The 52,557-nt window shown below is 67.7% G+C and carries 50 protein-coding genes; 24 read left to right on the top strand and 26 right to left on the bottom strand.

Annotation, left to right across the window (positions count from 1 at the left end; translation table 11 throughout):
• The first annotated feature begins 96 nt into the window (after nt 1–96).
• Nucleotides 97–618: a plasmid mobilization relaxosome protein MobC gene (locus tag AC07XS_RS09660; RefSeq protein ID WP_182714282.1), complete on the top strand. Its 522-nt coding sequence runs from the start codon at nt 97–99 to the stop codon at nt 616–618.
• 161 nt (nt 619–779) lie between these two features.
• Entirely contained in the window at nt 780–1,619 is an 840-nt protein-coding gene (locus AC07XS_RS09665) for a relaxase/mobilization nuclease domain-containing protein (RefSeq protein ID WP_321208057.1), read from the top strand.
• A 25-nt stretch (nt 1,620–1,644) separates the two neighbouring features.
• Here the strand turns inward: AC07XS_RS09665 and AC07XS_RS09670 are convergent, their stop codons facing one another.
• The 18 genes from AC07XS_RS09670 to AC07XS_RS09755 all read right to left on the bottom strand — a co-directional run bounded on the left by AC07XS_RS09670 (nt 1,645) and on the right by AC07XS_RS09755 (nt 17,369).
• A complete protein-coding gene (locus AC07XS_RS09670; RefSeq protein ID WP_182714281.1) occupies nt 1,645–4,302 on the bottom strand; it encodes an ATP-binding cassette domain-containing protein in 2,658 nt (885 codons plus the stop codon).
• Between the two features lie 157 nt (nt 4,303–4,459).
• Nucleotides 4,460–5,086: an LPD7 domain-containing protein gene (locus AC07XS_RS09675; protein ID WP_182714280.1), complete on the bottom strand. Its 627-nt coding sequence runs from the start codon at nt 5,084–5,086 to the stop codon at nt 4,460–4,462.
• Nucleotides 5,083–6,936 (bottom strand): type IV secretory system conjugative DNA transfer family protein, encoded by a 1,854-nt coding sequence (locus AC07XS_RS09680; RefSeq protein ID WP_182714279.1) that lies wholly within the window; start codon nt 6,934–6,936, stop codon nt 5,083–5,085. The genes AC07XS_RS09675 and AC07XS_RS09680 overlap by 4 nt, the downstream gene beginning before the upstream one ends.
• Nucleotides 6,902–7,909, bottom strand: coding sequence for a P-type DNA transfer ATPase VirB11 (virB11, locus tag AC07XS_RS09685; protein WP_182714278.1), 1,008 nt, complete (start codon nt 7,907–7,909; stop codon nt 6,902–6,904). Before virB11 ends, AC07XS_RS09680 begins: the two co-directional genes overlap by 35 nt.
• Nucleotides 7,909–9,045, bottom strand: coding sequence for a type IV secretion system protein VirB10 (gene virB10 / locus AC07XS_RS09690; protein ID WP_182714277.1), 1,137 nt, complete (start codon nt 9,043–9,045; stop codon nt 7,909–7,911). Before virB10 ends, virB11 begins: the two co-directional genes overlap by 1 nt.
• Complete coding sequence (locus tag AC07XS_RS09695) at nt 9,042–9,860, bottom strand: TrbG/VirB9 family P-type conjugative transfer protein (RefSeq protein WP_182714276.1); 819 nt, start codon at nt 9,858–9,860, stop codon at nt 9,042–9,044. Before AC07XS_RS09695 ends, virB10 begins: the two co-directional genes overlap by 4 nt.
• On the bottom strand, nt 9,857–10,540 hold the full coding sequence (locus AC07XS_RS09700; RefSeq protein ID WP_182714275.1) for a VirB8/TrbF family protein: 684 nt from the start codon (nt 10,538–10,540) through the stop codon (nt 9,857–9,859). Before AC07XS_RS09700 ends, AC07XS_RS09695 begins: the two co-directional genes overlap by 4 nt.
• Entirely contained in the window at nt 10,537–10,761 is a 225-nt protein-coding gene (locus tag AC07XS_RS09705) for a hypothetical protein (protein WP_182714274.1), read from the bottom strand. The genes AC07XS_RS09700 and AC07XS_RS09705 overlap by 4 nt, the downstream gene beginning before the upstream one ends.
• Nucleotide 10,762: 1 nt before the next feature.
• Entirely contained in the window at nt 10,763–11,686 is a 924-nt protein-coding gene (locus AC07XS_RS09710; protein WP_182714273.1) for a type IV secretion system protein, read from the bottom strand.
• Nucleotides 11,687–11,688: 2 nt separating this feature from the next.
• Nucleotides 11,689–11,913 (bottom strand): EexN family lipoprotein, encoded by a 225-nt coding sequence (locus tag AC07XS_RS09715; protein WP_182714272.1) that lies wholly within the window; start codon nt 11,911–11,913, stop codon nt 11,689–11,691.
• A complete protein-coding gene (locus tag AC07XS_RS09720) occupies nt 11,910–12,638 on the bottom strand; it encodes a type IV secretion system protein (protein ID WP_182714271.1) in 729 nt (242 codons plus the stop codon). Before AC07XS_RS09720 ends, AC07XS_RS09715 begins: the two co-directional genes overlap by 4 nt.
• Complete coding sequence (locus tag AC07XS_RS09725) at nt 12,635–15,010, bottom strand: VirB4 family type IV secretion/conjugal transfer ATPase (RefSeq protein WP_321208056.1); 2,376 nt, start codon at nt 15,008–15,010, stop codon at nt 12,635–12,637. Before AC07XS_RS09725 ends, AC07XS_RS09720 begins: the two co-directional genes overlap by 4 nt.
• Nucleotides 15,003–15,338 carry a VirB3 family type IV secretion system protein gene (locus tag AC07XS_RS09730; RefSeq protein WP_182714269.1) on the bottom strand — a complete coding sequence of 112 codons (336 nt, stop codon included), beginning with the start codon at nt 15,336–15,338 and terminating at the stop codon, nt 15,003–15,005. The genes AC07XS_RS09725 and AC07XS_RS09730 overlap by 8 nt, the downstream gene beginning before the upstream one ends.
• On the bottom strand, nt 15,331–15,513 hold the full coding sequence (locus AC07XS_RS09735) for a hypothetical protein (RefSeq protein ID WP_182714268.1): 183 nt from the start codon (nt 15,511–15,513) through the stop codon (nt 15,331–15,333). Before AC07XS_RS09735 ends, AC07XS_RS09730 begins: the two co-directional genes overlap by 8 nt.
• Nucleotides 15,513–15,824, bottom strand: coding sequence for a TrbC/VirB2 family protein (locus tag AC07XS_RS09740; RefSeq protein WP_182714267.1), 312 nt, complete (start codon nt 15,822–15,824; stop codon nt 15,513–15,515). Before AC07XS_RS09740 ends, AC07XS_RS09735 begins: the two co-directional genes overlap by 1 nt.
• A gap of 5 nt (nt 15,825–15,829) precedes the next feature.
• Nucleotides 15,830–16,456 (bottom strand): transglycosylase SLT domain-containing protein, encoded by a 627-nt coding sequence (locus AC07XS_RS09745; RefSeq protein ID WP_182714266.1) that lies wholly within the window; start codon nt 16,454–16,456, stop codon nt 15,830–15,832.
• 76 nt (nt 16,457–16,532) lie between these two features.
• Entirely contained in the window at nt 16,533–16,796 is a 264-nt protein-coding gene (locus tag AC07XS_RS09750) for a helix-turn-helix domain-containing protein (protein WP_054766336.1), read from the bottom strand.
• Between the two features lie 90 nt (nt 16,797–16,886).
• The gene (locus AC07XS_RS09755; RefSeq protein WP_197273321.1) at nt 16,887–17,369 is read right to left on the bottom strand and encodes a helix-turn-helix domain-containing protein; all 483 of its coding nucleotides are present in this window, start codon (nt 17,367–17,369) and stop codon (nt 16,887–16,889) included.
• Between the two features lie 240 nt (nt 17,370–17,609).
• Here AC07XS_RS09755 and AC07XS_RS09760 point away from each other — a divergent pair, with 240 nt between their 5' ends.
• The 4 genes from AC07XS_RS09760 to AC07XS_RS09775 all read left to right on the top strand — a co-directional run bounded on the left by AC07XS_RS09760 (nt 17,610) and on the right by AC07XS_RS09775 (nt 21,059).
• Entirely contained in the window at nt 17,610–18,176 is a 567-nt protein-coding gene (locus tag AC07XS_RS09760; RefSeq protein ID WP_182714265.1) for a GntR family transcriptional regulator, read from the top strand.
• Nucleotides 18,177–18,246: 70 nt separating this feature from the next.
• Nucleotides 18,247–18,375, top strand: a complete 129-nt coding sequence (locus AC07XS_RS09765) for a hypothetical protein (RefSeq protein WP_321208055.1) — start codon at nt 18,247–18,249, stop codon at nt 18,373–18,375.
• A 300-nt stretch (nt 18,376–18,675) separates the two neighbouring features.
• Nucleotides 18,676–19,341 carry a lasso peptide biosynthesis B2 protein gene (locus tag AC07XS_RS09770; RefSeq protein WP_182714264.1) on the top strand — a complete coding sequence of 222 codons (666 nt, stop codon included), beginning with the start codon at nt 18,676–18,678 and terminating at the stop codon, nt 19,339–19,341.
• Between the two features lie 2 nt (nt 19,342–19,343).
• Nucleotides 19,344–21,059 carry an asparagine synthase-related protein gene (locus tag AC07XS_RS09775; protein ID WP_182714263.1) on the top strand — a complete coding sequence of 572 codons (1,716 nt, stop codon included), beginning with the start codon at nt 19,344–19,346 and terminating at the stop codon, nt 21,057–21,059.
• Here the strand turns inward: AC07XS_RS09775 and AC07XS_RS09780 are convergent.
• From AC07XS_RS09780 to AC07XS_RS09795, 4 genes are all read right to left on the bottom strand, one after another.
• Entirely contained in the window at nt 20,992–23,382 is a 2,391-nt protein-coding gene (locus AC07XS_RS09780) for a prolyl oligopeptidase family serine peptidase (protein ID WP_182714262.1), read from the bottom strand. The genes AC07XS_RS09775 and AC07XS_RS09780 overlap by 68 nt on opposite strands.
• A gap of 6 nt (nt 23,383–23,388) precedes the next feature.
• Entirely contained in the window at nt 23,389–26,343 is a 2,955-nt protein-coding gene (locus tag AC07XS_RS09785; RefSeq protein WP_182714261.1) for a TonB-dependent receptor domain-containing protein, read from the bottom strand.
• Between the two features lie 93 nt (nt 26,344–26,436).
• Entirely contained in the window at nt 26,437–27,411 is a 975-nt protein-coding gene (locus tag AC07XS_RS09790) for a FecR domain-containing protein (RefSeq protein ID WP_161639681.1), read from the bottom strand.
• Nucleotides 27,412–27,420: 9 nt separating this feature from the next.
• The gene (locus AC07XS_RS09795) at nt 27,421–27,909 is read right to left on the bottom strand and encodes an RNA polymerase sigma factor (protein WP_161639745.1); all 489 of its coding nucleotides are present in this window, start codon (nt 27,907–27,909) and stop codon (nt 27,421–27,423) included.
• 385 nt (nt 27,910–28,294) lie between these two features.
• On the opposite strand from AC07XS_RS09795, the gene AC07XS_RS09800 reads away from it, so the two are divergent.
• From AC07XS_RS09800 to AC07XS_RS09820, 5 genes are all read left to right on the top strand, one after another.
• Nucleotides 28,295–28,495: a response regulator transcription factor gene (locus AC07XS_RS09800; protein ID WP_054766328.1), complete on the top strand. Its 201-nt coding sequence runs from the start codon at nt 28,295–28,297 to the stop codon at nt 28,493–28,495.
• Nucleotides 28,496–28,709: 214 nt separating this feature from the next.
• Nucleotides 28,710–29,111 (top strand): hypothetical protein, encoded by a 402-nt coding sequence (locus AC07XS_RS09805; protein ID WP_161639682.1) that lies wholly within the window; start codon nt 28,710–28,712, stop codon nt 29,109–29,111.
• 116 nt (nt 29,112–29,227) lie between these two features.
• Nucleotides 29,228–30,505 (top strand): dsDNA nuclease domain-containing protein, encoded by a 1,278-nt coding sequence (locus AC07XS_RS09810; RefSeq protein WP_182714260.1) that lies wholly within the window; start codon nt 29,228–29,230, stop codon nt 30,503–30,505.
• Nucleotides 30,502–31,095, top strand: coding sequence for a hypothetical protein (locus tag AC07XS_RS09815; RefSeq protein ID WP_182714259.1), 594 nt, complete (start codon nt 30,502–30,504; stop codon nt 31,093–31,095). The genes AC07XS_RS09810 and AC07XS_RS09815 overlap by 4 nt, the downstream gene beginning before the upstream one ends.
• Nucleotides 31,096–31,181: 86 nt before the next feature.
• Nucleotides 31,182–33,044, top strand: a complete 1,863-nt coding sequence (locus AC07XS_RS09820; RefSeq protein ID WP_182714258.1) for a hypothetical protein — start codon at nt 31,182–31,184, stop codon at nt 33,042–33,044.
• A 189-nt stretch (nt 33,045–33,233) separates the two neighbouring features.
• On the opposite strand, the gene AC07XS_RS09825 is transcribed toward AC07XS_RS09820, so the two are convergent.
• The gene (locus tag AC07XS_RS09825) at nt 33,234–33,656 is read right to left on the bottom strand and encodes a MerR family DNA-binding protein (protein WP_161639685.1); all 423 of its coding nucleotides are present in this window, start codon (nt 33,654–33,656) and stop codon (nt 33,234–33,236) included.
• Nucleotides 33,657–33,774: 118 nt separating this feature from the next.
• On the opposite strand from AC07XS_RS09825, the gene AC07XS_RS09830 reads away from it, so the two are divergent.
• The 11 genes from AC07XS_RS09830 to AC07XS_RS09880 all read left to right on the top strand — a co-directional run bounded on the left by AC07XS_RS09830 (nt 33,775) and on the right by AC07XS_RS09880 (nt 45,813).
• Nucleotides 33,775–34,131 (top strand): hypothetical protein, encoded by a 357-nt coding sequence (locus AC07XS_RS09830; protein WP_293826830.1) that lies wholly within the window; start codon nt 33,775–33,777, stop codon nt 34,129–34,131.
• A 55-nt stretch (nt 34,132–34,186) separates the two neighbouring features.
• Nucleotides 34,187–35,440, top strand: coding sequence for a TolC family protein (locus AC07XS_RS09835; RefSeq protein WP_161639686.1), 1,254 nt, complete (start codon nt 34,187–34,189; stop codon nt 35,438–35,440).
• A complete protein-coding gene (locus AC07XS_RS09840; protein ID WP_161639687.1) occupies nt 35,440–36,642 on the top strand; it encodes an efflux RND transporter periplasmic adaptor subunit in 1,203 nt (400 codons plus the stop codon). Before AC07XS_RS09835 ends, AC07XS_RS09840 begins: the two co-directional genes overlap by 1 nt.
• Nucleotides 36,643–36,650: 8 nt before the next feature.
• Nucleotides 36,651–39,875, top strand: coding sequence for a CusA/CzcA family heavy metal efflux RND transporter (locus AC07XS_RS09845; RefSeq protein WP_182714257.1), 3,225 nt, complete (start codon nt 36,651–36,653; stop codon nt 39,873–39,875).
• Nucleotides 39,872–40,477, top strand: coding sequence for a cation efflux transmembrane domain-containing protein (locus tag AC07XS_RS09850; protein WP_494732666.1), 606 nt, complete (start codon nt 39,872–39,874; stop codon nt 40,475–40,477). The genes AC07XS_RS09845 and AC07XS_RS09850 overlap by 4 nt, the downstream gene beginning before the upstream one ends.
• Entirely contained in the window at nt 40,474–41,085 is a 612-nt protein-coding gene (locus tag AC07XS_RS09855; protein WP_161639690.1) for a methyltransferase, read from the top strand. The genes AC07XS_RS09850 and AC07XS_RS09855 overlap by 4 nt, the downstream gene beginning before the upstream one ends.
• A gap of 10 nt (nt 41,086–41,095) precedes the next feature.
• Nucleotides 41,096–41,227 (top strand): hypothetical protein, encoded by a 132-nt coding sequence (locus AC07XS_RS09860; RefSeq protein WP_321208054.1) that lies wholly within the window; start codon nt 41,096–41,098, stop codon nt 41,225–41,227.
• An 11-nt stretch (nt 41,228–41,238) separates the two neighbouring features.
• Nucleotides 41,239–43,800 (top strand): heavy metal translocating P-type ATPase, encoded by a 2,562-nt coding sequence (locus tag AC07XS_RS09865; protein ID WP_161639691.1) that lies wholly within the window; start codon nt 41,239–41,241, stop codon nt 43,798–43,800.
• Between the two features lie 30 nt (nt 43,801–43,830).
• Entirely contained in the window at nt 43,831–44,268 is a 438-nt protein-coding gene (copM, locus tag AC07XS_RS09870; RefSeq protein ID WP_161639692.1) for a CopM family metallochaperone, read from the top strand.
• 115 nt (nt 44,269–44,383) lie between these two features.
• The gene (locus tag AC07XS_RS09875) at nt 44,384–44,689 is read left to right on the top strand and encodes a hypothetical protein (protein WP_161639693.1); all 306 of its coding nucleotides are present in this window, start codon (nt 44,384–44,386) and stop codon (nt 44,687–44,689) included.
• Nucleotides 44,689–45,813: an acyltransferase family protein gene (locus tag AC07XS_RS09880; protein WP_161639694.1), complete on the top strand. Its 1,125-nt coding sequence runs from the start codon at nt 44,689–44,691 to the stop codon at nt 45,811–45,813. The genes AC07XS_RS09875 and AC07XS_RS09880 overlap by 1 nt, the downstream gene beginning before the upstream one ends.
• Before the next feature lie 353 nt (nt 45,814–46,166).
• Here the strand turns inward: AC07XS_RS09880 and AC07XS_RS09885 are convergent, their stop codons facing one another.
• On the bottom strand, nt 46,167–46,577 hold the full coding sequence (locus AC07XS_RS09885; RefSeq protein ID WP_054766303.1) for a hypothetical protein: 411 nt from the start codon (nt 46,575–46,577) through the stop codon (nt 46,167–46,169).
• Nucleotides 46,578–46,668: 91 nt separating this feature from the next.
• On the opposite strand from AC07XS_RS09885, the gene AC07XS_RS09890 reads away from it, so the two are divergent.
• Nucleotides 46,669–47,406: a cyclic nucleotide-binding domain-containing protein gene (locus AC07XS_RS09890; RefSeq protein WP_224762314.1), complete on the top strand. Its 738-nt coding sequence runs from the start codon at nt 46,669–46,671 to the stop codon at nt 47,404–47,406.
• 131 nt (nt 47,407–47,537) lie between these two features.
• Here the strand turns inward: AC07XS_RS09890 and AC07XS_RS09895 are convergent, their stop codons facing one another.
• A complete protein-coding gene (locus AC07XS_RS09895) occupies nt 47,538–49,190 on the bottom strand; it encodes an amino acid ABC transporter ATP-binding/permease protein (RefSeq protein WP_182714255.1) in 1,653 nt (550 codons plus the stop codon).
• Entirely contained in the window at nt 49,190–50,806 is a 1,617-nt protein-coding gene (cydD, locus tag AC07XS_RS09900; RefSeq protein WP_182714254.1) for a thiol reductant ABC exporter subunit CydD, read from the bottom strand. Before cydD ends, AC07XS_RS09895 begins: the two co-directional genes overlap by 1 nt.
• Nucleotides 50,807–51,004: 198 nt before the next feature.
• Here cydD and AC07XS_RS09905 point away from each other — a divergent pair.
• On the top strand, nt 51,005–52,557 hold a 1,553-nt coding region (locus AC07XS_RS09905; RefSeq protein ID WP_182714253.1), incomplete at its 3' end, for a cytochrome ubiquinol oxidase subunit I.

The following is a 52,557-nucleotide window of genomic DNA, read 5'->3' on the forward strand; positions in this document are numbered from 1 at the left end:
AGGACGGGCAGCCCCGTAAGCCTACGGGGCGAAGGGGGTGAGGGTCTAGGGCAGGATAGGCTTTGCGCCGGCAATGTCTGACAGACCCACTCGCCCATGGATCGCCTCACCCTTCGCGTCCCTCCCGATTTGATCCGCCGCTTCGACGCCGCCGCGGCCTCGCGCGGCGGACGCGCGCGGCTCCTGCGACGGCTGATGGAAGCGGCGGCCCAGGCGCCGTTTCCGGAGGCCCCGGCGACGCCGCCCGCGCGCCTGAAGGCCAAACTGGGTCTGCGGCTGACCATCGAGGATATGACCGCCCTAGAGCGCGAGGCGGCCCGGAGAGGCCAGTCCCGGACACAATGGACCGTGGCTCTGATCCGCGCGCGGCTGCATGGCCGACCTCAGCTCAGCCGTGGCGAGGCGATCGCTTTTCTGGAGGTGCAGCGCGAACTTCGCCGGATCGGCGTCAACATCAACCAGATCGCCCGGGCCCTGAACACGGCCGTGATGGAGGGCGCGGTGCTGGACCTGGAGGTCGCCCAGCTGGACGCCTATGCGCACGAAATCCGCGCGCACCTGGTCGGGGTGCGGGACGCCTTCGCGGGTAATCTGTCGTACTGGACGCCCGACCCATGAACGACTTTCGCGTCCCGTCAGGGTTCGAGGAGGCGCTGCGTCCTCCCGTCCGCATGCGGCGGGCGAGGCTGGCGCACGCGGTGCTGCGCGTAACGCGAGGGAAGGGAAGCGAGCCGGCGACCGCCAGGCTTCAGCGCGTCGCGCGCCGCGCCCCGGAGGTGATGGTCAAGATCACCGGCCGAACGCGGGACGGCGACCATCTGCAGCGCCACCTGGACTACATCACCCGAAACGGAAGACTCGTCCTGGAGGGACCCGACGGCGAGTGTCTGTCGGGACGTGCGGAGGTTCGCGCGCTGGCCGAGGACTGGCGCGCAGAACTGGATTTGCTGGCGTCCCGAAAGGATGCTCCGGTCTCGCTGTCGATCGTTCTGAGCATGCCGGCGGGGGTGGAACCCGGCCGGGTGCACGATGCCTCGCGCGCGTTCGCGGACGCCCTGTTCGGCGATCGACATCCCTATGTCTTCGCCCTGCATACGGATGATCGGCATCCCCACGTCCATCTCACCGTCCGGGCGCTTGGACGTGACGGGGAACGGCTCAATCCGCGCAAGGCGGACCTCCAGCTCTGGCGCGAGACCTTCGCAGCGGCCCTGCGTGATCGGGGCGTCGAGGCCGAAGCCACGCCGCGACGCGCGCGTGGCGTGGTGCGCAAGAGCGAACGCACGCCCGTTCGAAAGCTGCGCGAGCGGTTCGAGCGTGGAGAGGGGGCGATGCCGGAGACCCTCAAGGGCGCCCTGAAAGACGCGGCCCGGTCGCCAGGGGAAGCGGCGGTCTGGGAGGTCCGACTGCGCCAGAGACAGGCGCAGATCCGCAAGGCGCTCGTGGTCGAGGCCTTGCGGCTCCAGGCTTCGAAGTCAGACGCGGACCGGACCCTCGGTCTTGAGATCGAAGCGTTTGTGCGAACTCTTCCGCCGGCGGCGACGCGGCGGGAAATTCTGGCCCGCGCCTTAAAGATTGAACGAGAGAAGCCAGTGCGATCCAAAGATCGAACGCGATAGGACGTCGCGCGATTGCCGAAGCGCCTCAATCCTCCGACTGCGCTGCCGCCTTTGCCGCCGCGACCGCAGCCGCCTGGGCCTCGAAGTCCGGGCGATAGGACTCCCGCGTCAATAGCGACGTCCCCAAGGAGATGGCTGTATCGGCCTCGTCCAACCTGTTCACGGCCAGATAGGCCTTGGACAGGCGCAACTGTCCGAAAGCCGAAGTCGTCGTCCCCGGTAGGGGTTCAAGAAGATCTACGACCGCCCCGGGCTGACCCATGTCCTGCAGCAGATCGGCCAGCCGCTCGCTCTGGTACTGGCCGGGGGTGGCGAGCGCCCGGTAGATCGCCAGGGCGCGGGCTTGAAGGTCGTCCTTATGGGCGGGCTTGAGCCGGCTCGCCTCCAGCAGGAGTTCGCCGTAGGCGAAGAGGTCGTCGTCGGCCATGCCGGCGTCCGGTGTCCTGGGCGGGATCTTGTCGAACACGCGCAGGAAGACTGCGGGGTCGTGTCGGGCCCAGTATCGGCCGATCGACGCCAGCGCCCGATAGCCTTGGTCGATGCCGAGATTGGTCGCCCTGACCAGGCCGTTCTCGATGACGGTCTCGTAGACCTTGATCATCTCGCCGCGCCAAGGCTCGTCCTTCCATGGCAGACTCTCAATGGTGGCGAGGAACACCGATGTGCTGACCGCGCCCAGTCCGCCGTAGCCTTCCAGCAGGGTCAGGGTCATGGCCCGGACATCCGCCGCCCGGGTTTGGTCGTCCCTGACCAGTTTGACCAGCTGGAGCCGGGCCTCGTGCAGGGGGTGCGGGCTGGAAAGCACCGTATCGAATAGTGCGATCGCTTCGGGCTTGCGGTTCAGACGGAGCAGGGCCTTCGCCTTGTGGTGGCTGATCTCCGACTTCTGCTGCTCGGTCAGCCCCGGATGGTTCGACATCCGGTCGAACACGGGAAGATGAGCCGTCAGAGCGGCTTCCGCCGTAGCCTTGTCGACGGTGGTCTTGCGATGAAGATATCCAGCTTCGATGGTCTCGATGATCGCCATCGTCACGATCGGCCTGACAGCTGTCGCGGTGTCCTGGAGGAGACGATCAGCCATCGCCGCCGGGTCCTCGAGCAGGGTCGGGTCCAGCGCGGTCGGCGCGGTGACCTCAAGCAACGCGTAGGTGAAGGCCGGGCGCCGGTCGCCGCCGGCGATCGCGGCGCGCAGCCGAGCGTCGAGGTTCTTGGACACTGTCCAGAAGGGCACGCCGTCGCCGGAGGTGGCGACATCGGCGATGTAGGCCTCCAACTGATCCAGCCATTCGTCGTCGAGAACCGGCAGCCGCTCCGCAACCGTCGCCAAGCTGGCGCGAACGACATCATGGAGGCGCACCACCGTCGTGCGGTCCGGCGTGGTCAGGCAGGCGTCTCGCAACTTTCTCAGTCCTGCCGGTTTCAGCGCGGCGCGAGCGAAACCTTCGTCGGAATCGCCCTTGTCGAGCCAATGGAAGAAGGCGAGCTCTCTCCCCATGACGTCGAGGACACGAGCCAGCAGCCGATCCGCGAGACCGCCGGGCCGCCCGTCCTCGTCATCCAGCCCTCCGATCGCTTCGCAATCAGCCTGTACGTCCTCCCAGGTCGCGCCGCTGAGCACAACGCCATTGATCAGCCCGTAGGTCAGGGGATGGCCGCCGACGGTCGCCCAGATCAGGGCGAAGATCGAATCCGGGCAGGGCGTCGTCGTGTTGCGCCCGACGACCAGTCGGGCCTCATCTTCCGTGAAGGGAGGGATCTGATAGCCGCCGCCGCTTCGCGTAGTGACGATGATGTGTGAGCCCTTGTCGCAAAGTGCGGCAAGACGGACCCGATCAAGCCCCGAGACGTCGTCGTCGATGACCAGCAGGGTGGGACGGGACCCGAGAAGATAGGCCACGTTGCGGCTGTCGCCGGCCCGGGCGATCGCAACGGCGCTCAGACTTTCCAGCGTGGGGACATCCCTGCCTTTGAGCCAGATCAGATTGTGATACCGCCCCCTGTGACGATCCGCGAAGGCGGCGGCCGCGACGGACTTGCCCGCACCGCCGTGGCCCGAGATCGCGACGCAGGCAGAGCCGGCCAGCGCCGTCGTCAAGGCGTCATTGACTGCGTCGCGAGGCAGGGCGCCCGTCGGTGGTCGCTCCATCTGCAGGCTGGAGGCCTGTTCGTCGCGCACGGCCGAAAGCACGGGCAGGTAAGGATTCAGGCGCGCCACCGCCCTATCGCTGGTCAGCAATTGATCCACGATCCGCGTGGCGATCTCCTCGGCGCCCCAGAGCTCGATCGATTTGCGGCTCATACCCTTGCCGGCCTTTGCCGCCTTGATGAAGGCTTTGGCCTGGGACTTCACCTTGAGCTGGGCGGACAACAGGACGATCTTGCGCGCCTTCGGTCCCTCCTTGAGAGCGTACTTCAGGTCTTTTGTGGCCTTGGCCATCTTCCCATTGAAATAGCCCTTCTCGGCGGAATACTCGGCCACCCACGCGCCGTCGCTGGATTGGGTGTCGACAACGCCGCCGACGGGGAAGCCGAGCGCGTTCAGGCCCGCGTGGGTCAGCGGAATGCCCAACAGTTCGTCCATGAACAGCTGTCCGAAACGCTCGAAGTCCGGCCCGATCAATTGGATGCCGGTGGTGAGTCGGACGATGTGGGCGGCTCGCAGTTTGGGATTGAGGGCGGTCATAAAGCTGATGCGACGAGATCGAGGGGCGTGACGCTCTCTTGCGCCGCACCGGTTATAGAGGCCATCTGCGCCCGTCGCATCCAGTTGTTCCGCGAACCTGGGTCTAGGTTCGCCATAGCGCGTCGAGACGACCCGACATCCAGGCCGTCTTTCGCGATTAACGATCGCGCCCGCGATCGGAACGGCGGGGCGGTGTGCGGCTGTCGGCGTCCCTGGATCGTTCCGTCTCCGGGCGCACGCGGGACCAGGCCTGTTGCATCAGCCGAGCCTGGGCGGCGGGGTCCGAGATGAGGGTGCGGACAACCACGGCGGCCATGTCCAGACGCCGCTTCACCTCCTCGCGCGTCGGCTCCATGGCGCGGCGGCCGGCCCGCTCGGCCGGCTCATTGGCGGCCTGTCGATCCCGTTCGGTGGGCTTGTAGCCCGCGACCTCGAGGCCGAGCGATCGTCCCTGCACCCAGACTTCCCGGCGGAAGGCCTCGTCTCCGGAGACTTTGATGCCGGACCAGCCGCGATGTTGGGCGATCCGGAGCATCGAGGCGACGGCGTCCGGATAGGCCTGTTGCGAGGACAGGGCCCGGCCATGGTCGCGGAACATCGGGTCCGAGGCCTTGTGGTCGCGATAGTAGCGCTCCGGTCGACCCTGGCGATCGCGCTCGATCAGATAGCGATCCAGCAACTGGGTCGGGACATCGCCCTTGTCGAGCGAGCGGCCGTCCGCTCGCGTCGCCGGCTGTGGCGACACGCGGTTGACCGGATCGGGCTTGGACTTGGCGGCGCTCACGGCAGACGCTCCCGGGACGGCGCGGCGATGGGGGCCGTCACCACACGCTGAAGCCAGGCCTGCACCTCGGCCTCCGTCGCGCCTGGGGGCGGGGGCTTCAGACCCTCAGCCGTGAAGCGGCGGACGATGCTGTCGAAATCCATGTCGGTCTCCACATCGCTCGGGGGCTGGGGGTCCGGCGCGAGCGGCGCGGGCGCGCGCGGCGCCGTCGGCGGGGAGGAGGGCGCCGGACGCAGCCGATCCGTGAAGCGCCGGTCGCGGTAGTAGACGAGCTTGCGGCCGCGCGTCGGCGCCAGGCCCGCCTTCAGGACGATCAGGGCCTTGTCCGACAGCTGCATCAGCTCCTGTGGAAGCATGAGGGCCCGCCTCTGGTCGGAGTCCGTCAGACTGCGACGACCCTGGCCCAGTCCGATCGGGCGGCTCCGGCTGCGCGCTCGATAGGTATAGTAGCCGAGACGTTCGCTCAGCTCCTGGGCCACCTTCAGCTCCTTGGGCGCGAAGACGATCTCGAGGCCGCAGTTGGTGAGGATGTCCTCGGTGATGTCCGGACCATACAGGGCGCGGAGCTGGGACGGGCTCTGGATGACGGGGAGCAGGCGCAGGCCATAGCCGGCGACCCAGGCGAAGGCGTGCGCCAGCACAGGGGCGCGGCCAAGCCGGGCGAACTCGTCCAGCAAGACGAGCGTCGGCGGTGTGTCGGCGGTCGGCAGGGTGCGGCTGTTGAGATCGACGAGTTGCTGGAAGAGGAGGGCATAGAGCGGGGCGACCCGGTCCATGTTTTCCGGCGAGGCCGCCAGATAGAGAGACAGGCGGCCGCCACGAATGTCGCGCAGATCGAAGTCGCTCGCGGACGTCGCGGCGTCCACCAGCGGATTGAGCCAGAGCCCCATCCGGGTGGTGATCGACTGACGGATCGAGGCGAAAGTGTTCTCGCCCGAACTGCAGAAGTCGGTCAGGGCGGAGGCGGCGCCGGCCGGGATCGGATCGCCGATCCGGCGGCGTTCCTCCAGCAGTTTGGGGAACCGCTCGCGCGGGTCGCCCTCGGTCAGCTGACGGTAGATTTCGCCGAGGGTGAAGGGGAGGTCCGGCGTCGCGGCGACATAGGCGCCCACTCCGATGAAGCCGGTGCGGGCGGCCTCGGACCAGAAGGGGTCGGCGTGGCTGTGCGCCGGGAACAGCATGCCCGCGATACGCTGGAGCTCGTCCAGAACGACGATCGGGGCGGTGCGATCGATGTGGTGAAGGGGGTTGAAGCGCGCCGTCCGACCGTCCGGGGCGAGCGGGTCGAACAGGCGGACATCCTGCCCGGCTTCCTCCCGAAAGCCCGCGGTGGCGTTGAAGTTTTCCCGCTTGATGTCGAGCACCACGACGGAGCTCGGCCAGGTCAGGAGGTTGGGCACCACGACGCCCACGCCCTTGCCCGTCCGGGTCGGGGCGTAGAGCATAACATGGTCGGGACCTCCGGCGATCAGCAGGCCCTCGGCGGTCTGGCCCAGAAGGATGCCGGTTCGATCCCGGAGGCGATGGCGGCGCTGTTCTCCGCGCGTGGACCAGCGGGCCGCGCCGTGAAGGGGGCGGCGGATGCCCAGGGCGATCGCCGTGCCGAGAATCAGAAGGATGAGACCCATGACGCCCGCGCCGACGCCCAGCCAGCGTCGGACCTCGGGATCGTGGCGGTAGTAGAGAAACCAGGCCGGGACGCGGACCGGATCGATGTCGCCCGAAAACCGGCCGAGGCCGACAAGGGCCACGAGGAATGTTCCGATGCAGAAGAGGGCGAGCCCGGTCGCCAGCCCCGCCGCGATCAGCGCCGCCCTAGTTCCCGGCGCGGCGCTTGCGATGCGGGTCATGCCACACCTCCGTCATCAGGAACCGGCCGTCGATCTTCTTCATCTGGACCACCACATCGACCATCAGGTGCAGCATGGTACGGATGTCGTCGCGCGGCAGGTCGCGCCCGCCCTCGGACTCGCGGACCAGCAGCGTGAGCTGCTCGAAGGCGAGACTGGCGGAGTCGGCATGCACCGTGGTGATCGATCCGGGGTGCCCGGAGTTGACGTTGCGCAGGAAGAAGAAGGCGGTTCCGTCGCGCAGCTCCTGGAGCAGGACCCGATCGGGCCTCATCCTGAGCGCGCTTTCGAGGAGGGCCTTGGGGCCGACCTTCGCGAGACCCTGTCCGTCCTTCGAATAGACGAGATGGACGACGTTGCGCTGGGGCAGGATCAACTCGCGCGTATCCTCGATCGTCAGCAGCCGCTCGTGCGCCGGGATCAGCTCCACCAGACCCTTGGCGAAGGTGGTCTTGCCCGATCCCGTGGCGCCCGAGATCAGGATGTTGCGGCGGGTCTCGACCGCCAGCCGGAAGAAGCCCACCCAGTCGCCGGCCTCCCGCAGCCGGATCAGGGCCGCGTCGGTTTCATCGATCTCGCCGCCGCTCACGGTCTCGGCCGAGGCGAACAGGCCTGCGGCGTGGAAGTCCTCCAGACCCATCCGCCGTCCGGAAGGCTTGCGGATCGTCAGGGAGACCGTGCCCGCCGGAACCACCGGCGGAAGCACGATCTGGCAGCGCGCGTCGCCGGGAAGCACGGTCGAACAGATCGGTCGCTCCGCATCGACATCCTGTCCGGTATAGGCGGCCGCCGCTACGGCGAGGGTGCGCAGCCAGTTTTCGGTCAGTTCCGGCGCCGTGTGCCAGCGCCAACCGTCCGGGCCCTCCACCCCGACCTCGGTCGGCCGGTTGACCACCACCTCGGTCACCGTCGCCGGTTCCAGGTACGGGCGCAGCGGCGCGAGATAGTGGTCGATGACGGAGGTGTCGCGCATCACCTCGGACGCAGGCCGTACACATCGGCGAAGTTCAGATCCTGGGCGACAAAGATCGAGACCTCCGAGCCCTGGGTCTTGCGCAGGGTCGGCGGAATGCCGATCGATCCCTGAAGGGCGACGGACGCGGCGTTGGACGGCACGCGGGCGGTGGACTGGAGGCCCTGGCCGCCGCCGGCGGCGGCATAGGCGGCGTCATCGACGATCGACAGCAGAAGGGCGCCGCCGAACCGGTCCCAGAACCGGGTGTCGATCGCGCCGTCGAAGCCGGATCGGCCGAGCGCGTCGGCGGACGGGGAGGCCAGGGCGATGGCGACGCCTCCGGGCGTCACCGCCCGGGTCCAGAGCACGAACAGACGACCGCGACCGGGCTCAAGCGCGCCACGATACTCGCCCAAGACCCGGGTGCCGCGCTCCAGCAGGACCACGGCGCCGTTCTCGGAATAGACGTCCCGGGAGATCAGGCAGCTCACATAGCCGGGGGTGGCGCTGTCCATCGCCGTCTGGAGAATGCAAGGCAGGCTGGAGCCCGCCGTGATCAGGAGACTGCGGTCCGGGAGCCGGCCGGCTCGCGCCTGTCCGATCGGGCTGATCCGGCGCAACTGGTCCAGGGCGTGGTCGGCGCCCGCCTGCGGGGCAGCCGCTTCACCCGGCGAGGCGACCAGCGTGCGGTCCGCCGTCATCGCCCCGGGCCGGCTGTAGGCCAGGACCGGGGCGCGGCGGGCGCTTTCGGCGAGCGCCTGTCGCTGTTCCGCGGCCGTGGGGCCGGACGTCCGGGCGTCGGCTTCGGTCGGGGCGATCGCGGGGACCACCTCGCCTTCGTCGCCCAGCAGGGGCGCATCCGGATCGGCGTCCGCCGTCTCCAGCAGCGGTGGCTCAGGCCGCCGGGCGGGCTCGAACGGGGCGAGCTGACGAGGCGGCGTGTCCTCGGCCGGATTGTCGCGGTCGCGCGCATCGCCCCTGTCCCAGGTGGCGAACAGGAAGACCCCGCAGCCGGCTGCGAGGGCCGCCAGGGTGATCATTCGCCCCTGACGGCCGCCGATGCGGCCGGCGATCGGGGACACGCCGCGATCCTGGGCGATCGGCGGATCCCGGGGCTCGGGGGCGGGCGGCGGAGGCGGCGTGTCGGCGGTCATGACCGATCTCCCGTCACGGTGCGGTCGACGACCGGGGAGGCCGTGCCGGTGCCGGTCGAAACGCCGCGCGGATCGAAGGCCTCGTTGAAGATGCAAAGGACGGAGCCGCCATGGCGCAGCCGAAGCCCGGCCGTGACGCCGTGGATGACGACGAACTCGCCGCGTACATCATAGGGGACGATCCGCTCCGAGCCGTCGGCGGCCACCTCGAAGATCGCCGGAATGGGCTGATTGCCGGGGAAACGCAGGACGGTGAAACGGCCGTTGTCGGTGACCTCGCTCGGCTGCAGACGGGCGTCGCCCTGAAGCGAATAGGCCAGGTTGCGCCGCCCCTCGACGGCTCCGGCCTGTAGTTCCAGTCCGACCAGCCGCGCCTCGAGCGCGGTCGCCGATGCGGCCAGCTGGGCGGCCGCCCGGGCCTGCTCGTCCTCCGGATAGCGGAAGCGGATCTGGTAGGCGGCGGAGCGGGCGCCGGGATCGCGGGCGACGAGCTCGAAGACATAGTGGCGGGCCAGACCGCCCCGCTCCGTGACGACCAGAAGGTTCGTGGCCTGGTGGCGTTCGCGGGGCTTCAGGAACAGGACCGAACCCTCGGCCGCCACCTCCCAGGCGATGCTGTCGCCGATCGCGGCGTGACGGATGGTCTCCTCGGGCGAAAAGATGATCTGGGTCGCCGTGCGGAAGGCACCGGAGATCTCATAGACCGCGTGCGGCGCATAGGTGAGCTCCTGGATACGATCGTTCGCCCGGGCGAATCCGGCCGGGAGGGCGAGCGACAGCAGGGCCGCCGCGATGGGCAGGCTCAGGGACTTCATCGGATGACCTCCGGGTCGGCGCGATAGGATGTCACCTGGAAGCCGAGGGGATTGCGGAGGCGATCGGCTTCCGTCATCGGCGCCCGGGTGTAGGAAAAGGCGATGGTGGCGATCCAGTCGCTCTCGGTGACCTGCTGCGCCTGCCGGACCGTGCGCCGGAACCGCACATTGGCGACGCTGTCGTTGATGAAGCCGATGGCGCGGATGGAGACGACCGCCTCGCCGTTGCGACCGTAGAGGTTCTGCGGGCTGGCGGGGTTGGAGCCGCGGTAGAGATCGGCCCATCGGCGTTGCTCGCCCGGTCCCGACAGCAGGGAGACCTGCCGGAACGCGTCCTCCGCCGCCGGATCCAGATAGCCCTCCCGCGCCCGGACGTACTGGCCGAGGAAGTATTTGCTGACCGCCTCGTCATAGCGGACGGGACCGGTCTCCTCCGACAGGCCACGCACGACATCGACGGCCCCGGTCGCCTGGTCGACGCGTATGACGAAGGGCTCGCTGGTCTTCAGAGGCGTCAGGAAGGTCACTGCGGCGGTCGCCGAGACGGCAAGGGCCGTGGCGACGCCGGCGGCCGCCCAGGCGAGGCGTCGGGATCGCAGGGCCGCCGCCAGACGGTCCTGGTCCCAGCGCCGTGCCTCGGTGAAATACTGCTTCAGGTCGTCGGTCGGGACGCCGGTCATGCGCAACCTCCCGCGACGGGAGTCTCTTCGGAGGCGTCGTGTGACCCGCCGGCCGCCGGCTGGGCGCCCGTCTGGGCAGGCGGCGACGCCGGCAGCAAGATCGATCCGTAGGGATTGGCGGGCCGGCGATCGCGCCCGTCGCAGGCCGGGGCCGGGTCGCCGCGACCAGTGGCGCAGCCGGCGAGCAGGCAGCTCAGGATCAGCAGCAGGCGAAGGCTCATGTCAGGCTCCGTTCGTCGGTCGAATGGTTCCGCCGCCCTTGGGCGGCTGGCGGCTGGCTTCCAGCGGTCCGCGCGCCCGGCCCGAGGACCCGGATCCGAGGGCGGCCGCGTTGGCGAAGTCGGCGAGGCCGGCGCTGGCGCCGCCAGCGATGCCCGCCGCGATCGCCGGGGTCTGCAGGAAGAAGATCGCGCCCAGCAGGCACAGGGCGACGAAGATCAGGCCGCCGATCATCGGATCCGCGCCCTGGATGGCGCCCCACTGGTCGCGCACCAGCGACAGGACCAGCTGGAAGATGACGATGATGAGGGCGAACAGGACCAGATAGTTCACGGCCTGGCTCAGCCAGCCGAAGAAGTAGCGGCGGGTGGCGTCGAACAATGCGCAGGCGATGAAGATCGGGCCGAGGGTGACCAGAAGGGCCAGGGCGAGCTTGGCGACGAGGACCACGCCGAAGCCGAGGGCCGCGGCCAAGGCGCCGATGATGAAGACCGCCGCGGCGACGATATAGGGCGCCGGGTTGAAGGCCGAGGCGTCGCGCGAGATGTCCTCGCCGAGCCAGGCGGCATAGGCGAAGAACTGGTCGAAGGCGGCTCCGACGCTCGGCGTCTCCGATCCGCTGACCGCCCGGGTCAGGGCGTTGGGCAGGCTGGTGAACAGGGGCTCGGTGACGAAGCTGGAATAGGCGGGCGTCGTCGCCAGGGCATAGAGGAAGGCCAGCTTGATCGAGCGGACGGCGAAATCCATGACCGGCTCGGCGATGGCGCCCCGCAGGATCGCGATGCCGTAGAGGACGACATAGAGGAGCAGGGCGATGCGCAGCGGGCCGTCCACCTCGCCGATGACCGAGGCGAGACGCTCGCCCAGGAACACATTCAGGCGTTCGTCGATAAAGTCGTAGCTCGGCTCGAAGACGCGGAACGACATGATCAGGGCTCGCCGATCGTCCGGGCATAGACGTCCATCCGCTCCCGGCGACGGGCTTCCGCCAGGCCTTCCCGCGCGGCCGAACAGTCCGGATGGCGGGCGCCCGCATCGCACTCGGCCACGGTCCTCACCGCCGCTTCCGGATCCGCGGCAAACTCCGCCGCAGTCCGCTCTGGACTGGAACAGGCCGCCACCAGCAGCCCGGCGAGACCGATGAGCCGCTTCACCGGAACGTCCGTTCGTAGGCGGATTGGCGCGCGGCGCGCGCGGCCGCGGCGCGCTCCCTGTGGCGTTGCTCCTCAAGGCGGGCTTCGGCCGCCTGGGTGACGGCGAGGCCCTGGAGGCGGAGCTGCTCGTTCTGGATCAGCGCCTGTTCGGCCGAGAGCCGCGCTTCCAGATCCATCACCGCCCTTGCATTGGGCGCGGTGTCCAGCGCCCGACGCAGGGCCTCCAGACCGTCCAGCCTCTGATCGGAGGCCGCGCCGACAGCCTCGCCGATCGCCAAGTCCCGGGCCGTTCGCGCGCCGGCCCGCTCCAGACTGTCCCGGTAGTAGGCGTCGGCCTCGGACAGGTCGCCCTCAGCCGGGGTGTAGAGACGGGTCTGGCGGCGGATCGCATCGGCCCGGTCCGCCAGAGCGCCAAGCGCGCCCAGGTCGCCCTCGGCGGCGGCGCGCAGCGCGCGGCTGTCGGGGAGGGGGTTGCGGACCTCGGGCAGGCCGAGGCCTTCGGCCAGGCGGTTGACGTCCGACAGATCGTTCAGACTGTCGAACAGGGCGCGCTGTTCCTCGATCTGGGCTTGCAGGGCCTGCAACTGCTCCAGGCTGGTCCGCGCATCCTCGATCATCTGCACCAGCGCCCGGGGATCGTGGACGACGTACTGGGCATGGGCGGCGGGGGCGGCGAACAACAGGCCGGCGGCCAGGGCCGTCGCGGCGAGAGGGCGGAAGATCACAGGCTTCTCCTTTGCTCATTGAAGGGGGCGCGCCACTGCGCATAGTCGTCGCCGACCTCGGCCCGCAGGCGGTCCAGAAGGGCGACCGTTCCGGCGCGGCCGGACAGCACGGCGAGGGCGTCGTCCATGCCGCCGAGGTCGAGTTCGACCACGACGCTGTCGTGCCCCTGCTTGACGAGGAAGCGGTGGGACTCCGGCGTCAGCTCCTCACGGACGAGGCGGAACTCCTCGTGGGTCAGGCCGAAGCCGTCGATGTAGTCCCGCGCCTGGCCATGGGCGTTCGGCAGGAAGATCTGGGTCGCGCACTGCTCGAGGATGGCGTGGGCGATCGGCGACCGCAGTGCATCGGCGGGCGACTGGGTGCCGAACACCATGAAGGCGTTCTGCTTGCGCCAGGTCTTCAGCCCGTCCTGGGCCAGGTCGGTGAAGGCGGGGTCGCCCAGAACCTTCCAGAACTCGTCGATGTCCAGAACCAGACGGCGGCCGTCCACCCGTTCGGCGATGCGATGGAAGAGATAGAGCATCGCTGGCGTGCGGACCTCGTCGTGGTCCAGAACCTGGGTGATGTCGAAGCCGGCGAACCGGGCGCCGAGGCTGAGCGCGTCCTCGTCATTGTCGAGCACCCAGCCGAGAGGCCCGCCCTTCTGCCAGCGTTCCAGGCGCGCGCCGATGCCCCCGGCGTCGGCCTGGCCCAGCAGGCTGCGCAGGGCCGCGATCGAGCGGCGTTCGCGCGGCAGGGCTTCGAGCGCGATGACGCCGTCGTCGATGGCGCGCGCCTGTGCGACCGTCAGCGTCTCGTCCGGTCGGGCCACAAGGGTGCGGATCAGGCGCACGAGGAAGGCCCGGTTGGCGGCCGAGGGCGACAGCGCCTTGAAGGGGGCGAAGCCGGTCGGCTCTCCGTTGCGAAGCGCCAGATAGGTCCCGCCGCTGGCCCTGACGAAGATCTCCGCGCCTCGATCCTTGTCGATGAAGAGCTGCTGGGAGCCGAACCGCTCGAGCTGGGCGAGCATGAAGTTCTGGACGACTGTCTTGCCGGATCCCGAGGGACCGCAGATGAAGGTGTGGCCCAGGTCGCCGACGTGGAAGTTGAAGTGGAAGGGTGAGCCGGCCGTGGTGCGCAGCACCGCAACGGCCGGCCCCCAGTGATTTCCCTCGGCCTTGCCGACCGGGTGGGCGTGAAGAGGCGCAAGCGCCGCGAAATTGCGCGAGGTGATCGCGGCCGGCCGGGTGCGTCTGGAGAAGACGCCGGGGAACTGGGACCAGAAGGCCGCTTCCAGCCCGAGATCCTCCCGCGCGACGACGAGGCCGGAATCGGCGAGCACCGCGCGGGCCTTGGACAGATGGTCCGCGAGGGCCGACGGCGTCTCGCCGTGGATCAGGACGGAGGCCTGATGCTCGCCCATGACGAACCGATTGCTGGTCAACTCGTCCAGGGCGTCTGACAGGCCCTCGATCTGCGATCCGGCGCGATCGCGCGCCGAGACCATCTGGTTCTGCTTGCGCTCCATCACCGCGCGGGCGGCGGCTTTCGACAGGAAGGCGAAGGACTGGGACATGACGAAGCCGAACCGGGCGTTCAGCAGGGCGTCCCAGAGACCCGGCCGTGTCGTCGCCGGATACTCCTTGATGGCCAGCACCCCGCCGAACCGCTCCCCGGCCGCGTCGCGCAGCTCCAGGATCTCGCGGCCGAAGATCGTGCGAACGGTATAGATCGCCGCTCCGAGGTGGCCGTGGACGAGCGGCGCGGCGAACCGGCGCCCGGTCAGGATCAGACCCATGACCTCCAGAGGTTCGGAGAACCACAGCCCGTTCTTCTCGCAGAGGCCCAGCAACCGTGGCGTATAGCGATCGAGGTACTGCGCCAGGTCGCGCCCGGCCTCCTCGAGACGCCGCACCTGGGCCGTCATGACCTCGCCGTCGTCCCGGCGAGCCTGCCGCAGACGTCGCATCATGGCCGCGGCGCGATCCGCGCCATCGCGTCCCGGATGCAGGACCAGGGTCACGAACAGCTCGTTGACCCAGAGCCGGCGGCTGGCCATCCGAGCGTTATAGGCCCCGGCAAGACCGCTGGCGAAAGCCGAGGCGTGGCCCGTCGACGGCGAAGGCTCGACCTCGCGGCGGACGACGTGGTGCCAGACCGCCAGCCGGTCGTCAGAGAGATTCCGCCACGCCTGGTTGAGCTTGACGTGCCAGTCGTTCAGGTCGCGCGCATCGGCGGTCTCGAAACTGGCGCCGGCGACCTGGAACACCATCATCAGGGCGCCGCTGTCCAGCGCGACCACATGGTCGTTCACATGGCGCGCATAGGGGAGCTGGGCCCGGAACTCGGTCTCCCGATGCAGGCGGGACGATGGCGCGCCGCCGTCACCCACGGAGAACCTCCACCGGCCGGTAGCGGCGGACGAGCGGGAGGGGAGACACCGAACTGCCGCCCCACAGGGCGCCGTTCCGGCACCGGCCCTTGGTGTCCACATAGAGGAACAGGAGGCGGAAGGCGTTGTGGTCCGCCCGGCAGATCGCCCGGAACACCAGGTGCAGGGCCGGCGCCACGAGCAGATAGAAGAGGCTGCCGCCGACGAGGAAGACGACCCCCGACAGGATGACATTGACCCCCATGGCCTCCATCGGCACGCCCATCACCATTGCGGGGCGGGTGCAGGCCAGGAACAACGGGTCCTCGGTGAGACGTTCCTCAGCCATGGGCGCCGCCCTCCATCATCCAGGATCCGGCGACCACCAGGGCGATCCCGCAGGTGCCCCCGGCGACGCTCTGGGCGAACCGTTTGGGGGCGAGGAGGCCTAGCCCGAGCGCCAGGCACAGGGCCAGGAAGGCCGACGTCGCCCCGATCGTCAGAAGCAGGCCGGGCGAGGGCATCAGGCGCCGCCCGTGATCAGATTGACGATCTCCGCCGCGCCGAAGACCACGACGATGCCGAGGACGACGATCGCCGCGCGTCGCAGATCGAACAGGCCGAACATCCAGAGGATGCCGACGACGACGACCGCGAGGACGGCCAGCAGACGGGCGGTATTGCCCGTCAGCATGTCGACCACATTCTGGAGGAGGCCCTCGACATTGGCCGAGGCCATGGCCGGCTGAGCGGACAGGGCCGTGGCGGCCAGGGCGATGGCCAGGGTCGCCGCCAGAGTGCGGGAAGGGCGGCGCGCGGACGCGATCGGGCTCATCTGGATCACCATTCGGCTGAGGTTGAGAAGACGACGACGCCGGCCCGCGCCCGGCCGAAGACATCCCAGGGCGGCGCGGGCGGGGACGCCGGCTCCGGCGGGGCCGCGACGGCGGTTGTTTCGAGAGGGGGAGCGACGTCCCGGAGGATCGGCGGCGCCATCAGGCTCAGCCGGACAGCGGCGGCCTCCACCCGACCGACATAGCCGTTATCGAAACCCCGCCGGGCGTCGCCGGTGTTGTAGCGGGACAGGGCGACCCGCAGGGCCGACTGGCGGTCGGACGGCGTACTCCCGGAAACCCGGTATCCGGCCTTCAGCACGGTCGCCGCCGCCGCCAGATTGCGGCAGGGGTCGAAGGCGTCCTCGACCGACAGGTCCAGCCAGTCGAGATTGCTGCTGTTGATCTGGGCGAGCCCGAGATCGATGTTGGCGCCGCGCGACAGAAGCGCCCGGGCGGTGCGCGCCGCTTCCCGGGCGTCCCGGGATCGTGCGGGCGCCGGGCCGCCGCGATTGACCCCGATCGCCAAGGGATCGAACCGGCTTTCGACATGGGCGATCGCCGCGAGCGTCTCGGGTGCGACCGAAGGGGCGCAAGCCTGCGACAAGGCGAGGACGGCGGCGAGTTCGAGCATGAAGCCTCCAGCGAGAAGGCTTCACCTCAGCAGGAGCGGTGGTTCGCGGGCCACCCGCGAGATCCCCGTCGGAGATCTACGGTAGGAAGGAGCGTGGTTCTTCGAGGGCGCGCGTGACCTTGGCGAGTTGCGCCACGGCCTGGATCCGGGTGCGCACGCCGAGGACCTCGCAGGCCGCCGCCAGATGCTCGTCCACCGTGCGGGGAGAGATCCCGATCTGCTCGGCGATGCCGGGGGAGGAGAGGCCCGTGGCGGCCAGCCGCAGACAGGCGATCTGCCGGTCGGACAGGTCGTCGATCGACGACGCGGATGCGCCCGGCGATGTCGGGACGAGGGACATGCCTCATGAAGCCGCGCCTTGGCGTCGCTGGGAAGCCCGTGAGACTGGCGCCGTAGATCTACGGTCGGTCGTTGCGCTCCGGTGGCGAAGTCAGGTCCCTTCGTCCCGGATCGGCCGCATCAAACGGGTGCGTCGCTCCTCGAGCCAGGCATCGGCCTCGGCGTCACGGTGAACCGACTGGACGGCCAGATCTCTCAGGGTCTTGGTGAAGGTGTTGATCAGGGTCCGGGCGTCGAGGTCGTTGATCGCATCGCCGGCTTCCTCGTCGAACTCCTGGAGCACCACGACCAGAATGGTCGCAAGTTTGTTGTCGGCGCACCGCAAGGCGAAGTCGGGAGAGCCCAGGGCGAGGGCGGCGATAATGCCGTGGGGATCACTGTCGGTGACCTCGGCGAACCGGTGAATTCGCTCAATGTTGATCCGACCCGCGCCGGATTCGAAATGCTCGTAGGACCGCAGGGCCATGTTCATTCCCTGGGCCACATCGATCGTGCGCATGCGTCTGTGCGTGCGGATCAGGCGCAGGCTGGTGGAGAGGACGGCGTTCGGCGTCAGGGGGTGCTGGGAGTCCATCTGTCGGTCTATGCCCCGGCCATCCACATCGCGCGATCAAAACCTCCGCACCCCTACAGGTTGAAAAATGCCTCAGCCATGCGTCAAATGAAACCCTAGAAATAACAATGACGTAAAAGCTGCGGACATGACGCAAGTTTATTGCGGAACCCATCATAGGCGCCACCCACCCGCGCAGGCGACCCTCTTGCGGGCGGTCGTCCATCTACGGGGCGTTCCTCCCCATCAGGTGCGATCCGATTGAGACAGCGCGATCCCTTCGGCATGGCCATGGCCAGTCTGCGGACAGCCCTCGAGGAGGGTCTTGCGCCGGGCCAGCATCTGTCTGTCGCGGACATCGCGGCCTCGCTCAAGCTGAGCACCAGCCCCGTCCGGGAGGCGCTCTCCCGGCTCTGTGGCGAGGGACTGATCGAGGATCGCAGGGGGCTCGGATACTTCACCCGCGCCGTACCGTTTGAGGATATCATCGGTCTGCTGGATCTCGAGGCGGCCCATGTGCGCCTCGCGTCGCGAGACGGCTTGGTTCCGGGACCCCACGATGCGGCCAACGCGGTTGTCGATCTCTGGATCCTGGAGGTGATCGACCGCTGCGAGAACCAGCCGCTCGTCGAAAGCCTCGTGAGGGTCAGACGTCGCCTGGGGCCCCTGCGCCGGCTGGGCGAGGCGCTTCTGGATGAGGACGCGCCGCAGTCGGACGATCGGCTCGACGCCTACTACGCCCGGTGGCGGATCGCGGCGGGCCGGCTCGCCGCCCATGTCCGGCGGCTCGATCCAGACCTCTCCGAATACACGCGCAATATCGTTTGAATCGATTTGCGATCGGGCGCTGATGGTGCGTCGTCGACCTTCTGTCGACCTTCGGAAAGAGGAGACGACCATGACCACCAAGAGCATCTCGCGCCTCGTTCGCCTGGGCGCCGCTCGCCAGCTCACCCGCGCTGGCGTCGAGGGCGAGTTCATCGAGCTGAACCCGGTCGAGCGCTACGACATCACGGCTGGCGCCTGATCGGACGGGCCGCCCGGCAGGGCGGCCCGGATGCCCGGCATGCCCCGCCCGTGGCGTCAGACATCAGGGGTGTAACGACCACACGGAGACTGGTGATGAAAGCCACCAACCGAGTGCTGCGGCTGGGTCAGGCCCGAGACCTGACTCGCGCCGCCATGGACGGCGAGCTTGTCGAGCTGAACTCCCACCTGAAGTGGGACATGCCGGTCGGCTGACTGCGGACGGGCCGTCGTCAATGACGGCCCGATCTGCTGTCCGCCCATCACAGATAATATCGGCTTCATGGTCCGGGACCGCTACATGCAGACCGCCACCCCTCATTCTTTCCGCCATCAACTCGAGCGCGGCGAGCTCGCACAGACGGTCCGTGCCGCAAAGGTGGGCTCGGATCTGATTCTTCTCGATCTCGCGACGGATGGCTATCTGCTGGTCCCAAACTGCGATGATGTCCGCATCGAGGGTGGGACCGTTGAGGCGCCCATGGATCTGATGCTGGAGCTGGCCGCCAGCGAGCTGCTTCAGTCGGGTCAGGCGCGGCATCTTCGGCCGCCGCCGCCGCCGATACCCCTTCTGCGTCTTCCTGAGGCGCCGGTGAGCAAGCCCTCCGTTGCAGACATGGCGGCTTTCGCCGTTCTCTGGGCCGACACGGTGCGGCGGAAGCCGACGATCCAGACGCTCGCACGCCAGTTTGCGGATAGGCAGGGGCGTCGGGATGATCTGGCCGCCATCTCCGCGCGCGTCGCGCTCTTTCGCCAGATGCTGCCTTGTGCGCCCGCCGTGGGCGCCTGCCTGTTTCAGGCCGAGCTCCTGCTTCGGTTTTTGAACGCTGCAGACCTCGACGCGGAGTGGGTGTTCGGCGTCCGCGTCTGGCCATTTCTCGCACATTGCTGGCTTCAGGTGGGGGAGCATTGCGTTAGCCAGGCCCCGGACACCTTGGCGATCTACCGTCCCATCATGGCGATTTGACCGTGGCCGCAGACGCCTATGTCGTTCTGGTGGGGGACAGCGCCGCGTCGCTGGAGGCTCTATCTAGAACCATCGCTCGCCGCCTCGCCGGAGCCGGGTGGAGACGACGATTTGTCCACCCCTTCATCGCGGTCTACGCGCCCTCTGAGTCCCGGGTTGAGGTCGTCGCGGCGCTCGATGGGCACGGCGCCTTTGTCGGGGAGATGTTCGATAACGCGGGCCGATCACTTTCTGCCGCCGAACGGGGCGCCTTGGCGTGTCGCGAGCTTGGTGCAGATCGCGCGCGCGAAATCGTCTCCTCTTACTGGGGACGCTACGCTCTCATTCGCCGAACCTCAGACGAGGTAGCGGTACTGCGGGATCCGTCCGGAGCCGTGGAAGCCGTAGCCTGGCGGAAGGAGGGCTGCAGCGTGATCGCTCCGAACGCTCCGCCTGCTTTGGATTGCCTGCTGCCTGACGACATCGCCATCGACTGGGACTCCCTGGAGCGGCTTATGGCGCGAAGCGGTGGCTACCGCCACGAGCTGGCCCTGTCAGGGTTCGCACCGGTCGCCGCCGGCGCACTTCTCAACATCGGTCCGGCAGGCGTTCAGTCACACCAGATCTGGCGCCCATCAGAAGTCTACCGAACGGCACGAGAGAGAAGTCGTCCCGATCTTCGCGAAGTGGTTGACCGGGCGGTGCAGGCTTTGGCGGGCGAGGCCTCGTGGGTCGCGGAAGTCAGCGGCGGGTTGGACTCGGCGATCGTGGCGGGAGCGCTCAGCGATCGCCAACGGTCCCGAGTGACGCAATGGGTCAATCATTTCGTGGACGATCCTGAAGGGGACGAGCGCGACTTCGCGCGCGCCGTGGTCGAGCGACACGGCTATCGTCTTACCGAGGTGAGACGGGAAGGATTGATGCTTTCAGCGGCACGTCTCGCAGAGTCTGCGAACGCCTTCCGTCCTGCGGTCAACGACCTCGACACAGATTACAACGACGACATCGCGGCGCGCGTCGAAAGCTCGAGCGCCTACGGTTCGCTGACCGGGCAGGGCGGCGACGTCGTCTTCTTCCAGATGCCGAGCTTCCTGATCGCATTCGATGAGGTGCGAGAGAGAAGGCTGCACGCCAGGGTCGAGGTGCTTCACAGCGCCGCGCGGTGGACAGGCCAGTCACTCTGGCCGGGCGCCTGGATGAAGGCACGAAGAGCCCACGCGCTCGCTCTGCGCGGGCGCCAACACCCGTGGCTGGACGATCTTCAGGGAGTGCCGCCGGCGAAGGCGACCCAGATCATCGGGCTTGTGAATTCGCAAGCATTCCAGGGTCATGCCGTGCGAAGCCGGCACGGCCCCTGCGTTAATCCGCTCCTCAGCCAGCCGGTCATGGAGGCCGGGTTGGCCTGGTCTGCTGTCGATCTGACGTGGGGCGGGCGGGACAGATACGCGGCGCGCGCCGCCTACGCTGACGCCATCCCGTCCTCCATCTTCAATCGGCGTTCCAAGGGTGAACTGGGGGCCTTCTACGGTGAGGCTGTAGCCCGCAACCTCGACTTCCTCCGATCGTACCTGCTTGAGGGCGAGCTTGCGGGGGCGGGGATCCTGCCGAGGGGCCTCGCCGACGATATGACGCGCGAGGCCCTGGTCTGGCGAGGCGGATTTCCCCGGTTGCTCACCCTGGCTCTGACGGAGGCGTGGCTGCGTCGCTGGCAGGCTCGGATCGCGGCGTGCCGGGTTTGAGATATCTGTCGAACCAGGCGGTCAGCTGCTCGTAGTAAATCCGCGCATTACCCGGGTTGTGGATGCTGTGATCCTCCCCGAACAGGTAGGTCAAGGCGGCCGGGTGCTGAAGACGAACGAGTGCGGCGTACATCTGCTCGGCATGAACACCGAGGAAGTCCATCTCGCCGTGGATCAAAAGCACAGGCGCCGTGATCCGTTCGGCGTTTTCAAACGGACTGCCTCGTCTGTAGCGTTCTGGATCGCTCCAGTACGAGCGAACCATGCCGGCTTGCCCAGTCTCGAGCCATCGTGCGCCGGCGATGGCGTTGCTGGTGTTGTGACCTTGTACACGTTGGGTCGGGGACATGTCGGCAAGCGCGAGCTGCATATTGTAGGGTCCGTTGAAGGCGACGACAGCGTCGAAACGCGGCGACTGGGTCGCGCTCATGACAACCGACCATCCACCGAAGCTGTGGCCCCACAGCCCGATCCTGTCGGCGTCGATCGAACCATCGGCGGCGGCCGCGTCCACGACAGCGAGAATCCGGTCCGCAAGGCCGGCTGACGGTTCGGCGTTCGGAGGCATATCCGGAAAGATCACAGCATAGCCCGCCGCAACAAGCAGCCCTCCGTTCAGGGTCATGTGAACCGCCTCGGGGCTCATAGCTCGGGGCGCGGTGGGGAAGGTCTTGCCCGGATAGGGAATAACGATCACCGGCGGGGGGTGACTGGCCGCAGACTCGGGCAGGTACAGCCAACCCCGCGCCCCGTCTGGGCCAGTGATCAGACGGGCCTCCGGGACATAGACGGCGTCCAGCTCCGGGTTGAGATGCCTCACGATCTCGGATCCCTGCTCCCTACGAACCTCCAGTCGGTTTGCGGCACGGCCCTCCATGCCAATGCCGACACTGATCCGTCGGTCCCAGCTGACACTGGCGCCCGGTGACGCGTCGATGCAGGGGGCCGGTGAGGTTTGAGAATCCGCGAAGACGCGACACAGCAGGAGGTCCTCTCCGATAACGTCCGCCTGGGTCTCTCCCATCGGATCGGTCCCGCGCCGATGCCCGAAGACGCCAAGCGAGCGCGTTCGCCTGCCGGACGGTCCAAGGTCTTCGACTGAGAGATCGGATCGGAGGCGGAGGATGCGTCCCCGGTCCTCAATGAGAGCCGCCGCTCGCCCTTGAGCAACGACGCGACCGCCTTCGCTCAGCCTGTCTGCAATGGCGGTCTCCGTATCAACCTCGGCCCACCAGCCCAAGCGTCCATTTTGTGTTCCGCGAACAACGGCTCCTTCCCCCAGCCATGCCGCATGGGCCGTGGGACTTCCGAATACGTCTGGTGTGGTGTCCGGCGTTACGCCAGCCGGGGTCCGATCCCGGACCTGCCCGGAAGACGTGACAGACAAAAGCCGGGCTTGGGTTGCGCCGATGTCCATCACCAGAAGTCTCGAGGAATCCGGAGACCAACCCAGCAGACTTGTCGAGATGTCCTTGGCCTCGGGCGGGTCCACTGAAAATCCGGTCTGCGTGTCAACCAAACGCAACGAGCGCGCCCGGCGAAACTCCGTCGAGACGTCCAGACCAGGAGGAGGGGCCAGAGGTCCGTCCTTCAGCAAGGCGACGTGCGCTCCGTCTGGAGAGGCTTCGAAATCCAGGAACTCACCCGTAGTCAGGACAACCGCGACGCCCGTTTCGGCGTTCACCCGCCACAGCGTCCGTATCTCGCGAACGTCTTCCGCCGCACCCTGTCCAGCGGTCACGAAGGCGGCCTCGCCCCGCGCTGCCTGGGCCCAGAGATCGGGCAAATGGGTCTGCGTGAAATTCTGGATCGCGAGACGTGGGGGCAACTCCCCATCCGGCATGCCGATCACCAAGAACTCGTCTTCAGAGATCCATTGGACCGCTCGCCCCCATGCGCCGCTCTCGGGCGAGATATCTGTCCAGGTGACCGTGCCGGTCCGCAGATCCGTGACGCCAAGCCGGAACGTCAGGTCCTGAAGACGGAACACCACCAGTCGAGAACCGTCTGGGGAGAATGGCCCCATGGTGTAGCCGGCGTTGTCGTCCATAGGCATCAGGGGACGGACCTCCGATGGCGTCTCGAGGTCGAGCCGATAGAGGTTGGCGTAGCGGACGGCGCCTTCAGGCTGGAGATCGTAGCGAGGAAGATCGCCTCTCGCGCGACGCTCTTCGAAGACAGCGATGGAGCCGGACGGGTCGATCTCGATCCGACCGAAGGTCTCCAGACCAAGCACGGTTTCGAGCGTCAGGGGTTCCGAAAAGGCCGCCGACGGGCAGGCCAAGGCAAGCGCGGCGAGCGCGCCGATCAGTTTGATCCGCATGGTCGTTCACCAGCGCTTCGTGAGCTGGAGCGAGACCTGACGACCGAGCGCGTTCGCATTGGCGCCGTCGAAGGCGACGCCGTTCGGCGAGTCGTAGAAGGGCGGAGCCGCGTTCGCGAGATTCAGGACGTTCAACGCGAGGGAGAGGCCTTCACCCCAACCCGAAGTGAAGTCGTAGCGGACCTGACCATCGAAGGTGGCCCAATCGTCGATCTGACGGTTGGTCAGAGGATCGCGACCGCTCCCGACATAGTTGGCGATGAAGCCGAGCGTCAGCGGGCCGCGCACCCATTGCGTTCCCACGCGGCCGCGCCACCGTGATGGGAAGTTCGGGTCGCCGAGCAGGTCTTCGACCGGCGCTGCCGTTGTGACCTGGCGGTCGTTGGTCAGCAGGTGGGTGATCGTTCCGTCGATCGTCGCCTGCCAGTTCGCGAGGTCAAACCGATAGCGCGCCGAAAAATCCAGGCCCTCGACGTCGACGCCCGCAGCGTTGACGAAGCGGTTGTCGACGATCACGCCATAGGACGTCGCCGGGAATACAGTCGGGTTGAAGTTCCCCGGGTGATCGAGCAGCGACTGCACGAGCGCCCGGTCTTCGGCGGAGGTCGTAGGCGAGACGTAGCGAACGAAGGGCGCGAAGGACGGATCGTTCAGGGCATTGGCAAGATTCTGGATGATGGGGTTTCCGATACGGTCGTTGAACCGCGTCCGGAACCAGTTGCCCTCCACGCGCAGCCCCTCATAGGCCTGCGGCGTCCAGACAAAGCCGGCAGTGATCGACTCCGCGGTTTCAGGCCGAAGGTCAGGGTTTCCGCCATACTGGATCAATGTGAGGACATTGCCTGCGCCGCGAGCCAGGAAGGATGGCCCGATCTGGTAGGCGCTCTGCAGTTCCCGCAGCGACGGCGCACGGAAAGATGTCCCCCAAGAGGCACGCAGGAGCAGATCCTGCGTCGGACCGTAGAGCAGACCGATCTTCGGGTTGCTAGTGCGACCAACCCTTTCGTGCTCCTCGACCCTGCCCGCCAGTGACAGTTCAAGGCGCTCGACGCCAGGGCGGGCGTTGTCGAGACCGAAGATCGGAACCCTGAGTTCGGCGAACGCGGAAGACACATCGCGGTCGAACGAGACCGGCGCGACCGCGCGAGGAGCGGTTCCGGAGAGGAAATTCTCCCCGGTCGTCTCGAACTGCTCGGCTCGGAAGTCCACGCCGAGCGCGACTTGCAGCGACCCGCCCGGGAGTTCGACGATCGTGCCGTCGACCTTGAAGTTGAACGACGCGACCGAGCTTATGTACTCGACATCCGTATAGCCTGACCCGATGTGGTTCAGGATGGTCGCCGAGTTTGCGGCCGGCCCGCCAAAGGGGTTGAAGAAGCCATCCGTCGCGGTTCTGAAGCTGGTTGTCGGAATGTCCGCGCGCGCGCCCAAGGCTTCCTGGAGGAAAGTGGTCTGAACCCGATTGGACAGGCGGCGGCCGGTGGTCTCTCTCGCACCGCTGACATAAGCGCTGACGTTCCAGCCTGATACGTCGCCGGACAGACCCAGCGCCCCGCCCAGACTTTCCGTTCTGCCTTCTGACAGGCCCGGTCCGAGGTCGTTGATCCACGAGTAGGCGATGTCATGCGACGTCGAGCCGTTTGGCGAGACGAAGTAGGGGTTCGCTGCGGTCACCGTCAGGGTCCCTGCATCAGCGCTTGTCCTCAGGACGTAGTCCCGTTCCGTATAGCGAATGTCCCCGTCGATGCTGAAACCGGCGGGCAGGTTCTGGCTCCCTGCCAGGAAGACGCTGTGCCGCTTCTGGTGCGGCAGAAACCACTGGCCCTCAAGCTGGTTGGTCCGATTGATGCTTCCGGCGATGAAAGAACCGGGTGTCAGCCCGATCCCGTTCTGTCCTGGCGGAATGGCGAACAACGGAACGTAGGTTGCTGTCGCCGGGTCGAGACGAACGATGTTCCCCGGCGAAGCCGTGAGCAGGCGACGATCGGTCCCGCCAAACCGCCGCAAATCAGCGTCCGCCGTAGCGTCGCGGTCTGACCCCTTGAGTTCGCCTCGGTCGTGATACTCATAGGCGGCGACCAGGCTGCCGCTTCCCCAGCTCAGACCGCCGGCGTGGGAAAACAGGAACTCCTCCGCTCCGCCGTCGCTCGTACCGCCCACCCGCAAGCGCGTCTCGGCGCCATCGAAGCGGGATTTCAGGATGATGTTGACCACCCCGCCTACGGCATCCGCACCGTAGAGCGCTGATGCGCCGTCGAGGAGAACGTCAGCCCGGGAAATCGCGCTGGACGGAATGTTCGAGATGTCGGCGAAGTCGCCCGCGTTTCCGGTTCCCGCGACGCGTCGGCCGTTGACGAGCACCAGTGTCGCGTCGGCGCCCAGACCACGCAGGTTCACCCCCGTCGCGGAGCCGACGTTGCGCCCGGAGCGGTCCGCCCCGGCATTGGTCGACCCCTCATAGGCCGCGCCGGTGAAGTTCTGAGGGAGGGCGGCGAGCGTCTCGGCGACGGTGCCCCGTCCTTGCCGATCGATGTCGGCCTGGGTGACGACGGTGACGGGGGAGGGGCTGTCGGCGCCGCGCAGATAGGTTCCGGTCACCACCACGTCCCCCAGCTCGGTGGCCTCAGCCTCGTCCAGTTCGGCGCGCGCGGCGGGGTCGAACAGAACGAAGACCGTGGGTCGACTCTGGCGATACGACAGACCGGTGTCGCGCAGCATGATCTGCAGGGCGGCTTCCGGTGCGTGGTCGCCGCTCAGGCCCGTCGACTGCCGGCCGGCGACCAGGGCGCTGGGATAGAGGATCTGGAGACCGCTCTGCCGGCCGAAGGCGGGAAGGGTGCGCTCCAGCGGCCCCGCAGCGATGTCGAAGCGGCGGACGCTGTCCGACGACTGCGCGATCACTGGCGTCGCGACTGCCATCATCAGTGCGGCGAACGCAGTTGAAGTGTATCCGTGGCCCATGGTTTTCCCCCGTTTTTCTACCCGCGAATGTGCGGGGCGGGGAGGAGACGTTGGGTCGCGGACTTAGGGCTAAGTCCGGGAACGAATTATTTTTCAGGCTCCGCGACTGAGCACGATCCGGCCGTCTTCCGTCCGGGCGGCCTGGAGCGGATAGAGGTCCGTCAGGGCGGCGACGAAGCCGTCGATGTCGCCCGCGTTGAAGACCCCGCTGACCCGGATTTCCGACACGCGGGCGTCCTGAAGCTCGATCGGCTCGCGGCTGTAGCGATTGACCTCCGCCACCGCCACCGAGACCGGGGTGTTCTCGAACGTCAACCGTCCGACCGTCCAGCTCGTCGCCGCCGCGACGTCTGTGGTCATCACCTGGGGCTGGCGGGCGGAGGTGACGACCTGCTGTCCCGGCGTCAGGGACCACTGGGCCGGTCGGTCCATGTCGTGCCGGACCGCGACCCGCCCGTCGACCAGAATCACCCGCGCGCCCGCGCCGGAGCGCCGGACGTCGAAACGGGTGCCCAGAGCGGTCACCCTGGTATCCCCGGCCGCCACCACGAAGGGACGCGCCGCGTCGCCTTCGACATCGAACATGGCCTGGCCCGAGGTGAGGGTGACGGCGCGGCGGTCGCGCGTGTAACGCACCGCCACCCGGGTGTTGGTGTCCAGGGTGATGCGCGAGCCGTCTTCCAGCTGCACCGTCCTCTGTTCCCCGATCGCCGTGGCATAGGTCGCGGGTCGTTGCTGGAGCCAGACGAGACTGAAGGCGCACAGGGCCACGGCCGCCGCACCGGCGGCGCCCAGGGAGACCAGGCGGCCCGAGGGCCTGCGCTTCTCTCTTGCTTCAGGACCGCGCCTGGCCTCGGCCGTCAGGGCCGCCAGCTCGGGGTTGCCGGCCAGCGCGCCCGCGGCGTCCCACATGGCTTCGATCTTCTGGAAGGCGTGCGCATTGGCGGGATCGCGGCGCCAGGCGCTGAAACCGCGCACGTCCGCCGTCGTGACCTTGCGCTGATTGAGCCGAGTGAACCACTCGACGGCTTCCTTGCGCCTGATGTCGGCCTCCGCCTCGATCGTCATCCGTCTTGCCTAAAGGTCCAGCCGAGACGCGCAATACTCGAGCGCCCGGGCCATCCGCCACTTCACGGTCTGCTCGCTGATCTCGAGGGTCCGGGCAATCTCCGGGTAAGTCATACCGCCAAAGCGACTGAGAACGAAGACTTTGCGATAGAGGGGCGGCATATCGCGGATCGTCTCCGTCAGCAGCGCGGCGTCGAACTGCACGGCCGCTTCGCTGACAGGCGAGGGAGCCGCCACCTGATGCCGTCGCTGCAGGGCATCCTGCCTGTGCGAGTCCGTCAGGAGGTTCAGGGCGATCCGGAGCAGGAAGGCCTTGGGGTGCCGGATGTCGGCCATGGCGTAGGGCGCGGCGCGAATGTAGGTCTCCTGCACCACGTCCGCGGCCGCATCCGCGCCGATCCGACCGCGCAGACGCCGTCCCAGCCAGGGCGCGTACTGACGGTAAAGACGGCCCAGACCGTCCTGTCCCTCCGCGCCCAGCTGCTTCGTGTCTGTCACCACGCCTCTCCGACCTCTTCGAAAGAAGTCCGGAATCCGGGCGAGACGGCGCACACGACAGCGCGCGCGTCAGCGCACGCCTTCGCAGGCGTCGGCAACCGACATCCGCGCGTCGCGCGGGGTCGTCGATGATCTGATGTCGCACAGGGGATTCCAGGCCCCACCAACGCGGACGTCGGCAGGGGAAGCATGAATCAAAGGTGGGGCGGGTGCAAGTCGCCCGGCGTCGCGGGGCGTCCGCAACCTTTCCGCAAAAATCTGGCGGGGAGACCGCAATTCACTGTCGTTGCCTGAAACGACGATTCCCGTCCAACGTGAATCCTGTTCACTCAGGGAGTTGTCCATGGATTGCGCGTCACCGGCCCAGCCTCGCGAGATACCCGCGTTGAGCCCCCGCGAGTCGGAGTGCCTGCTGTGGGTCAGCCGGGGCAAGAGCTCAGCCGATATCGGCCAGATCGTCGGCCTCTCGCCGCGCACGGTGGACAGCTATCTGGAGAAGACCTGCGCCAAGCTGCGCGTCCGCACGCGTATCGAGGCGGTCGCAGTCGCCGTTCGCGACGGCATCATCGATCCCGACGCGGAGTGAGGTTTGGTGCAACGAAGAGTAGGGGGCGGGTCTGGAACTTCTGTACGGAAGCCGGGGGTTTCAGCCCTGATCGCCGCCGACGCGATGCGTCCCCTGGCTCAGGATCAGCGCCTATACGTTCCGGAACCCGCCAACGGTGCTTATCCTCTGCGGTGTGGCGCCCGGACAAGTCGAAAGTGGCCGGCGGGCCGATGTCCTGGTCCAGGAGAAGCGCGTGAAGCCGATCACCGAAGTCGAGCTGTACGAAATCGACGATCCGGCCGAGCCCTATCGGGTGGTGATGTGGTGCGTGCCGCCGGGTCCGCCAGAAGACGTGCGTATCGGGGAGCGTTTTCCCGAAGGGTCGATCGAGGTGCCCAAGAGCTTCGGGGCGATCTGGTTCGACGTCTCCACGCGGCAGGGCGGTTTCGTCGCACAGGCGACCTTCGCCGCCGACGCCGATGCGGTCCGGTGCGACACCATCACGGTCAGTGAGGCCCATCGGAAGAAAGGGGTCGCGACATCGCTGTACGAGATCGCCAGCGACATGTTCCAGGGACCGGTCATTCCTTCGGACAACCAGACGTCCGACGCGGTGGGCTTCTGTGGCGGGAGGACGCAGATCCTTCACCCGTGAGCGCCGGGCGCGAAATTCTTCCCGTCAAGGTCGTGTCGGTTGATCAGGTTCGGCTCGCAGCGTAGCGTCGCCGGTTCCGGGGACGGCGACGGGGGCTCGCGGAGGGGCGGCCGCAGGTGATTGATCTTGATGGCGATGGGGCGGGTGCCCTGGAGGAGCCGCGTCTCGACCAAACGAGAAGCGGTGACCCTGGCGATGAGGCCGAACGCAACTTCCGATATCAGCACCAGTACGGGGTGGTCCTGCTCGTCGCCGTTCGGCGCGGCGCCTTCCCCTATGTGAACCTCTACTGCGAACACCACGAGGATCTGCTGTGCGAGCGCCCGGACGGCCTGTTCGACGGTTGGCAGATCAAGACGTCCACGCCGGAGAACGGACCCTGGACGCTTCGCGATGCCGCTCTGGTCAAGTCGATCGGCCGTTTCGTCGACCTGTGCGCGACCTACCCCTCGCAGATCGGCGTCCTCTACTTCGTGTCCAACTCCGACTTCGACGTGGTCGGCGACGACATCCAGGATCAGAAGCGCCGCGGGCGATGCCCTCCGCTGATGCTGGCGCATCTGAGGGCCTGCCCCTCGCTTGCGGACATCGCGCCGCCCTTCCTGGCGGCCTTCAACGAACTGGGGGCCACCCTGGGCGCCGACCGGCAGAGACTGTTCGATGTCCTGCGACGGGTGGAGCTGGTCAAGGGACCGTCCAGGGCGGAGTTCGACGCGACCCTGGCCCATGAGCATCTCGGGCGGCTGGACGACTGCAGCGCCCTCACACCCGCCCAGTTGTCCGAGCTTCGTGACGACCTGGTGGCGCAGGTCCATCGCGCCGCCTCCCTGCATGTCACCGCCCCGGAGCGCCACACCCGCAGCCTTCTGGCCGAGGACGGCGAGGATCCTGTCATCACCGCCAAACGCATCGTCTGCGCCGATGTCGTCTTCGCCCCGCCCACGATCGCCCTGAAGGCCTTCGCCTACCAGGGCAAGCCCGGACTGACGCCCGGTGGTCCCCGGCGAACCGGCGTCCTCGAACAGAAGCTCGAAGCGGGCGGCTTGGGCGAGGCCGTGGGCTATATGACCGCCAAGGAGATGGCCGCGGAATACGCCCTGCTGGAGGATCAGGCGCGCAATCCTGTCGCCGCCGAGAGACAGCTCAAGCAGATCGAGGAGGCCGTCCACGGCGAATGCGTGGAGGCCTACTACGCCGCCGCGAACGAGTCCGAGACCTTCGGCCCGGCCATGCTGACGGATGTGACCGGCAGGCTTCGCAGGCTGGAGGGCGACCGCAGGTCGCTCACGGGTGGACAGCCCTACGAAGTGCTGGTCGGCATCGCCGCCATGCTGACACGGGAGTGCCGTGTCTGGTGGAGCAAGCGCTTTGACGTCCAGGAGCCGCGCCCATGAGCCTCGGGGTCCTGAAGGCGGCCGCCCGGGCCGAGAACACCGATGGCCTGCATCTGATGCGGCTGCTGGTCCTGCTCAGGTGCGCCGACAAGCGCGGCAGAACGCCCAAGCCCGTGGAAGGGATCACGAAGCTGGCCAAGCTGGACTTCCTTCTGCGCTACCCTGTCTATCTGGAGCGGGCCCTGGTCGCGCGCGGGAAGTCACCCGACGCGGTTCATCTGTCGCCGCGTGAACGGACGACCGTCGAGACCCGGATGATCCGCTTCCGCTACGGTCCATGGGACGGGCGCTACAGGCGGTGGCTCAGTCTGCTGTCGGCGCGAGGCCTCGTCACCCTGTCGCTCTCCGGCCGGAAGATCGAGATCGGGCTGACCGACGCCGGCCGTGCGGTCGCAGACGATTTCGCGCAGCGGCCGCTGTTCGCGGACCTCGCCGAGCGAGGGACGCTGGTGGTCAAGACCGTCGGGGACATGTCGGCCATGAAGCTCAAGGACTTCGTCTACGAGATCGTCCCGGAAATCACGGGCATGAAGTGGGGGCAGGAGATCGGCGCCGAGAACGACGCCGCCCTGGACGGTGATCAGTCGTGAAATTTCATCTGCAGTCGTTGAGCCTCGATCTGAGGCATGCGACCGAGACCATCGTCTTCTCGGACATCACCTATTTCTGGGGCCAGATGGGCGCCGGGAAGTCCAGCATCGCCCGGCTGATCGACTACTGCCTCGGCGGCGCCATCCAGTTGTCACCGGCCCTGCAGGCCGAATTTGTATCCGCGACGCTCACTGTGGAGCTTGAGCGGAGCACGCTCACGATCGAGCGGCAGCGCGACGGGGCCAATGTCTTCGCCTCGTGGACCGTCGGGGACGAGGTCCAGTCGGTGATCGTGCCGGCCAGGGCCGCTGCCGGGGAGCTGATCCCCCTTACCGGCGTCGAGACCCTGTCGGACCTGATCTTCTGGCTGTCCGGCGTCCAGCCGCCGCGCGTGCGCAAGAGCAAGCTGAAGGACGACAGCAAGACGGTCCGTCTCTCCGTCAGGGACCTGCTCTGGTACTGCTACCTGGACCAGGACAACATCGACAGCGCCTTCTTCCACCTGGAGGAGGACGCCGAGTTCTACCTGCGCCTGAAGAGCCGCGACGTGATCCGGTATGTCATCGGATATCATGACGAACGGGTCGCCGATCTCGAGGCCGAACTGGACCAGCTGCGCGCCAACCGCACGGCCCGCGCCTCCGCCATCGAAAGCCTGACCCGAACCCTCGACGAAGTGGGCGCCGGCTCCGAAGCGCAGATCGCCGAGCGCGAAGCGTCCCTGAAGGCGGCCCTGGCCGAGGCGGAGGCCAGCATCGTGGCCCTGCGGGAGCTGAAGCGGGTGGGACAGACGGAGCATGCCGTAGATATCCTCGCACGCCGGACCCGCCGTCTCGGCGTGGGCATCGGCCGCCTCGACGTTGCGGCCGATGAACTGCTTGCCGCGCGCGAACGACACGTGCGCCATCGAAACGAGATCGAGACCCTCGGCCTGAAGTTCCGGCGCTCCGCCGTGGCGCGCGAAATCCTCGGCGACGTCGGGTTTGCGGACTGCCCCCGATGCACCCAGAGCCTTCCGGCGCGCCCGGCTCGTTGTTGCGAGGTCTGCGGCCAGGATGACAGGCTCGAACTGACCGACGCGGCGGAGCAGGCCGCCCTGGAACTCGACATCGCCTCGCGCCGGGCGGACCTCGACAGCGCGATCGAAGAGATCGACCGCAGTCTTACCCGCATCCGACTGCGTCGGGAGCGCGCGCTGGACCGGAAGGCGTCCCTTGAAACCGCGCGCAACCGCGCGAGTGAAGAGGCGGACTCGGCGTTCCTGTCGACGGTCCTGTTGAAGGAGCGCGAGCGCGCGGCGCTCGAGGCCGAACTGCAGAGCCTCGCATGGCTGCTGCGGCTTCCCGACCTCCTGCAGCAACAGCGCGACGCGCTCGCCCAGATCATCGCCCTGGAACTCACGCTGAAGGAGGCCCTGAAGGACGCCCGCACGTCGGCCGAAGCCGACCGGACCAGTCTGACCCGGCTCGGCGACTATTTCCTCGACGCTCTGGTCCAGTCCGGCGTGCCGGGCATCCAGCGCGACGACCGCGTCGCCTTGGAGCCGCCGACCTTCTACCCCGCCGTCTTCAGTAGCGACCCATCGGATCTGACGGCCTCGACCTTCACCTCCATGAGCAGCGGCGGGAAGAAGACCCTGTTCAAATGCTGCTTCGCCATAGCTGTCCACCGGATAGCGGCCCTGCTCGATGCGCCCCTGCCGGAGCTTCTGATCATCGACTCCCCGATGAAGAACATCAGTGAACGGGAAAACAGGGCGCAGTTCGAAGGCTTCTACCGGATGGTCTACGCGCTGAAGGCCGGGGAGTTGTCCGAGACCCAGATCATCCTGATCGACAAGGAATACCTGCCGCCGGATCCGGCGCTGGGCCTGGATATCCGCAGCCGTCACATGCAGCCCGACAGCACCGAGCATGAGCCGCTGATCCGGTACTACCGAGGTAAATAAGGCTGTGTGTCCTTCGGTTAGGGGGAAGCGGCGCCTCCGCACCGGCCGATGGCACGCCTCGGTTCCCGGCCCGCACCGCCCGCCGGCGCAAGATCAGCGCCTGTCCGTTCCGGAGCCCGCTTCAGCCCAGATCAGGGGACCTGCTCTTGAAGGCCAATCGAGCGCGACCCAGCGTCGCATGGGCCGAGGTCAAGGGTGGCGGCACTCCGCATCCTGCAGCACCTCGATGACCTTGCAGGCGGAGATTGAGCCATCGACCGCGCAAGCCTTGGTCATCCGCACGAGCTCGCGCTCAAGCGCCTTGAGTCGCTGGATTTTGTCCGAGACGGCCCTCAGGTGTTGCTCGGCGATCCGGTTGGCTTCCTCGCAGGTATGATCCGGCAAATCCGACAAATCCAGCAACGAACGAATAGCGTCGAGATCAAACCCCAGCTGCCGAGCATGGCGAATGAAGGCCAGTCGACGCAGCGCTGCGTCGTCGTAGAGCCTGCGGTCGCTTGCCGTGCGTGGCGGCGCCGGCAACAGGCCCGACTGCTCGTAGAACCGGATCGTGGGCACCTTCACGCCGCTCGCGGTCGAGAGTTTGCCAATAGTGAAGAGAGGCGGGGTCATTCACTGAAAATAAGCGCTTGATCCTCTAGTGACTAGAGGATGTAGGCAGTCGTTACAGCCGAGCCGGACCGTCCGGGCCGGATTGTGTAACAGATTGCCCAGTGGGCCGAACGAAAGTATGCAGCGCGCGATGACCTGGTCGATGACGACATGGGCGAAGCTGATCGTGGCGATGACTCTTGTCTTCGCCGCCTTCTTCTTTGCGCCCGCCGTCGACGCCGCGACCTGTTTGCCGGAACCGCCCGCGGCTCACGCGGTCGTCGATCATGATCAGAGCGACGGTGACCACAGCGGCAAGAGCGGCGGTCACGGGATCTGCTCGCACGGCCATTGCCATCACACCTCAACGGCGCGCGGTCCTGCCGTGGACGCCTTTGCTCCGTCGTTCGGCGAGCCTCCTCTGCAAAGCGGCCGACAGGATGACTTCCGGGCGTCCATCACGCCTGACGGCCTGAAGCGTCCTCCCAGAGTCTGACCGAAGACCTGCGCCTTCGCGCGCCTCTTCGTCCTCAGAACTCTGGAAATGAATCATGTCTCCCACATCTCGCAGGCGGCCGCGTTACGCGGTCGGCTGCGCCCTCGCTGCGATCGCGGCGACCCTGGCCAGTCCCGTATGGGCTGACCCAGCTCCGACCTATGCCCAACTGCTCGCTCAACTCGGGAATGCGCCTGCGACCCTTGAGGCGGGCGCCAACTACGACGCAGCGGAAGCCCGTGTCCGTCAGGCGCGGGTGCGTCCCAACCCTGTCCTCGGCTTCGATGTCGAGAACGCCTATGGCTCAGGCCCCTATTCGGGTCTGAACAACGCGGACATGACCCTGGCGATCAGTCAGGATCTCGAGCTGTGGGGACGTCGTTCGACGCGCGTCGCCGCCGCTCGCGCCGAGGCCGGCGCAGTGGGCCTTCAGCGAGACCTTGCGGTCATCGACGCCGCAGGGCGTCTGGCCCTGGTCTATGCCGAGGCGGAGGCCGCGCAGAGGCGAGCCACGCTCGCGGAAGAAACCCTCACCCTTACCGTCGCGGATGCCCGCGCGGCCCTGACCCTTGTGGAAGAAGGTCGCGAACCTCTCCTCCGCGGCATTCAGGGGGAGGCCGAGGCCGCCTCGGCGCGCGCGACGCGGGATGAAGCTGTCGCGGAACGCGACGCGGCTTATGCCCGTCTCACGGCTGTCGCCATGATTCCGGTTCCGGTCACGCAGATCGAAGACAGCCTTCTCGACGAGGCGCCAACGACGATCGGATCCGTGATCGAGGATGCGCCGACGGTCCGCGTCGCCGAAGCCCAACGGTCCGCCGCCGAACGACGCATCGATGTTCAACGGGTTCAGGCCCGCCCCGACATCAACGCCAGTATCGGCATCCGCCGCTTCGAGGCGGAAGATGCGACGGCGCTGACTTTCGGCGTCAGCATGCCGCTGCCGTTGTTCGACCGGAACCGGGGAAACATCGAAGCGGCGCAAGCCGAGTTTCGCGCTGCCGATGCCCGGCTGATGAGTGCGCGGCAGGAAGCCCAGGCGGACCGCGCTGCCGCGGTCGCTCGCCTTTCGGCCTCGGTCAGCCGCGTCAACGCTGCTGACGGCGGCGTCACCGCCGCAGAGGAAGCCTATCGCCTGTCCCGCATCGGCTTTGAGTCCGGCCGCATTTCCCAGGTCGAACTGCGGGTGACCCGCACCGCCCTCGTCAACGCCCGGTCCGCAGCGGTCGACGCGCGTCTCGCGCGCGTCCGAGCCGAGATCGATCTCGCGCGCCTTGATGGCCGCGCCCCCTTCGAAGGAGCCCAGTGATGCGCAAGCGCACATCGAACAAGACCCTGCTGATCGGCGGCGTCGCCGCCCTGGTCATTCTCGGAGGCGGCGGCCTCTGGTTGGCCACCCGGTCCTCCGAACCCGCCGCGCCGGCTGCCGCCGAAGGCGAAGCCGGCCATGCCGAGGAAGAGGGGGGACACGCCGAGGGGGAGGCCGCCGGGGCCGAGACCGAAGGTCGGATTGAACTCACCGCAGCAGAGATCCAGGCAGCGGGCATCACGGTCGTCGGCGTCGGCGGCGGAGGAGGAGGGGAGACCCGGCTCGCCGGCCGCGTAGAGCCGATGGTCGATTCTCGCGCTGCCGTGGGCGCTGCCGTCGGAGGCCGCGTCGAGCGGGTTCTCGTCGCTCCGGGTCAGTCGGTCCGCGCGGGCCAGCCGCTTGTGAGCCTTGTCAGTGGCGAGGCGGCGACCTTCCGCGCGGACGCCGACGCGGCCGGGGCATCCGCTGAAGCGGCGCGCCAGGCCTATGAGCGCAATCGCAGTCTGGCGGATCAGGGCATCGTCGCGCGGCAGGAGGTCGAGGCGTCACGCGCCCAGTTCCTGAGCGCCGAGGCGGCGACCCGCGCCGCTCGCGCCCGCTCGGCGGCCGCTGGCTCTCCGAACGCTGCAGGCAGGCTCAGCGTGACCAGTCCGATCTCGGGCGTGGTCAGCAGCGTCCAGGTCGGTCCGGGCGGGTTCGTCGCCCAGGGCGGCGTGGTGGCGGAAGTCAGCAATCCTGCTCGTGTCGAGATGGTCTTCAACGCCCCGCCTGCCCTTGCAGCCAATGTGCGTGCCGGTTCGCCGATGCGCGTGACCGGGCCGAACGGCGAGTTCGACGCCGTCGTCACCGGCGTCGCCGCCGACGCCGGTCTCAGCGAAAGCGGCGCGACCGTGATCCGGGCCCGACCCTCTGGCGCGTCTCTGCCGCCAGCCGGTTCGGCCGTCACCGGCGCCATCGTGACCGGCGAGGCAACTGGCGGGATGACCGTGCCCACCGAGGCGGTCCAGACCGTCGATGGAAACACCGTGGTCTTCGTGCAGGTCGAGGGAGGCTTCCAAGCCGTGCAAGTGCTCGCAGGCCGCCAGGCCGCGGGCCGCACCGAGATCCTGCGCGGGCTCACCGGATCTGAACGCGTGGCGTCCGCCAACGCCTTCCTGCTCAAGGCTGAAATGGCCAAGGGCGAAGCCGAGCACGGGCACTAGGGGGCGTCATGTTCAAAGCACTTATCGAAGCCTCGGTCCGCTTCCGATGGTTCGTGGTCCTGGCGACGGCGATTGTCGCCGCCTTCGGCCTCTACAACCTGACGCAGCTGCCCATCGACGCCGTGCCGGACATCACCAACCGGCAGGTCCAGATCAACACCATCGCGCCGGCACTCGCGCCCGAGCAGATGGAACGTCAGGTCACCTATCCGCTCGAAACCGCAATGGCGGGTATTCCCGGCATCCAGACCACGCGGTCGCTGAGCCGAAACGGCTTCAGCCAGGTCACGGTCATCTTCTCCGACAACACGGACATCTACTTCGCCCGTCAGCAGGTGGCCGAACGGATGGCCCAGGCGCGCGAACGGTTGCCCGAGGGCGTGGAGCCGGCGCTCGCGCCCATCACCACGGGTCTGGGCGAAGTGCTGATGTGGACGGTCGACTTCAAGCCGTTCAACAGCGCCAACCTCGCCAAACCGGGTGAGCCCGGCTGGCAGGCCGGCGGCGCCTATCTGACGCCCGAAGGTGAACTCCTGACCACGCCCCAAGCCCGCGCAACCTACCTCCGCACGGTTCAGGACTGGATCATCGCCCCGCGCATGCGGACCGCGAAGGGACTGGCCGGCGTTGATGTGAACGGCGGCTATGTGAAGGAGTATGCGGTCCGACCCGACGCCGCGCGTCTGGCGGGTTACGGTCTGAGCCTGAACGATCTCGTCGTCGCGCTGGAACGGGCCAACACCCAGGCTGGCGCTGGCTATGTCCAGCGGTCCGGCGAAGCCTTGACCGTGCGGACCGACGCCTTGGCGCAGACCATCCCGGATCTCGCCCAGGCCCCCGTCGTCAACCGCAACGGACTGGTCGTCCGGGTCGCCGACGTCGCCACCGTCGAGATTGGCCAGGCGCCGCGTCTCGGCGGCGCCAGCCGCGACGGCCACGAGGCCGTGGTTGGTACGGCGCTGATGCTGGCCGGCGGCAACAGCCGGACGGTGGCCCAAGCCGCAGCCGAACGTCTCGAGGAGGTTTCCGCGAGCCTGCCGCCGAGCGTTGTCGCCGAACCGGTCCTGAACCGCAGCTCGCTGGTCAACAAGACCATCTCAACCGTCGCCAAGAACCTGATCGAAGGCGCTCTGCTGGTAATCGTGGTGCTGTTCCTGCTGCTCGGCAACATCCGTGCGGCTTCGATCACCGCCCTGATGATCCCGATCAGCTTCCTGTTCGCGGTCATCGGCATGAACCGCTTTGGCATCAGCGGAAACCTGATGAGCTTGGGCGCGCTGGACTTCGGCCTTCTGGTCGACGGCGCGGTCGTGGTGGTCGAGAATACCCTGCTGATGCTCAGCCAGCGGCGGGCCGAAGCCGGTCGAATGCTGACACGTCGGGAGCGGCTCGAGGTTGCTGGAGCCGCGGCGCGTCAGATGGTCAAACCGGCTGCTTTTGGCCAGCTGATCATCCTCCTGGTCTTCACGCCGCTGCTGATGCTTGAGGGCGTGGAGGGCAAGACCTTCATCCCCATGGGCGCAACGGTGATGCTGGCCCTCGTCGGCGCCTTCATCTTCTCCTTCACCTTCGTGCCGGCGATGACGGCCCTGCTGGTCCGGGATCCGAAGAAGGTCGAGGTCGATGAGCACGGCCACGCCCACGAGCACGAGACCTTCATCCTCCGATACGCGCGGCGCTGGATCGAACCGGCGATCCGCGCCGCCGTCGACCGGCCCAAAGTCGTCCTGGCGTCCGCGCTCGGCGCCCTCGTCATTGGCGGCATCGCCTTCAGTTCTTTGGGGCGGGAGTTCATCCCGACCCTGGATGAAGGCGATATCGCCATGCAGGCGTTGCGCGTGCCGTCCGCCTCGCTGGAACAATCGCTGGCGATGCAGATGGCCCTCGAACGCGTCATCAAGGCCCAGCCCGAGGTGAAGACTGTCTTCGCCCGGACCGGGACGGCGGAGGCGGCGGTGGACCCGATGCCGCCGAACATTTCGGACGCGGTCATCGTCCTGAAAGACCGCAAGGACTGGCCCGATCCGAACCTTCCGAAAGAGGAGCTGATCGAACGGTTCGAAGAGCTCGCCGCCGGACAACTCGGCAACAGCTTCGAGTTCAGCCAGCCCATCGAGCTGCGCTTCAACGAGCTGATCTCGGGGGTTCGGACCGACCTCGCCGTGATGGTCTATGGCGACGACTTCACCCAGCTGCAGGCCACTGCGGACCGGGTCGCCGCCGCCCTTCGTGCAACGCCCGGATCGGCCGACGTTCGCGTCGAGCAGGCGTCGGGTCTGCCCACCCTGACCGTCAGCGTGGATCGTTTCGCGGCCGCCAACTACGGCTTGTCGGCCGCCGATGTATCCGAGGCGGTTTCGGCCGCGGTCGGCGGCGCCGAGGCCGGGCAAATCTTCGAAGGCGATCGTCGCTTCAGCGTCGTCGTCCGTCTCGCGGATGATGCACGGAATGATCCGGCGGCCCTTGCGGCTCTGCCGGTAACGACCGCCACAGGCGTGACCGTGCCGCTCTCCTCCGTCGCCCGGATTCAGGTCGCGGAAGGACAGAACCAGATCAGCCGCAATGACGGCAGCCGGCGGATGGTGGTGCAGGCCAACGTTCGCGGGCGCGACCTGGGCGGCTTCGTCACCGAGGCCCAGGCCAAGGTGGAGGCCGACGTCGATCTTCCGACCGGCTACTCCCTGACCTGGGGTGGCCAGTTCGAGAACCTGAAGCGGGCCGAACAGCGTCTGGGGCTGGTCATTCCGATCGTCTTCATCCTGATCGGGGTCTTGCTTTTCATGGCTCTGGGGTCCTTCGCCGAGGCGGGCCTGGTGTTCGCGTGCGTTCCGTTGGCTCTGGTCGGCGGCGCCCTGGCGCTTGTCCTCAGGGGGATGCCGTTCTCGGTTTCCGCAGCGGTCGGCTTCATCGCCGTGTCCGGCGTCGCGACCTTGAACGGTCTCGTGCTGATGCAGGCCATTCGGGAGCGTCTCACGGGCGGAGCGGCGCCGCGTCTTGCCGCCATCGAAGGCGCGACAAGCCGGCTTCGCGCCGTCCTGACGACGGCTCTCGTCGCCATCGTCGGGTTCATCCCGATGGCATTCGCTCACGGCGCCGGCGCCGAAGTGCAGAAGCCGCTGGCCACCGTGGTCATCGGAGGCCTGCTCACGGCCACCGCGCTGACGCTCCTTGTCCTTCCGACCTTCGCGGCCAAGGCCGTGAAACACCGGAAGGCGGAAGGGATCGAGGAATGAGCGGGGCCCACGAAACAGAGCAGGTCCAGCGCCGCACCCTCCTGGTGGTGCTGTTCCTGAACGCTCTCCTGTTCGTGGGCCTGGGAGTGGGGGGCATCGCCCCCGACTCCAGCGCTCTGCTCGCGAACGCCGTCGACAACGGCTCGGACGCGGCCGTTTATCTGATCAGCTTTCTGGCGGTCGGACGCGCCCTGATCTGGAAGACGCGGGCGGCTCAGGTGTCCGGCGTCATGCTTCTGATCTTCTCGGTTCTCGTTCTGCTCGACGCCCTGCGTCGGACGGTCACCGGAACCGAGCCAGTCGGACCGACCATGATGGTGCTCGCCGTCGTGGCGGCGGTCATCAATCTGATCTGCCTGATGTTGATCCGTCGGCAGCAGAGCAGCGACGTCAACATGAAGGCGGCCGAGACCTTCAGCTTGAACGATTTCGCCTCGAACGGCGGCATCCTCGTCGCCGGCGGCCTGGTGATGTGGTTGGACCAGTCGTGGCCCGACCTGCTGGTGGGGGTGCTGGTCGCCGCCATAGCCGCCAAGGGCGGCTTCGACATCCTGCGCGATGCGCGCGTCGCGCGACGCGATTCGGAGGGCTCGGTGACATGAGCCCGCCGTTGATCGACATCGCGTCCGTTCAACGCTGGCGCAAACTCTTCATCGCCGCCGGATTGTTCGCCCTGCTGGCCTGGACCGCTCTCGTGAAGGCCCAGCCACAGCTCGAGCATCCCGTCGAACACCTCGGGCTGATCGCCATTATGGTCTGCATTCTGGGCCGCGCCTGGTGCTCGCTCTACATCGGCGGCCGAAAGAAGCAGGAGGTCGTCACCAGCGGACCCTATTCGCTGTGTCGAAACCCGCTCTATGTCTTCAGCTTCATCGGTGCATTCGGGATCGGCGCACAAACGGGCAGCCTGACCGTCGGCGCCACCTTCGCCGTCGCCTGCTGGATCGTGTTCCGCACCGTGGCGAGCCGAGAGGAAAGCTTTCTGACGTCGGCCTTCGGCGACACCTACCGCAGCTACGTCGTGCGCACCCCCCGCTTCGTCCCGAACCTGCGCCTCTGGCGTGATGAGGCGGAACTGTCCGTCCGGCCGGCCTTCTTCCTCCGGACTGTCCGCGACGGCCTTGTCTTCCTTCTCGCGTTGCCCGTGTTCGAGGGACTGGAGCACCTCCAGAACCTCGGCTGGCTCGACGCTCTCATCGCCTTGCCGTGAGGAGGCCGCAATGAGCCGCAAGCGACTGGTCATCCTCCTGAGTGCGGCTCTGGCGGTCGCCGCCTTCATCGCTGGAGCCGCCGCCCAGCGCGCCGGGATGCTCGTGCCCGACCGCTCGCCCCTTACCCGTGATGTCTCCTGAGGAGCCCGATCATGCCCAAGACCCTCCGCCTCAACATTCCCGTCCTCCTGCCCCATGCGCCCGATGTGCAGGACGGCTGCGTTGGACGGCTGATCGCGCTGTTGCGGGCCGAACCCGGCGTCTCCGAGGCGCATGTCGCCGAAGGCGAGGGAGGCCCAGAGCTTTGCATCCACTACGATCCCGACCAGCTGTCGCTGGCTCAGGTCCGTCGCCGTGCGCGTCAGGCCGGAGCCGAGGTCAGTGAGCGTTTCGGGCATCTCGTCGGGCGAGTGGAGGGTGTCCGCCACGCCCGCCACGCCCGCACGCTCGCGGCCGCGCTCGGCGAAGAAGCCGGCGTGATCGAGGCGGTGCTGGATCCGGCTGGCGCTCTGCGCCTGGAGTTCGACCGGCAGATCACGAACCGTGAAACGCTTGTCGAGCGCCTTGCGAGCCACGGCCTCGCGCTAGTGCGGGCGACGGAGGGGGCCGCTTCAACCGCTACGAAGACCCCTGAAGCGCAGCCGAAAGCGCCATCCGATCACGAGGCCAGTCATACGCCCGATGACGGTCACGACCATGGTCACTCCGATGGCGATGGCCATGACCACGGTCATTCCGAAGGCGACGGGCACGACCATGGTCATGGCGGCTTCCTCGGACCCAACACGGAGCTCATCTTCGCGGTCGGCAGCGGTGTCGCGCTCACGGTTGGCTGGCTGATCGAGAAATTCATTCCGGGCGTGCCGGGATGGCTGCCCTTCGGCCTTTTCCTGATCGCCTATGCCTTGGGCGGCTGGTTCACGGTCGGCGAGGCTGTCGGGAACCTGCGACGCAAGCGTTTCGAGATCGACACCCTGATGCTGGTGGCCGCAGCCGGCGCCGCGGCGCTCGGAGCCTGGGCGGAAGGGGCGCTGCTGCTGTTCCTGTTCAGCCTCGGGCACGCCCTCGAGCACTTTGCGATGGGGCGCGCCAAGAAGGCGATCGAGGCTCTAGCCGCCTTGGCCCCGCGCACCGCTCATGTGCGGCGAGGAGAGGCCGTCGTCGAACTTCCGGTCGAAGAGTTGGAAGTCGGCGACCTGGTCGTCGTTCGGCCCAACGAGCGACTCCCGGCCGACGGCTTCGTCGTGAAGGGAACATCCAGCGTGAACCAGGCTCCAGTCACGGGGGAGAGCATTCCGGTCGACAAGCAGCCTGTCCCGAACCCCGAGGAGGCCCGCGCCAAGCCGGCGAATGTCTCGGCGGCGTCGGTGGTCTTCGCTGGCACCATTAACGGCGGCGGCGCCATCGAGATCGAAACGACGCGTCGATCCAACGACACCACCTTGGCCAAGGTCGTCCGGATGGTGAGCGAGGCCGAGACCCAAAAGTCGCCGACCCAGCGCTTCACCGACCGCTTCGAGCGCGTCTTCGTGCCCCTCGTGCTCGGTCTGGCCTTCGTCCTCCTGTTCGCATGGGTTGTCGTCGACGAGCCGTTCCGCGACAGCTTCTATCGGGCGATGGCCGTGCTGGTGGCCGCCAGTCCGTGCGCTCTCGCGATCGCCACGCCGAGCGCGGTTTTGTCCGGGGTCGCCCGGGCGGCCCGCGCCGGGGTTCTCGTCAAGGGTGGCGCGCCGCTCGAAAACCTGGGAGCGCTCGACGCCATCGCGTTTGACAAGACCGGGACGCTGACCGAGGGGCGGCCGCGGATCACCGAAGTCGTTCCGTTCGGCCAGACGACCGAGAGCGAGCTCCTGGAGATTGCTGTCGCGGTCGAACGGCTCAGCGATCACCCCTTGGCGGAAGCGATCGTCCGCGACGGAAGCCAGCGGTTGGTCGCCGCCCCCGTTCGAACCGCAACGGATTTGCGTAGCCTGACTGGCAAGGGCGTCACGGCACGCCTGGACGACCAGGATGTTTGGATCGGCAAACCGGAGATGTTCGGTTCGGACGCCATCTCTCCGCTCGCACCGGACACCGAGATCGCCGTCGCGGCCCTTCGAAACCAGGGGAGGACGCTCATGGTGGTTCGCCGCGGGACAAAGGATCTCGGGGTCATCGGCCTTCTTGACACGCCTCGGGCCAAGGCGCGCGAGACCCTTACCGCGCTCCGCGCGCTCGGCATTCGCCGCATGATCATGATCTCGGGCGACCACCAGAAGGCGGCCCAGGCGGTGGCCGGTCAGGTCGGGCTGACCGAGGCGTGGGGCGACCTGATGCCGGAGGACAAGGTCGACGCCATCAAGAAACTCCGGGCGGAGACCAAGGTCGCCATGGTCGGCGATGGCGTCAACGATGCTCCGGCGATGGCCACCGCGACGGTCGGCGTCGCCATGGGTGCGGCGGGATCGGACGTCGCCCTGGAGACCGCCGACGTAGCCTTGATGGCGGATGATCTGTCGAAGTTGCCCTTCACCGTGGGTCTTAGCCGTCAAACCCGCCGCATCATCCGCCAGAACCTGTTCGTCAGCCTCGGGGTCGTGGCGTTCCTCGTCCCGGCGACGATCCTCGGTCTCGGCATCGGACCTGCCGTCGCCCTCCACGAGGGTTCCACCCTGCTGGTCGTCTTCAACGCGCTTCGCCTTCTGGCATGGCGCGGTCCGCGCGGCGTCGAATGACCCGCCTTCAGGAAAGCAAAGGATAGTCCAATGAAACGTCTCGGCTGGGTTGGCGTCATCGCCGCCTTTCTCCTGATCTCGGTCTTCGGCTTCGGGATGCTCTCGCGGCAGGGGCGTCCGGCGCCGGAGCCGACGGCAGTCGATGCGCGCCCGATCGACCAGCATGCCGGGCACAGCGATGCCGCCGCGGATAATCCCGCCACCCGGTCCTACAAGGAGGCGAACGAGCGGATGCACGCCGCTATGAACATCGACTACAGCGGCGACGCCGATGTCGACTTCATGCGCGGGATGATCGCCCACCACGAGGGGGCGGTCGCCATGGCAAGGATTGCGCTCGACCAAGGTTCGGACCCCGAGGTCAAGGGCCTCGCGGAGGAGATCATTCGCACCCAGGAAGCTGAAATCGTCCGCATGCGGGTGTGGCTGGCCAACCGGGCGGCTCGCCCGGCGGACGCGCAGGGCTGAAGCCATGGGGGGCAAGCGATCCCCGATCCGGAGCAAGGCTCCTCGATGGCGTCCAGGGCGCTACAAGGGGCGCGGCCGGTCCAAGCTATACGGGAGGCCAGAGCCGTTCCGGCCGGTGCAGGACACACTGATCGCGGTTGGCGCGAGCCTCGTCGCCGGCGCGATCGTCTTCTGTCTCGCCGTACCGCTGGCGGCAACCTACCGCATCCCGGTGTTCGTGTCCTTCGGCGTTCTCATGTCGCTCCTAGCGATCATGACCTATCGTCTCGGGCGGAAGGGGCAGGCTGGTCGGGTCATGACCGCCGCCATGGCGGCTGTATGCCTCATGGGGTTCGGCCTTCTTGTTCTGACGCGAGATCACTTGCAGTTCGCTCCGCGTCATCACGATCACCCCACAGCGGCCGGGCAGGCACGGCCTTGATGATTGCATCTGAGCACGCACGACCGCAGCCCGTCAGGATTTCGCGGGGTGGTTGGCTCGATATCCTGCGCTTTGTCGCCGGCGCGCTGATCATTCTTTACCACTTCCGCGAAGCGGCCCCGACGCCTCTGGGTCAGTTCCACCCGGTGTTCGACCGGGGCTATCTCCTGACAAATTTCTTCATCATCGACTCCGGGTACGTCCTTGCCCGGATCTACGGCGACGGCTTCGCGGCCCGCGCAATCCCGCTACACGCCTATGTCCGCCAGCGCCTTCTTCGCGTCGCGCCCTCTCATCTGGTAGTCGTCGGCGCGCTGGCGCTGTTGATCGCCCTCGCCGGGCTTTTCGGGATCGCCCCGAGCAATCCGCAGTGGTTCGATTGGGGTCAGTTGCCGGCGCAGGTCTTTCTGGTTCAAGCCTACGGAGTTCCAGGCGGGCTGGGGTGGAACGCGCCGACCTGGACGCTATCCGCCCTTCTCGGCTGCTACCTTCTACTTCCCTGGATATGCCGCCTGCTCTGGCGGCTCGATCCTTGGACCGTGGTGATGGGCGCCGGCTTGTTGATGATTGCCACAGACTGGGCGTGCCGGACATGGCTCGGCGAGCCCCTCTACCGCCTGCCTCTGAGGTTCGGATTCATTCGAGCGCTTCCGCTGTTCCTCCTTGGGGTCGCCGCCGCTCTTTTTGGATCACGCATCTATTCGACGCCGATATGGGCCGGCTGCATCGGGCTGCTCGCTTTGGTAGGTCTCGTCGCGGCGCAAGTCATCGGCCACTTCGCTCTGGTCTCGGTGGTCCTGCTGACCGTTCTGATCTGGGCGGCCGGAGCCTTGCCAACCGTGCGGCCGTCGAGGCTGATCGAACATCTCGGGCTTATGTCGTTCGCCATGTTCCTCACCAACGAGGTGAGCCGGATCGTCTGGTTTGGAGCATTCGACGCCTTCGGTCAGTCCGGCTGGTCGGATGCCGTCCGGTGGGGCGTGTGGACGGCGGGGCTCGTCGCGGCTTTCCTTGGCGCTGCGGCTTTCCGTTACGGCTTCGACCGCCCGGTTCAAACAAGGCTCAATCCGCCTCGCCCCCGAACACCGCTGCCCGGGACGAGCGCCGATCGACCGATCGCCTGACGGCCCAGTCTCCATCACGAAGCGCGGCTGGCCGTGCGTCTGAACACCTTGCGGCGGGGGGAGGCAGCGATCGGCCCTAAGCTCCTCGACCGCATTCTCCTCAAGGCGGTCCGGCTTTTGCTTCCGCATATGGGAGGGCGAAGACGCTCGCCGTCGATCCAAGTCAGGGGAAATCCACAACTTCAAGGCCGTCAGGCTTACACAAAACCTTACACAGTGAACTGATTTTTGATAGAAAGGTATTTAGTATCAGCTGTTTGATGCTGGCGTGTGTGACTTAAAATCTGCCGGGCGAAAGCCCTTGCCGGTTCGATCCCGGCCGCCCGCACCAGCAGCCTGTCCGCGCCGCCGGATCAGATGACCCGATGCAGCACGGCGCCTTCGGCGATATGGCGTATCACGGCGTCGCGTCCTGGCGCGTCCAGGCCCGCCGACAGGCCTATGGCCTTGCAGTTCTGCCGGGCCAGGTCGCATGCGGCGTCGATCAGGCCCTGGACGAGCCGCTCGGGCCTCAAGAGATCGAAGGCGACCAGGGCGTCGACGATGAATTGACGCTCGCCCTCCGTCGTGGTGGCTATCGTATAGGCCAGGACCGCGCGCACGACCCCTCCCGCCACGGCCGCCATCACTCCGCCGGCCGCAGGCGCCGCCGCGACGCGGGCGCGCCAGGCGTCCATCGTCAGGGTCGAATCAGCCATGCGCGCGATGACATAGGCCTGGTCGGCCTCGTCGCCGCTCAGGCGTCGGTATTGGAGTGCGCTCATTGTCGGACGTCTAGGGCTTAGACGAAAGGACCGCCTTGATCCGCGTCAAAAGAATTGCGTCTTAGGCGGACAAGAGCATAATCGCGCCATCATGCTGGAACTTCGCGCCCTGCCGACCGACTGCGCACAGCGCCGACAGGAATCGGTCTGCGTCGGCTGCGGCGCGCGCGCCTTCAGCGTCTGCAGCAGCCTGGATCCGGCGGACCTGGCCGGCCTGGACGCCATCGCCGAAAGGGTGTCGCTGAAGGCGGGCGAGGCCCTGATCCGCGAGGGCGATCCGGCCGTCCATCTGTTCAACATCACCTCGGGATCGGTGCGGATCTACAAGCTGTTGCCCGACGGGCGGCGCCAGATCACGGGCTTCCTGTTCGCCGGCGACTTCGTGGGCCTGGCGACCGGCGAGGACTACGCCTTTTCAGGCGAGGCGATCGAGGATTCGACCCTGTGCCGGTTCCGCAAGAGCGAATACCGCGCTCTGGTGCGTGAGCGGCCCCGGCTGGAAGAGGCTCTGCTGGATCGGGCGACCCACGAACTGGCCGCCGCCCAGAACCAGATGCTGCTCCTGGGCCGCAAGACGGCGCAGGAACGAATCGCCTCCTTCCTGCTGGAGCTGCCCAGCCGCGATCCCTTGCGGCCGCAGGCCGAGGATCAGGTGCGGCTGCCGATGACCCGATCCGAGATCGCCGACTATCTGGGCCTGACCATAGAGACGGTGAGCCGGGTCCTGACCAAGTTCAAGACCACAGGGGTGATCCGTCTGCTGTCGCTCAGCGAACTGCGGATCGAAGAACCCGAGCGGCTGCGCGACATCGCCGAGGGCGAGGCTTAGAGCCTGATCGGTTGAAGTGGAATCGCTTCGCGCTTCCGCTGAAGCCGTGAATCAGGCTCCAGATTAAAACGAGAGCATGATTCACGCTTCTGTCGGAACCGCGAAGCGGTTCCGTCCGAAACGATTATGCTCTAGGCGGGCGTGAGCCGACGGGCGGGCGCCAGGCCGACCCGCCCGTCTTCCCCCACGCCCTCGACCCGGATCGTCCGGTCGCACAACTGAGTTGGGGCGGAGCGGTGGCTGACCAGGATCAGGCCCTGACCGGCCTGTTTCAGCCGTCGATCCAGGGCCTTCAGCACCTGGGCCTCGGTCGCCGGGTCCAGCCCCTCGGTCGGTTCGTCCAACACCAGCCAGGCGGCGGGCCGCAGATAGGCGCGCGCCAGACCCAGCCGACGCCGTTCGCCCCCGGACAGCCGTTCGCCGTTGGGGCCGATGCGGGCGTCCAGACCCGCCGGGTCGGCGCGCAGACGTTCGGCCAGGGCCGCGTCGTCCAGGGCGCGCCACAGGGCGTCGTCGTCGGCCGGGCCGGCCAGCAGCAGGTTCTCGCGGACGGTGCCGTCGATCAGCCGCACGTCCTGGGCGGCATAGGCGAACAGCGGCCGTCGGTCCTCGGGGGTCAGGTCGGCGACGTCGATGTCGCCCAGGCGAGCTTCGCCCGGCTGGGCGTCCCGCAGGCCGATCAGGCGTTCGATCAGCGTGGTCTTGCCCGCACCGGAGGGGCCGATCAGGCCCAGGCGCGCCGGCGGATGAAGGGCCGCGCCGTCGGCCTGGAGCACCAGGGTCGGGGCGACCGAAACCGGCGCCCGATTCGGGTGAAGAGCCGAGGGCAGGGCCTCCAGGCGGCGAGCGGCTTCCTCGGCGGCGCCGTTCTGTTGCAGGGCGCCGACCAGGCCGGCGACCGACTCGACGCCCATCACCGCCGCCAGGGCGGCCAGGGCGGTCAGAGGCAGGGATGCACCCAGGGTGGCGGGGACCACCGCCGCGACCGCCGCCCCCGTGACGACCGCCTGCCAGGCGGCCATCCAGCCTCCGGCCTGGGTCAGGGCCGCTTGGGCTCGGTCCAGATCGGCGGCGGCCTCGGCCGCTTGGGTCGCCGCCCAACGGTCCAGCCCATAGGCTTTCAATTCGGGCGATACGGCCTCCAGGGCGGCCAGCCGGTCTTTCAGTCGGCCAACGGCGATCTGAACCGCCTGCCCGGCGGGGGCGGCCAGACGTCGCGCGATCAGAAGGGCGCCGGCTGCGCAGAGGGCCATTGAGGCCAGCAGGAGCGCGCCCGCCCATGGACTGGCCAGGCCGGCGAGGAGGGCGGCGGACGCGGCGCCGGCTCCCAGGGCCCAAGGCGCCGACAGCCGCACGAACAGGGTCTGAACCGCGTCCACATCCTGGACCAGCCGCGCCGAGGCTTCCCCCGAAGCGAGAGCCAGGGCGCGGCTTGGCGGCGCCGAAGCCAGGGCATCGAACAGTTGCGGACGCAGCCGCGCCAGGGCCTTCAGCGCCGCCTCATGGCCGGAGACCCGCTCGATATAGCGGGCGCCGGTCCGCAGGATCGCCAGCAGACGGATGGTGGCGCTGGGCACCATATAGTTGAAGGCCTGGACCGCCGCCGATCCGGCGACCCCGGCGAGGGCGGCGCTGGTGATGAACCAGCCCGACAGCCCCAGAAGACAGGTCGCCGCCACGGCGACGATCGCGCCGGTCGCAGCGGCGATACGGAGACGCAGCCGCTGGGCGCGACGCTGGGCGGCGATCAGGGCGCCGATGCGGGAGGCCGAGGGACGGTTCATCACAGGCGCACCACGCGGTCGGCCATGGCCGCGACGGCGGCGGAATGGGTGGCGATCAAGGTCGTGCGACCGCGCGTCGCCTGGCGGATCAGATCCAGCATGGCCTCTTCCGCAGCCGGGTCCAGATTGGCCGTGGGCTCGTCCAGCAGCAGGATGGGGGCGCGCTTCAGAATGGCGCGGGCCAGGCCCAGGCGGCGCCGTTCGCCGCCCGAAAGGCCGCCGCCGCGTTCGTCGATGGGCCGGTCCAGATCGCCGAACAGGCCCGCCTCTCCGGCGGCGACCAGGATCCGGCCGGGGCAGGCGGACGGATCGGCGATGCGGATGTTGTCGCCCAGACTGCCCGGCACGACGACGGGGTTCTGGCTGGCCCAGGCGATCTGACCGGCGAAGTCGCCCGCCTGACTGAGGTGCGCGCCGCCCACCTCGACCTCTCCGGCGGTCAGGGGCGACAGGCCCAGGAACAGGTGCAGCAGGCTGGACTTGCCCGAGCCGCTGGCGCCGACCAGGGCGACGATCTGGCCGGGGCGGACCTCCAGGTCGAAATCGGAAATCACCGGGGCGGCGTCTCCGTAAGCGATAGAGACGCTGGAAAAGCGGATCGCCGGGGCGTCTTCCGGCAGGATATGTCGGTCGCGCGCGACGGGCTCGGGCGTGATCAGGGCGGGGACGGCGGCCTCGGCCGCCTGGCGGTCATGATAGGCGGCGGCAAGGCGACGCAGGGGCTGATACACCTCGGGCGCCAGGGCCAGCACGAAGAAGGCGCGCGGCAGGTCCAGCTGCTCGGGCGCGGGGAAGGGCAGGAGCTTCAACAGGTTGAAGCCGCAATAGACGGCGATCAGCGCCACCGACAGGGCCGAGAAGAACTCCAGCACCCCGGAGGATAGGAAGGCGATCCGCATGACCCGATTGGTGCGCCGCTCCAGTTCATCGGAGGCGCGGGCGATTTCGACGGTGGTGCGGGCGCGGGCGTCAAAGGCCAGGACTGCGGGCAGGGCGCGCACCCGATCGACGAACAGGCCCGACAGCCGTTCCAGCGCCTGGAATTGACGGCGGCTTTCACCGGCGGCGGCGGTTCCGGCCAGGATCATGCCGAAGACGAAGGGCAGGAGGGTGAACAGGAGTATGCCGGCGGAAAAGGGGCTGGCGACGGCGGCGACGGCGATGATCAACAGGGGCGAAAGGCCGGCGGCCATTTTCAGGGGGATGAAGCGGGACATATAGCCGTCCAGCGCGCCGACCCCTTCGACCACGGCGGTCAAACGGTCGCCGGACCGGGCGCCCCGGCCGAAAAGGTCGACCAGCAGCCGGTCGCGCACGCTGGTCTTGACCGACCGACCCAGGCGCGCGCCCACCACCACCGTCGCCTGACCGATCAGGCCGCGGGCGATCAGGCTGACGACCGCCAGCAGCAGCCAGGGCAGGGCGGCCAGGGGCGAGGCGCCGAAGGCGGCCACCGTCATGGCCAGACCGCCGGCGAAACCGACCGCCGGAACCACGTCCGCCACCGCCAGAAGACCCGCCAGGGCGGTCAGACGCCGCCAGGGCGCGGCGGACCGTTTCAGCCAGACGGCGGGAGGGGCGGCGGGAGAGGAGGCCGAAATCGGCGCAGAGGTCATTCGAACACTCCAGCCTCGGGACAGGGCCGAAAGCCATTGGACAAACCGTCGTTGGGCGAAATGTCCAAGGACGATCAGTCCACTACGATCCCGAGGGCAAGGGGGCTTTGATCGAAATCAAGGCGACCGCCCCGCCTTGGTTCTAGGGCGGGACGAACGTCGGTCGTCGGGGCCGGCTACAAGGAGCCTAGAGCCATGATCGACCTCGCGGTCGTCGACCTATCCAGGCTGCAGTTCGCGCTGACAGCCCTTTACCATTTCCTGTTCGTGCCCCTGACCCTGGGGCTGTCGTTCATGCTGGTCATCATGGAGTCCATCTATGTGATGACCCGTCGGCCGATCTGGCGGACGATCACGCGCTTCTGGGGCACGCTGTTCGGCATCAACTTCGTGCTGGGCGTCGCCACCGGTATCACCATGGAGTTTCAGTTCGGCATGAACTGGAGCTATTACAGCCACTATGTCGGCGACATCTTCGGGGCGCCTCTGGCCATTGAGGGCTTGATGGCCTTCTTCCTGGAGGCCACCTTCGTCGGTCTGATGTTCTTCGGCTGGGACAAGCTGAAGCCGTCGGCCCACCTGCTGGTCACCTTCATGGTGGCGCTGGGTACGAACCTGTCGGCCGTGTGGATCCTGATCGCCAACGGCTGGATGCAGAACCCGGTCGGCGCCGCCTTCAATCCGGACTCGATGCGGATGGAGGTGACGGACTTCATGGCCGTGATCTTCAACCCGGTGGCCCAGGCCAAGTTCGTCCACACCGTCAGCGCCGGCTATGTCTGCGCCTCGGTGTTCGTGCTGGGCGTCTCGGCCTTCTATCTGCTGCGCGGCAAGCATGTCGGCTTCGCGAAGCGGTCGATGACCGTGGCCTCGGCCTTCGGCCTGGCGGCCTCTCTGTCCGTCGTCGTCCTGGGCGACCAGTCCGGCTACGCCCTGACCGACAACCAGAAGATGAAGTTGGCCGCGCTGGAGGCCATGTGGCACACCGAGCCCGCGCCCGCCGGCCTGACCCTGATCGGCATCCCCAGCATGAAGGATCGCGAGACCCATTACGGCGTCCACGTGCCGTGGATCATGGGTCTGATCGCCACCCGCACCATCGACAAGCCGGTCGAGGGCATCTTCGAACTGGTCGCCACCGCTGAGGACCGCATCGAATCCGGCGTCATCGCCTATGACGCCCTGGAGAAGGTCAAGGCCAATCCGGCCGATCCCGTCGCCCGCGGCGTGTTCGAGACCCATCGCCGCGACCTGGGCTACGGCCTGCTGCTGAAGCGCCACGTCGCCGATCCGCGCATGGCTTCGCCCGAGCTGATCAAACAGACGGCCTGGGAGACGGTGCCGAACGTGCCGGCCCTGTTCTGGAGCTTCCGCATCATGGCCGGCATCGGGATGTTCATGATCCTGTTCTTCGCCACGGCCTTCTTCCTGTGCACCGTGCGCAAGCATGACACCCGCTGGTTCCTGCGCCTGGCCGTGCTGATGATCCCGCTGCCGTGGGTCGCGATCGAGTTCGGCTGGATCCTGGCCGAGTTCGGGCGTCAGCCGTGGGCGGTGGAAGGCGTGCTGCCGACCTTCCTGGGCGCCTCGTCCCTGACCGTGCCCCAGCTGTGGGGCACCATCATCGGCTTCACCGCCCTGTACGGCGCCCTGGCCGTCGTCGAGGTCAGGCTGATCCTCTACGCCATCAAGAAGGGGCCCTTCCACGAGCAGGAAACCTTCAGCGCCCCCGCCCCCGAGGCGCCCGCGAC

Source organism: Brevundimonas sp. GW456-12-10-14-LB3, from assembly GCF_059424365.1.

Excerpts from the sequence above, each read along its gene's own strand:
- AC07XS_RS09660 (WP_182714282.1), top strand. The coding sequence starts at position 97 with ATGGATCGCCTCACCCTTCGCGTCCCTCCCGATTTGATCCGCCGCTTC.
- AC07XS_RS09665 (WP_321208057.1), top strand. The coding sequence starts at position 780 with ATGGTCAAGATCACCGGCCGAACGCGGGACGGCGACCATCTGCAGCGC.
- AC07XS_RS09670 (WP_182714281.1), bottom strand. The coding sequence starts at position 4,302 with ATGACCGCCCTCAATCCCAAACTGCGAGCCGCCCACATCGTCCGACTC.
- AC07XS_RS09680 (WP_182714279.1), bottom strand. The coding sequence starts at position 6,936 with ATGACCCGCATCGCAAGCGCCGCGCCGGGAACTAGGGCGGCGCTGATC.
- virB11 (WP_182714278.1), bottom strand. The coding sequence starts at position 7,909 with ATGCGCGACACCTCCGTCATCGACCACTATCTCGCGCCGCTGCGCCCG.
- virB10 (WP_182714277.1), bottom strand. The coding sequence starts at position 9,045 with ATGACCGCCGACACGCCGCCTCCGCCGCCCGCCCCCGAGCCCCGGGAT.
- AC07XS_RS09695 (WP_182714276.1), bottom strand. The coding sequence starts at position 9,860 with ATGAAGTCCCTGAGCCTGCCCATCGCGGCGGCCCTGCTGTCGCTCGCC.
- AC07XS_RS09700 (WP_182714275.1), bottom strand. The coding sequence starts at position 10,540 with ATGACCGGCGTCCCGACCGACGACCTGAAGCAGTATTTCACCGAGGCA.
- AC07XS_RS09705 (WP_182714274.1), bottom strand. The coding sequence starts at position 10,761 with ATGAGCCTTCGCCTGCTGCTGATCCTGAGCTGCCTGCTCGCCGGCTGC.
- AC07XS_RS09710 (WP_182714273.1), bottom strand. The coding sequence starts at position 11,686 with ATGTCGTTCCGCGTCTTCGAGCCGAGCTACGACTTTATCGACGAACGC.
- AC07XS_RS09730 (WP_182714269.1), bottom strand. The coding sequence starts at position 15,338 with ATGGCTGAGGAACGTCTCACCGAGGACCCGTTGTTCCTGGCCTGCACC.
- AC07XS_RS09735 (WP_182714268.1), bottom strand. The coding sequence starts at position 15,513 with ATGCCCTCGCCCGGCCTGCTTCTGACGATCGGGGCGACGTCGGCCTTC.
- AC07XS_RS09740 (WP_182714267.1), bottom strand. The coding sequence starts at position 15,824 with ATGAGCCCGATCGCGTCCGCGCGCCGCCCTTCCCGCACTCTGGCGGCG.
- AC07XS_RS09745 (WP_182714266.1), bottom strand. The coding sequence starts at position 16,456 with ATGCTCGAACTCGCCGCCGTCCTCGCCTTGTCGCAGGCTTGCGCCCCT.
- AC07XS_RS09750 (WP_054766336.1), bottom strand. The coding sequence starts at position 16,796 with ATGTCCCTCGTCCCGACATCGCCGGGCGCATCCGCGTCGTCGATCGAC.
- AC07XS_RS09755 (WP_197273321.1), bottom strand. The coding sequence starts at position 17,369 with ATGGACTCCCAGCACCCCCTGACGCCGAACGCCGTCCTCTCCACCAGC.
- AC07XS_RS09765 (WP_321208055.1), top strand. The coding sequence starts at position 18,247 with ATGACCACCAAGAGCATCTCGCGCCTCGTTCGCCTGGGCGCCGCTCGC.
- AC07XS_RS09770 (WP_182714264.1), top strand. The coding sequence starts at position 18,676 with ATGCAGACCGCCACCCCTCATTCTTTCCGCCATCAACTCGAGCGCGGC.
- AC07XS_RS09780 (WP_182714262.1), bottom strand. The coding sequence starts at position 23,382 with ATGCGGATCAAACTGATCGGCGCGCTCGCCGCGCTTGCCTTGGCCTGC.
- AC07XS_RS09785 (WP_182714261.1), bottom strand. The coding sequence starts at position 26,343 with ATGGGCCACGGATACACTTCAACTGCGTTCGCCGCACTGATGATGGCA.
- AC07XS_RS09790 (WP_161639681.1), bottom strand. The coding sequence starts at position 27,411 with ATGACGATCGAGGCGGAGGCCGACATCAGGCGCAAGGAAGCCGTCGAG.
- AC07XS_RS09815 (WP_182714259.1), top strand. The coding sequence starts at position 30,502 with ATGAGCCTCGGGGTCCTGAAGGCGGCCGCCCGGGCCGAGAACACCGAT.
- AC07XS_RS09820 (WP_182714258.1), top strand. The coding sequence starts at position 31,182 with ATGGGCGCCGGGAAGTCCAGCATCGCCCGGCTGATCGACTACTGCCTC.
- AC07XS_RS09825 (WP_161639685.1), bottom strand. The coding sequence starts at position 33,656 with ATGACCCCGCCTCTCTTCACTATTGGCAAACTCTCGACCGCGAGCGGC.
- AC07XS_RS09830 (WP_293826830.1), top strand. The coding sequence starts at position 33,775 with ATGCAGCGCGCGATGACCTGGTCGATGACGACATGGGCGAAGCTGATC.
- AC07XS_RS09835 (WP_161639686.1), top strand. The coding sequence starts at position 34,187 with ATGTCTCCCACATCTCGCAGGCGGCCGCGTTACGCGGTCGGCTGCGCC.
- AC07XS_RS09840 (WP_161639687.1), top strand. The coding sequence starts at position 35,440 with ATGCGCAAGCGCACATCGAACAAGACCCTGCTGATCGGCGGCGTCGCC.
- AC07XS_RS09845 (WP_182714257.1), top strand. The coding sequence starts at position 36,651 with ATGTTCAAAGCACTTATCGAAGCCTCGGTCCGCTTCCGATGGTTCGTG.
- AC07XS_RS09850 (WP_494732666.1), top strand. The coding sequence starts at position 39,872 with ATGAGCGGGGCCCACGAAACAGAGCAGGTCCAGCGCCGCACCCTCCTG.
- AC07XS_RS09855 (WP_161639690.1), top strand. The coding sequence starts at position 40,474 with ATGAGCCCGCCGTTGATCGACATCGCGTCCGTTCAACGCTGGCGCAAA.
- AC07XS_RS09860 (WP_321208054.1), top strand. The coding sequence starts at position 41,096 with ATGAGCCGCAAGCGACTGGTCATCCTCCTGAGTGCGGCTCTGGCGGTC.
- AC07XS_RS09865 (WP_161639691.1), top strand. The coding sequence starts at position 41,239 with ATGCCCAAGACCCTCCGCCTCAACATTCCCGTCCTCCTGCCCCATGCG.
- copM (WP_161639692.1), top strand. The coding sequence starts at position 43,831 with ATGAAACGTCTCGGCTGGGTTGGCGTCATCGCCGCCTTTCTCCTGATC.
- AC07XS_RS09880 (WP_161639694.1), top strand. The coding sequence starts at position 44,689 with ATGATTGCATCTGAGCACGCACGACCGCAGCCCGTCAGGATTTCGCGG.
- AC07XS_RS09885 (WP_054766303.1), bottom strand. The coding sequence starts at position 46,577 with ATGAGCGCACTCCAATACCGACGCCTGAGCGGCGACGAGGCCGACCAG.
- AC07XS_RS09890 (WP_224762314.1), top strand. The coding sequence starts at position 46,669 with ATGCTGGAACTTCGCGCCCTGCCGACCGACTGCGCACAGCGCCGACAG.
- AC07XS_RS09895 (WP_182714255.1), bottom strand. The coding sequence starts at position 49,190 with ATGAACCGTCCCTCGGCCTCCCGCATCGGCGCCCTGATCGCCGCCCAG.
- cydD (WP_182714254.1), bottom strand. The coding sequence starts at position 50,806 with ATGACCTCTGCGCCGATTTCGGCCTCCTCTCCCGCCGCCCCTCCCGCC.